51 protein-coding genes and 1 tRNA gene (2 of these 52 only partly in view) are annotated in these 56,769 nt (G+C 63.1%); 23 read left to right on the top strand and 29 right to left on the bottom strand.

What is annotated here, in order from left to right; all coding sequences use genetic code 11:
* The 3 genes in view from EOA13_RS06200 to EOA13_RS06190 are tightly spaced (each overlapping or abutting the next) and all read right to left on the bottom strand, a layout consistent with a single transcriptional unit that may run on beyond the window.
* Positions 1-50 carry the start of an enoyl-CoA hydratase/isomerase family protein gene (locus tag EOA13_RS06200; protein WP_127290544.1) on the bottom strand. The gene continues 727 nt to the left of window position 1, outside the view, so only the first 50 of its 777 coding nucleotides appear in the window; the start codon lies at positions 48-50; its stop codon lies beyond the left edge, outside the window.
* On the bottom strand, positions 43-1,644 hold the full coding sequence (locus tag EOA13_RS06195) for an acyl CoA:acetate/3-ketoacid CoA transferase (protein ID WP_127290542.1): 1,602 nt from the start codon (positions 1,642-1,644) through the stop codon (positions 43-45). Before EOA13_RS06195 ends, EOA13_RS06200 begins: the two co-directional genes overlap by 8 nt.
* On the bottom strand, positions 1,641-2,699 hold the full coding sequence (locus tag EOA13_RS06190; protein ID WP_127290540.1) for a LacI family DNA-binding transcriptional regulator: 1,059 nt from the start codon (positions 2,697-2,699) through the stop codon (positions 1,641-1,643). The genes EOA13_RS06195 and EOA13_RS06190 overlap by 4 nt, the downstream gene beginning before the upstream one ends.
* Before the next feature lie 239 nt (positions 2,700-2,938).
* Between EOA13_RS06190 and EOA13_RS06185 the strand changes: the two genes are divergently transcribed.
* The 4 genes from EOA13_RS06185 (at position 2,939) to EOA13_RS06170 (ending at position 5,575) form a co-directional block, all read left to right on the top strand.
* Complete coding sequence (locus EOA13_RS06185; RefSeq protein WP_127290538.1) at positions 2,939-4,093, top strand: dihydrodipicolinate synthase family protein; 1,155 nt, start codon at positions 2,939-2,941, stop codon at positions 4,091-4,093.
* A gap of 189 nt (positions 4,094-4,282) precedes the next feature.
* The gene (locus tag EOA13_RS06180) at positions 4,283-4,489 is read left to right on the top strand and encodes a hypothetical protein (protein WP_127290536.1); all 207 of its coding nucleotides are present in this window, start codon (positions 4,283-4,285) and stop codon (positions 4,487-4,489) included.
* A gap of 316 nt (positions 4,490-4,805) precedes the next feature.
* On the top strand, positions 4,806-5,165 hold the full coding sequence (locus tag EOA13_RS06175) for a lysozyme inhibitor LprI family protein (protein ID WP_127290534.1): 360 nt from the start codon (positions 4,806-4,808) through the stop codon (positions 5,163-5,165).
* 14 nt (positions 5,166-5,179) lie between these two features.
* Complete coding sequence (locus tag EOA13_RS06170; protein ID WP_127290532.1) at positions 5,180-5,575, top strand: hypothetical protein; 396 nt, start codon at positions 5,180-5,182, stop codon at positions 5,573-5,575.
* Positions 5,576-5,741: 166 nt separating this feature from the next.
* Here EOA13_RS06170 and EOA13_RS06165 read toward each other — a convergent pair.
* Both EOA13_RS06165 and EOA13_RS06160 read right to left on the bottom strand, forming a co-directional pair.
* A tRNA-Val gene (locus EOA13_RS06165) sits at positions 5,742-5,816 on the bottom strand.
* Positions 5,817-5,933: 117 nt separating this feature from the next.
* Entirely contained in the window at positions 5,934-6,296 is a 363-nt protein-coding gene (locus EOA13_RS06160; RefSeq protein WP_006199474.1) for a response regulator, read from the bottom strand.
* A gap of 164 nt (positions 6,297-6,460) precedes the next feature.
* Between EOA13_RS06160 and EOA13_RS06155 the strand changes: the two genes are divergently transcribed.
* Together EOA13_RS06155 and hisN are read left to right on the top strand one after the other, a co-directional pair.
* Positions 6,461-7,402 carry an N-formylglutamate amidohydrolase gene (locus EOA13_RS06155; protein ID WP_127290530.1) on the top strand — a complete coding sequence of 314 codons (942 nt, stop codon included), beginning with the start codon at positions 6,461-6,463 and terminating at the stop codon, positions 7,400-7,402.
* A 327-nt stretch (positions 7,403-7,729) separates the two neighbouring features.
* Positions 7,730-8,503, top strand: a complete 774-nt coding sequence (gene hisN / locus EOA13_RS06150) for a histidinol-phosphatase (RefSeq protein WP_127290528.1) — start codon at positions 7,730-7,732, stop codon at positions 8,501-8,503.
* A gap of 98 nt (positions 8,504-8,601) precedes the next feature.
* Here the strand turns inward: hisN and EOA13_RS06145 are convergent, their stop codons facing one another.
* Positions 8,602-9,579 (bottom strand): alpha/beta hydrolase, encoded by a 978-nt coding sequence (locus tag EOA13_RS06145; protein WP_127290526.1) that lies wholly within the window; start codon positions 9,577-9,579, stop codon positions 8,602-8,604.
* A gap of 480 nt (positions 9,580-10,059) precedes the next feature.
* On the opposite strand from EOA13_RS06145, the gene EOA13_RS06140 reads away from it, so the two are divergent.
* The gene (locus EOA13_RS06140; RefSeq protein WP_013529716.1) at positions 10,060-10,527 is read left to right on the top strand and encodes an Hsp20 family protein; all 468 of its coding nucleotides are present in this window, start codon (positions 10,060-10,062) and stop codon (positions 10,525-10,527) included.
* Between the two features lie 72 nt (positions 10,528-10,599).
* Here EOA13_RS06140 and EOA13_RS06135 read toward each other — a convergent pair whose 3' ends face one another.
* On the bottom strand, positions 10,600-11,649 hold the full coding sequence (locus EOA13_RS06135) for a low specificity L-threonine aldolase (protein WP_127290524.1): 1,050 nt from the start codon (positions 11,647-11,649) through the stop codon (positions 10,600-10,602).
* A gap of 494 nt (positions 11,650-12,143) precedes the next feature.
* Between EOA13_RS06135 and gltB the strand changes: the two genes are divergently transcribed.
* Positions 12,144-16,880, top strand: a complete 4,737-nt coding sequence (gene gltB, locus EOA13_RS06130; protein WP_127290522.1) for a glutamate synthase large subunit — start codon at positions 12,144-12,146, stop codon at positions 16,878-16,880.
* A gap of 140 nt (positions 16,881-17,020) precedes the next feature.
* Positions 17,021-18,475: a glutamate synthase subunit beta gene (locus EOA13_RS06125; protein WP_023810073.1), complete on the top strand. Its 1,455-nt coding sequence runs from the start codon at positions 17,021-17,023 to the stop codon at positions 18,473-18,475.
* A gap of 21 nt (positions 18,476-18,496) precedes the next feature.
* Here EOA13_RS06125 and EOA13_RS06120 read toward each other — a convergent pair whose 3' ends face one another.
* Both EOA13_RS06120 and EOA13_RS06115 read right to left on the bottom strand, forming a co-directional pair.
* Positions 18,497-19,705 (bottom strand): DUF459 domain-containing protein, encoded by a 1,209-nt coding sequence (locus EOA13_RS06120; RefSeq protein ID WP_127290520.1) that lies wholly within the window; start codon positions 19,703-19,705, stop codon positions 18,497-18,499.
* 125 nt (positions 19,706-19,830) lie between these two features.
* Positions 19,831-21,051, bottom strand: a complete 1,221-nt coding sequence (locus tag EOA13_RS06115) for a lytic murein transglycosylase (protein ID WP_127290518.1) — start codon at positions 21,049-21,051, stop codon at positions 19,831-19,833.
* A 209-nt stretch (positions 21,052-21,260) separates the two neighbouring features.
* Between EOA13_RS06115 and galU the strand changes: the two genes are divergently transcribed.
* Positions 21,261-22,166: a UTP--glucose-1-phosphate uridylyltransferase GalU gene (gene galU / locus EOA13_RS06110; RefSeq protein WP_023810070.1), complete on the top strand. Its 906-nt coding sequence runs from the start codon at positions 21,261-21,263 to the stop codon at positions 22,164-22,166.
* Between the two features lie 40 nt (positions 22,167-22,206).
* Here the strand turns inward: galU and EOA13_RS06105 are convergent, their stop codons facing one another.
* The gene (locus EOA13_RS06105; protein ID WP_164779997.1) at positions 22,207-23,997 is read right to left on the bottom strand and encodes an outer membrane beta-barrel protein; all 1,791 of its coding nucleotides are present in this window, start codon (positions 23,995-23,997) and stop codon (positions 22,207-22,209) included.
* Between the two features lie 250 nt (positions 23,998-24,247).
* Here EOA13_RS06105 and EOA13_RS06100 point away from each other — a divergent pair, with 250 nt between their 5' ends.
* A complete protein-coding gene (locus EOA13_RS06100; RefSeq protein WP_127290516.1) occupies positions 24,248-25,249 on the top strand; it encodes a KpsF/GutQ family sugar-phosphate isomerase in 1,002 nt (333 codons plus the stop codon).
* Positions 25,250-25,301: 52 nt separating this feature from the next.
* Here the strand turns inward: EOA13_RS06100 and EOA13_RS06095 are convergent, their stop codons facing one another.
* From EOA13_RS06095 to EOA13_RS06040, 12 genes are all read right to left on the bottom strand, one after another.
* The gene (locus EOA13_RS06095) at positions 25,302-25,766 is read right to left on the bottom strand and encodes an NfeD family protein (RefSeq protein WP_023810067.1); all 465 of its coding nucleotides are present in this window, start codon (positions 25,764-25,766) and stop codon (positions 25,302-25,304) included.
* 11 nt (positions 25,767-25,777) lie between these two features.
* Positions 25,778-26,728 (bottom strand): SPFH domain-containing protein, encoded by a 951-nt coding sequence (locus EOA13_RS06090; protein WP_127259978.1) that lies wholly within the window; start codon positions 26,726-26,728, stop codon positions 25,778-25,780.
* A gap of 121 nt (positions 26,729-26,849) precedes the next feature.
* Positions 26,850-28,061, bottom strand: coding sequence for an FAD-binding oxidoreductase (locus tag EOA13_RS06085; RefSeq protein WP_127290514.1), 1,212 nt, complete (start codon positions 28,059-28,061; stop codon positions 26,850-26,852).
* Between the two features lie 52 nt (positions 28,062-28,113).
* The gene (hemH, locus tag EOA13_RS06080; protein WP_127290512.1) at positions 28,114-29,178 is read right to left on the bottom strand and encodes a ferrochelatase; all 1,065 of its coding nucleotides are present in this window, start codon (positions 29,176-29,178) and stop codon (positions 28,114-28,116) included.
* Between the two features lie 233 nt (positions 29,179-29,411).
* A complete protein-coding gene (locus EOA13_RS06075) occupies positions 29,412-31,439 on the bottom strand; it encodes a bifunctional metallophosphatase/5'-nucleotidase (RefSeq protein ID WP_127290510.1) in 2,028 nt (675 codons plus the stop codon).
* A 187-nt stretch (positions 31,440-31,626) separates the two neighbouring features.
* Entirely contained in the window at positions 31,627-32,007 is a 381-nt protein-coding gene (locus tag EOA13_RS06070; protein WP_032901077.1) for a hypothetical protein, read from the bottom strand.
* An 85-nt stretch (positions 32,008-32,092) separates the two neighbouring features.
* Positions 32,093-33,538 carry a homospermidine synthase gene (locus EOA13_RS06065; RefSeq protein ID WP_127290508.1) on the bottom strand — a complete coding sequence of 482 codons (1,446 nt, stop codon included), beginning with the start codon at positions 33,536-33,538 and terminating at the stop codon, positions 32,093-32,095.
* 128 nt (positions 33,539-33,666) lie between these two features.
* Positions 33,667-34,620 carry a DUF3445 domain-containing protein gene (locus EOA13_RS06060; protein ID WP_127290506.1) on the bottom strand — a complete coding sequence of 318 codons (954 nt, stop codon included), beginning with the start codon at positions 34,618-34,620 and terminating at the stop codon, positions 33,667-33,669.
* 3 nt (positions 34,621-34,623) lie between these two features.
* Positions 34,624-35,286 carry an aminotransferase class IV family protein gene (locus tag EOA13_RS06055; RefSeq protein ID WP_127290504.1) on the bottom strand — a complete coding sequence of 221 codons (663 nt, stop codon included), beginning with the start codon at positions 35,284-35,286 and terminating at the stop codon, positions 34,624-34,626.
* Positions 35,235-36,380: an aminodeoxychorismate synthase component I gene (locus EOA13_RS06050; protein ID WP_127290502.1), complete on the bottom strand. Its 1,146-nt coding sequence runs from the start codon at positions 36,378-36,380 to the stop codon at positions 35,235-35,237. The genes EOA13_RS06055 and EOA13_RS06050 overlap by 52 nt, the downstream gene beginning before the upstream one ends.
* Before the next feature lie 182 nt (positions 36,381-36,562).
* On the bottom strand, positions 36,563-37,306 hold the full coding sequence (locus tag EOA13_RS06045) for a proton-conducting membrane transporter (RefSeq protein WP_127290500.1): 744 nt from the start codon (positions 37,304-37,306) through the stop codon (positions 36,563-36,565).
* Between the two features lie 361 nt (positions 37,307-37,667).
* Positions 37,668-39,500 (bottom strand): M3 family oligoendopeptidase, encoded by a 1,833-nt coding sequence (locus EOA13_RS06040; RefSeq protein ID WP_127290769.1) that lies wholly within the window; start codon positions 39,498-39,500, stop codon positions 37,668-37,670.
* A 177-nt stretch (positions 39,501-39,677) separates the two neighbouring features.
* Here EOA13_RS06040 and EOA13_RS06035 point away from each other — a divergent pair, with 177 nt between their 5' ends.
* The 3 genes from EOA13_RS06035 to EOA13_RS06025 all read left to right on the top strand — a co-directional run bounded on the left by EOA13_RS06035 (position 39,678) and on the right by EOA13_RS06025 (position 43,805).
* Entirely contained in the window at positions 39,678-41,213 is a 1,536-nt protein-coding gene (locus EOA13_RS06035) for a sigma-54 dependent transcriptional regulator (protein ID WP_127290498.1), read from the top strand.
* A 408-nt stretch (positions 41,214-41,621) separates the two neighbouring features.
* Complete coding sequence (locus EOA13_RS06030; protein ID WP_127290496.1) at positions 41,622-43,448, top strand: DUF882 domain-containing protein; 1,827 nt, start codon at positions 41,622-41,624, stop codon at positions 43,446-43,448.
* 165 nt (positions 43,449-43,613) lie between these two features.
* On the top strand, positions 43,614-43,805 hold the full coding sequence (locus EOA13_RS06025) for a hypothetical protein (RefSeq protein ID WP_127272097.1): 192 nt from the start codon (positions 43,614-43,616) through the stop codon (positions 43,803-43,805).
* A 73-nt stretch (positions 43,806-43,878) separates the two neighbouring features.
* Here EOA13_RS06025 and EOA13_RS06020 read toward each other — a convergent pair whose 3' ends face one another.
* A complete protein-coding gene (locus EOA13_RS06020) occupies positions 43,879-44,517 on the bottom strand; it encodes a 2-dehydro-3-deoxy-phosphogluconate aldolase (protein ID WP_127290494.1) in 639 nt (212 codons plus the stop codon).
* Positions 44,518-44,825: 308 nt separating this feature from the next.
* Between EOA13_RS06020 and EOA13_RS06015 the strand changes: the two genes are divergently transcribed.
* The 3 genes from EOA13_RS06015 to EOA13_RS06005 all read left to right on the top strand — a co-directional run bounded on the left by EOA13_RS06015 (position 44,826) and on the right by EOA13_RS06005 (position 47,614).
* Positions 44,826-45,746 carry a rhodanese-related sulfurtransferase gene (locus tag EOA13_RS06015; protein WP_127290492.1) on the top strand — a complete coding sequence of 307 codons (921 nt, stop codon included), beginning with the start codon at positions 44,826-44,828 and terminating at the stop codon, positions 45,744-45,746.
* A gap of 116 nt (positions 45,747-45,862) precedes the next feature.
* Complete coding sequence (locus EOA13_RS06010; protein ID WP_127290490.1) at positions 45,863-46,600, top strand: tellurite resistance TerB family protein; 738 nt, start codon at positions 45,863-45,865, stop codon at positions 46,598-46,600.
* A gap of 258 nt (positions 46,601-46,858) precedes the next feature.
* Positions 46,859-47,614, top strand: a complete 756-nt coding sequence (locus EOA13_RS06005; protein WP_127290488.1) for an SDR family oxidoreductase — start codon at positions 46,859-46,861, stop codon at positions 47,612-47,614.
* Here EOA13_RS06005 and EOA13_RS06000 read toward each other — a convergent pair whose 3' ends face one another.
* Both EOA13_RS06000 and EOA13_RS05995 read right to left on the bottom strand, forming a co-directional pair.
* Positions 47,615-47,980: a YciI family protein gene (locus tag EOA13_RS06000; RefSeq protein WP_127290486.1), complete on the bottom strand. Its 366-nt coding sequence runs from the start codon at positions 47,978-47,980 to the stop codon at positions 47,615-47,617.
* 150 nt (positions 47,981-48,130) lie between these two features.
* Positions 48,131-49,315 carry a pyridoxal phosphate-dependent aminotransferase gene (locus EOA13_RS05995; protein WP_127290484.1) on the bottom strand — a complete coding sequence of 395 codons (1,185 nt, stop codon included), beginning with the start codon at positions 49,313-49,315 and terminating at the stop codon, positions 48,131-48,133.
* An 83-nt stretch (positions 49,316-49,398) separates the two neighbouring features.
* Here EOA13_RS05995 and EOA13_RS05990 point away from each other — a divergent pair, with 83 nt between their 5' ends.
* The 6 genes from EOA13_RS05990 (at position 49,399) to denD (ending at position 53,362) form a co-directional block, all read left to right on the top strand.
* Positions 49,399-50,085 (top strand): GNAT family protein, encoded by a 687-nt coding sequence (locus tag EOA13_RS05990; RefSeq protein WP_127290482.1) that lies wholly within the window; start codon positions 49,399-49,401, stop codon positions 50,083-50,085.
* Positions 50,086-50,095: 10 nt separating this feature from the next.
* Complete coding sequence (locus tag EOA13_RS05985) at positions 50,096-51,073, top strand: cation diffusion facilitator family transporter (RefSeq protein ID WP_127290480.1); 978 nt, start codon at positions 50,096-50,098, stop codon at positions 51,071-51,073.
* Between the two features lie 72 nt (positions 51,074-51,145).
* Positions 51,146-51,463 (top strand): hypothetical protein, encoded by a 318-nt coding sequence (locus EOA13_RS05980; protein WP_127290478.1) that lies wholly within the window; start codon positions 51,146-51,148, stop codon positions 51,461-51,463.
* Entirely contained in the window at positions 51,460-52,062 is a 603-nt protein-coding gene (locus tag EOA13_RS05975) for a zeta toxin family protein (RefSeq protein WP_127290476.1), read from the top strand. Before EOA13_RS05980 ends, EOA13_RS05975 begins: the two co-directional genes overlap by 4 nt.
* 93 nt (positions 52,063-52,155) lie before the next feature.
* Positions 52,156-52,368, top strand: a complete 213-nt coding sequence (locus EOA13_RS05970; protein ID WP_126071175.1) for a hypothetical protein — start codon at positions 52,156-52,158, stop codon at positions 52,366-52,368.
* Positions 52,369-52,384: 16 nt separating this feature from the next.
* Entirely contained in the window at positions 52,385-53,362 is a 978-nt protein-coding gene (gene denD, locus EOA13_RS05965; protein WP_127290474.1) for a D-erythronate dehydrogenase, read from the top strand.
* A 25-nt stretch (positions 53,363-53,387) separates the two neighbouring features.
* Here the strand turns inward: denD and EOA13_RS05960 are convergent, their stop codons facing one another.
* From EOA13_RS05960 to EOA13_RS05945, 4 genes are all read right to left on the bottom strand, one after another.
* Positions 53,388-54,581 (bottom strand): nickel/cobalt transporter, encoded by a 1,194-nt coding sequence (locus EOA13_RS05960; RefSeq protein ID WP_127290472.1) that lies wholly within the window; start codon positions 54,579-54,581, stop codon positions 53,388-53,390.
* Entirely contained in the window at positions 54,578-55,246 is a 669-nt protein-coding gene (locus EOA13_RS05955; RefSeq protein ID WP_027161413.1) for a DUF1007 family protein, read from the bottom strand. The genes EOA13_RS05960 and EOA13_RS05955 overlap by 4 nt, the downstream gene beginning before the upstream one ends.
* An 89-nt stretch (positions 55,247-55,335) precedes the next feature.
* Positions 55,336-56,235 (bottom strand): LysR family transcriptional regulator, encoded by a 900-nt coding sequence (locus tag EOA13_RS05950; RefSeq protein ID WP_127290470.1) that lies wholly within the window; start codon positions 56,233-56,235, stop codon positions 55,336-55,338.
* Positions 56,236-56,237: 2 nt separating this feature from the next.
* A protein-coding gene (locus EOA13_RS05945) for an amidase (protein WP_127290468.1) crosses the window boundary here: on the bottom strand, positions 56,238-56,769 show its end. The gene runs 665 nt beyond the window's last position; only the last 532 of its 1,197 coding nucleotides appear in the window; its start codon lies off the right edge, out of view; its stop codon occupies positions 56,238-56,240.

Raw genomic sequence — 56,769 nt, 5'->3', positions numbered from 1 at the left:
ACGACGCCGATGGCGCCGCCGGTTTCAAAGGTGACGAGGTGCTCAGCCATGCGCGCCTCCAAGCGAGGCGCCGCCATTCAGCGACAGGCCTATCGGTTGCTCCTGATAGAGGGCTGCCGGTGTCGTCTTGAGGTCCTTGGCAATGCCCAACGGAATTTCCGACTGCGCCAGTACATCGCGCCGTAGGTCAATGCCGGGTGCGAGTTCGGTGACGACCAGTCCCTCCGGCGTCAGCTTCATTACGCAGCGCTCGGTGACATAGGTGATGTCCTGCCCCTGCGCGACCGCGCGCTTGCCCGAAAACGAGATGTGCTCGACCTCTGCGACCACCTTCTTGACCTTGCCCTCCTGGTCGATGCGGATGCCGCCATCGGCCAATGAGAGTTTTGCCCCGGCATTGAAGAAGCCGGAGAAGACGATCTTCTTCGCCCGCGCGGTGATGTCGACAAAGCCGCCGGCGCCCGCCGTCACATGCGGCCGCGCCGAGAGCTTCGAGACGTTGACCGAGCCATGACGGTCGATCTGCAGGAAGGACAGCAGCGACGCGTCGAAGCCGCCGGCCTGGAAATAGATGAACTGGTGCGGCGAGGGCATGAAGGCGTCGGCATTCGACGAGCAGCCGAATTTGAAATCGAGCAGCGGCACGCCGCCGACCGCCCCCTGTTCGATCACCCAGGTGACCTTGCCGTGCTGGCCTTCCTCTATCAGGATGCGCGGCACATTGGCCGAGATGCCGAAGCCGATGTTGACGGCCATGCCGTCGCGCAACTCCATGGCGACGCGGCGCGCGATCACCTTCTGGACGTTCATCTCCGGCGTGCGGAAGCTCGACAGCGGCCGGAAGATTTCTCCGGAGATGGCCGGGTCATAGGGTGTCAGCGTCGTCTGCAACTGGTCGGGCGCGACGACGATGTGGTCGACCAGGACGCCTGGCACGCGCACATCATGCGGTTTCAGCGTGCCGTTTTCGACGACGCGCTTGACCTGCGCGATAACGATGCCGCCATTGTTGCGGGCGGCGAGTGCCTGTTCGAGGCCGCCGAGATAGGCACCCTCATGCTCATAGGTGAGGTTGCCGCGCTCGTCGGCTGACGTGGCGCGGATGATCGAGACCTGCGGCACGATGGAGCGGAAATAGAGCCATTCCTCGCCGTCGAACTGCTGCACCGAAACGATCGGCTCGCTGGCGGCGGCGTTCATGGCGCAGCCCTGGTGGCGCGGGTCGGCGAAGGTGTCGAGACCGACCTTGGTCAGCACGCCCGGCCGCTTGGCGGCCGCTTCGCGGTGCATGTCGAACAGGATGCCGGACGGCACGTTGTAGGCGGCGACCGAATTGTCGCCGATCATCTTCCAGATCTGCGGCGGTTCGGAAGAGGAGGGGCCGGACGGGTAGGAGCCGCACAAAGTACGCTTCAGCAGGCCGGGCTTGGCCAGATGGTCGATGCCTTTGATGCCGTACATGTCGCCGGCGGCGATCGGGTGAAGTGTGGTGATATTTTTTGGGTGGCCTTCCCCATCGAAGCGTTCGCCGATCGCGGCAAGCACCGCGTCCGGACAGCCGAGACCGCTCGACGACGACACGGATACGACCATGCCGTCCTTGATCAGGCCCGCCGCCTGCGCCGCCGAAACGACCTTGCTCAATTCATGCTCCCCGAACCGGCCGTCCTGTTTCGGGTGCGGCGATCCGGGCCACAGCTTTCCCTGACGACCAGATTGACCGCGCCGATATGGTCCTCGGCCCGCGTGGTGCGCGACTGGATCATTTTCAGCATGACATGGGCGGCGCGTTCGCCGAGGCCCGCCGAGTCCACCGCAACGCTGGTCAGAGCCGGCATATAGTGCTCGGCCTCGGCCACGTCGTCGAAGCCGACGACGGCGAAATCCGCGCCCGGCTCAAGCCCGCGCTTGCGCAGCGCCAGCATGGCGCCAAAGGCGACGGCGTCGTTGAAGCAGAGTGCCGCGGTCGGCGGTTCAGCCATAGCGAGAGCGGTCTCCAGGCACGCGATACCACCTCTGCGGCTGGTCTCGCCTTCGACGACAAGTGCGTCGCGGGCGGCGATGCCCTGCGTCTCACAGGCTTCGCGAAATCCGCCAAGCCGCTCGTGATAGACCACCAGATCGGACGAGCCGCCGAAGAAGACCAGCCGGCGATGTCCCTTGCCGATCAGATGAGCGGTGGCGAGATAGGCGCCGCGATGATTGTCGGGCGCGATCACCGGAATGCGGCTCTCGGGAAGCCGGCGCATGGCGAAGACAACCGGCAGACCCGCCGTCTCGATCCGCCTGAAGGCGCCCGGCGTCGTGCCGCGAGCCGGCGAGACGATGAGACCGGCGACGCCTTGCTCCATCAGCGACTTCAGCACTTCTTCCTGGCGCACCGGATTTTCCGCCGTGTTGGCGATGAACGGCACGATGCCGGCCGACTGGAAGACGCGCTCCATGCCGACCGCCAGTTCGGCGAAGAAAGGATTGGTGAGATCGTTGATGACCATGCCGATGACGTTGGAGTGCGCCTTGCGCAGATTGGCGGCGCCGCGGTTGTAGACGTAACCGACATCCTCGATCGCCTTGCGCACCTTGCTCGCTGTTTCGGGCCGGATCAGCCCGCTGCCCTGGAGCACGAGCGATACCGTCGACTTGGACACGCCTGCTTCGCGGGCGATGTCGAATATCGTCGCCTTGGCCCGGTTGACCATCCAGATGCATCCTCCCCGGTTGCAGGCCCAAAAGTATTGGAACGTTCTAATCTCTGCTCCGCTCGTGAGTCAATCGGGATTTTTCCCGCGCCTCGAACATCGATTGTGCGTACTCAAATGGCATGAGCAGCAAGGCTTTTGTGTTGCAATGCAGCATTCTCTCCTGCATGGCGTTCGCATCCTAAAGGTTCTTGATTTATTGGAACGTTCCATTTAGTAGCGTTGCGAAGGAGAGATCGATGGACATTTCCTTGCCTGCTGAGGGTGGCGGCAGCACCCGCTACACGCTGGTCGGCGAACCCGTGCAGCCGATGGTCGGCGCGCGATTTTCGCGTATCGCCTATGCCGCCGCGCACATCGTTGCCGATCCGCTCGCCATGACCGATCCGTGGTCCAGGCCGGTGGTCGACTGGGACAGGACGATGGCGTTCCGTCACCATCTGTGGCGGCTGGGCTTCCGCATCGCCGAAGCGATGGACACGTCGCAGCGCGGCATGGGCTTCGACTGGGCAAACGCACAGGAATTGATCCGCCGTTCGATCGCCGAGGCGCGCACCGTCGATGGCGCCGACCTCGCTTCGGGCGCCGGGACCGACCATCTGGCGCCGAGCGCCGCCAAGACAATCGACGACGTCATCAAGGCCTATGAAGAGCAGTTTGCTTTCATCGAAGGGCTCGGCGGCAAGGCGATCATGATGGCCAGCCGGGCGTTGGCAGCGGTGGCCAAAGGTCCGGACGACTATATCAGCGTCTACGACCGCATCCTGTCCCAGGCCTCCGGCAAGGTCATCCTGCACTGGCTGGGCGACATGTTCGATCCGGCGCTCAGGGGCTATTGGGGCAGCAGCGATTTCGAGGCCGCGCTCGACACCGTGGTCGCCATCATCGAACGCCACGCCGGCAAGGTCGAAGGGATAAAAATCTCATTGCTCGATGCCGGCAAGGAAGTTGCGCTCAGGAACCGGCTGCCGGACGGCGTCGTCATGTTCACTGGCGACGATTTCAATTATCCCGAACTGATCGCCGGCGACGGCAGGAAGCACTCGCACGCACTGCTCGGTATTTTCGACGCGATTGCGCCGGTCGCCAACGCAGCGCTGGCGAAACTGGCGGAAGGTGACCGCGCCGGCTATGACGCGTTGATGGCGCCGACCGTGCCGCTATCGCGAAAAATCTTCGAGGCGCCGACCGAATATTTTAAGGCCGGCATCGTCTTCATGGCCTGGCTGAATGGTCATCAGGACCATTTTGCGATGATCGGCGGCATGCAGTCGGCGCGCGGCATCCGTCACTATGCCGACGTGTTCCGCCTTGCCGACCAGGCAGGTTTGCTCGCCGATCCCGATCTGGCGGTGGCCAGGATGAAGAGCCTTTGCACCGTCGCGGGCATCTGAAGCGCGGAAAGGCTGACCGGTCGAAGGGGACGCATCGCCACGCGATTGCTGCGCCAGCCCAGGCGTCTCCGCTGTCGAACGACCGCGAGGGTGGTTATCGCCGTCGTCACCAACTTTCTTGTGAACCAATTTCTCCCGAGGCGCGACCAAGCGATGTGTCCAAACATGGTCCATCAAGGAGAACGTCTGATGTTTACTGTTTCAAGGAACGTCCTTTTGGCCGCCATCGCCGTTTCGGTGCTGGCCGGCTGCAAAACAACCGCTCCCAGGGAATGCGACAAGCTGAAGCCTGGCGTCACCTATAACGGCAAATGCTGCGGCATCGGCGAGCCTTGCCGCGAAGGCAAGGGCGGCGGCGACAGGCCGGGAAATACGCCTGATCCAGCGCCGCAATGATCTGATTGCCTGTCGCCCGTCCCGGTCAGCACCGGGACGGGCGACAGCTTTCCGCGACGGGGTTTGCGTCCGGCGTCAGGTCTGCCAGGACCGGGTTGCGAAACTCGCCGGCGCCGCCCGCGACAATGGCGCAACGTCAAATGTCAACGTCAGCTTGTGGGCGGCCGAATGCGGCCGCCACTCCCCACTGCCCCAGCCTCGTCCGTCCTGCGTTGTTGAACCCGGCAACCTCTTGCTTACTATGCGGTTTTCCAGTGCTTGCCGGCTGCCCCTATGCGTGCTTACTTGTGGTTGTTTTCATTCCGGGGATACAATCATGCGTTTTCTACTTGCTGCCGTCGCCATGTTGTCATTCGCCGCCACCGCGGCTCTGGCTGATCCAGCTTCGGACTTCAAAAGAGCCGATCAGGCGTTGAACCAAACCTTCAAGCAAATCCAGAAGCGGCTTACGGATGATTCCGACGGCAAGGCACGGTTCGTGAAAGCGCAGAGAGCGTGGATTGCGTTCCGCAACGCCGAATGCACGTTTCAATCCAGCGGTGACGATGGTGGCTCCGCGGCGCCGATGGTTGCCGCTGCTTGTCAGGCTGAACTGACCAAGGCTCGCACCAGGCAGTTGAAGGCCTACCTGAACTGCCAGGAGGGTGACCTCTCTTGCCCCGTGCCATCAGAATAATCTGGAGTGACAAAATGCCGAATTTCAAGATGAGATATGTGCTGATCGCGCTTGTGCCGTTGGCGGTTGCTGGTTGCGTCAGCGCTGAGGATCAGCGCGCACTGGATCAGCAACAGTGCGCTTCTTACGGCTACAGGCCAGGAACCAACAGGTTTGCCGACTGCATGATGCAACAGACTTCACAACGTTCAGAAGATGAGCAGCGCTCATTGGATCGCATGGCCGCGCAAGAACAGAGAGACAAGGATCGCAAGGAAGCGCGTCGAAAGAACGACAGCTACATCGACCCAAGGCCGAGTTACGACAAGGATGGCAATCCGAATTTCGACACTCAAGGCAATTACCAAGGGTGTCACGGCGCGGGATGTTTGGTCGACAATCCAGATAATGGCGATGACGATGACCAGTAGGCTGGCTTCGCAAGGGCTCTTCTTCCTGCCCCTATAGTCCGGACCTCAGCCCAATCGACAAACCGTTCGCCAAGCTCAAGCACTGCATGCGGCGTTGCGCCAGGTGCAGGCTACCTCTGGCGAACAGCCGGGAAATGCCGATACAAGATCTGCTTGTCTGGTTGGATGGTGGGCGTGACAGGGATTGAACCTGTGACCCCTGCAATGTCAATGCAGTGCTCTCCCGCTGAGCTACACGCCCATCCGAAGCCGCGCATACACCATTTTTGATCCAGCGCGTCAATAGCAGGAAAAAAGGAAAGAAGGCGTCGTCTCGCCGCAGTGGCGAAGAGGCGCGGCGCCTTGCCTAGAAAACGGCTCAGGCCGCCTGCAGCATCTTCTCGACCTCGTTGACGAGGTCACGCAGATGGAACGGTTTCGACAGCACCTTGGCGTCTTTCGGCGCCTTGGAGTCCGGGTTCAGCGCAACGGCGGCGAAACCGGTGATGAACATGACTTTCAAATCAGGATCGATCTCCGTGGCGCGGCGCGCCAGTTCGATGCCGTCCATTTCCGGCATGACGATGTCGGTCAACAGCAGCGAGAACGGTTCCTCGCGCAGCCGCTCATAGGCGCTGGCGCCATTGTCGAAATCGCTGACCTGGTAACCGGCGCGCTCCAGCGCCTTGACGAGGAACCGACGCATATCGTCGTCGTCTTCCGCCAGAAGAATGCGTGCCATGATATCCCGTCCGAATCACCCGCCCGAGATTGCCGTTGGGCAAGCCCGTTAACCATCCTGTATATGAGGAGGTGAGGGTAAACATCAAGTGAACGCGGACGGCGATGATCCATATTTGCCAGGGTGTGTGCTGCCGCTGAAATGCTGGACACGAGGCTTGCAAGGTGGCACTTTCACATCATGATGCACTGGTGTTTTCGGGTTCGTTCCAATTGAAGACGGCAGCCGAGGATTTTTCGGTCTTTCCACCCTTCGAAATCCGGTCGGGCGCCGAGCAGCGCGTCCCTTTCCTCTTCAACTCGCCGCATAGCGGCCGCTACTATCCCGAACGCTTCCTGGCCATGGCAAGGCTGGACCGCAATGCCATCCGCCGGTCGGAAGACTGTTACGTCGATGAGCTGTTCGGCGGCGCCGTGGCGCTCGGCGCGCCGTTGCTGGCAGCGAATTTTCCGCGCGCCTATCTCGACGTCAATCGCGAGCCGTGGGAACTCGATCCGCGCATGTTCGCCGAGCCAGTGCCGTCTTTCTGCAACATCCGCTCGGCGCGGGTGGCCGGCGGGCTTGGCACGGTGCCGAAGCTGGTGGGCGAGGGCCTCGACATCTATTCCGGTCGCCTGCCTCTGGCCGAAGCCGTTGCCCGCATCGAGGCCGTCTACAAGCCCTATCACGAGACACTGAAGCGGCTTTTGACCAAGACCCATGCGCGGTTCGGTTTTGCCGTGCTGATCGACTGTCATTCGATGCCGGCGAGCATCCGTGTCGGCGACAGCGGTCTGCGGCCCGACTTCATCATCGGCGACCGCTTCGGCATCTCGGCAACCGCCGCCCTGACCGAGACCGCGATCGGCCTGCTCAGCGCCATGGGCTATTCGGTTGCCCACAACAAGCCCTATGCCGGCGGCTTCATCACCGAGCACTACGGCCGCCCGGCGCGCCATCTGCATGCGCTGCAGATCGAGGTCAATCGCGGGCTCTACATGAACGAGCGGACATTCGAGAAGGCCGCCGGCTTCGATGCGCTGGCCGATGATCTGACGCGGTTCTCAGCCGACCTGATGTCGATGCCCGACCATCATTTCATCGACCTGCCGCTAGCCGCCGAGTGAGCGACCGGCCGTTGGCCGCAGAGTGAAATCGCGGCGTAAAAAAAGACCGCATCGTTTGCACGATACGGTCGAAGTCTAGGGAGGAAACGCCCAAGGAGGGCATGGACAGGAAGCCCTGTCCGAGATCAAGGGTATTGTGCGCTGCACAAATGTCAAGCGACCTTGAGGCTTTTTTAATTCACTCTGATGTGGAAATTGCGTTTCGACGACGCTTGTGTGACATCCGGGCAACAGATGCCGTCGCGGAAAAGTCGTCGAACACTCTTGTTTTGGTACGAAATTGGCGGCAGAGCACGGCTCGGACATGCTGCAGTGCGGGAGAATCAGTTGGACATCAGCATCGATTTCATGCGCCGCATCGCGCAGGCGGCAGCGGCGGAGACCTTGCCGCGCTTTCGTGCCCAAGGTGCGGTCGCCAACAAGGAACAGGGCAGTTTTGATCCGGTCACCGAGGCCGATCGCGAGGCCGAGCGCGCCATTCGGGCGCTGATATCGGCTGAGTATCCCGATCATGGTATTCTAGGCGAGGAGCATGGCAGCGAGAACATTTCGAGCCGGCACGTCTGGGTGATCGATCCGATCGACGGCACGCGCGCGTTCATTTCCGGCCTGCCGGTGTGGGGCACACTGGTCGGGCTGACGATCGACGGCGACGCCGTTGCCGGCATGATGGCGCAACCCTTCACCGGTGAGCTTTTCTACGCCAACGGCTCGGGCTCCCATTATGAGGGGCCAGGCGGGCCGCGAAAACTGACGACCCGCAAGACGACGAAGTTGGACCAGGCGACGCTGTTCACCACCACGCCGGCCCTGTTCAAGGGCGAGGCGCGCAACCGTTACGATGCATTCGAAAGACAGATCCAGCTCGCCCGCTACGGCGCCGATTGCTATGCCTTCGCCATGATCGCCTCGGGAAGCGTCGACATCGTCGCCGATCCCGGATTGAAGCCCTACGACATCGTGGCGCTGATCCCGATCATCGAAAAGGCAGGCGGCGTCGTCACCACATTCGATGGCGGGCCGGCGGAACAGGGCGGCGATGTGCTCGCCGCGGCGACGCCGGAGCTTCATGCCGCCGCCATGGCCGCCTTGCGCGGCTAAACGAGCGTCCGCTGCCATTCAGGTGATGCCGACCGTTTGAAGCAGTCGTTTTACTGCCGGCGGCACTCCTTGGGGAGCAGGCCAGCGACCGGCGCCTGTCAGGCTGTGGGGTCGTCGCTCCCGGGAATGAAGGCGTCGAAAGCGGCGAGCAATTGCTCGCGGTAAATGTCGGCTTCCTGCAGGATTTCGTGGCGGGAGCCATCGATCATCAGCAGCGAACCGAGCCTCAGACGCCTGGCGTAGGTTTCCACGGCCCTGGTCGAGACGACCTGGTCGGCGCCGGCGGCGATGATCAGCAGCGGGACCTGGATCCGAGCCATGAAATCGGGGTCGCTGACGGCTTCCGAAGCTTTCGCGGCTGCCTGCAGCCAGCGGATCGTCGGCCCGCCAAGCGCCAGTTGCGGGTATTCTTCGTAGATCCGTGTGTTGCGCCGATAGCGCTCCGGGTCCGATGTCAGCTTGTTGGTCTCGAAAGGGGCCGTTACCCTCGGCCGCGGACCCCAGGCGGCGTAGAGCCGGCCGAGGCCGAGAGCGCAGAACAGGGAACAGACGCGGCGAACCGTCGAGATCGAGACCGGCAGGTCGGGCAGCGTCAGGAAGGGCGCGATCAGCACCATGCGCCGGATGCGGTTCACCATCGACGGGGCGGCAAGCAGGGTGATCAAGGCACCTGCCGAATGGGCGAGGATGTAGTACGGTCCGCGGCAATCGGGCAGCACGATCTCCTCGAAGAACTGTTCGAGGTCGGCGGTGTAGTCGCGGAAGCTGCTGACGTAGCCGCGCTGATGATCGCGGATCAGCCGGTCGGAATCGCCCTGGCCGCGCCAATCGAGGGTGGCGACGCCAAAGCCGCGATCGGCAAGGTTGCGGATGGTTTCGAAATATTTCTCGATGCACTCGTTGCGGCCGGTGAGCAGGACCACGGTGCCCTTCATCGGGCGAGCGACTGCGCTGAACAGGCCGTAGCGGATATTCTTGCGGTGACGCGTGGTGAAGAAGCCGCCGGTGGCGTTTTCCGGCCGCGGATTGCCCTCGATTTCGTGAAAAAGGGAGTTTTCGGTGAAAAGATCCGTCATTCGGCGCTTCGTGCTCGGCGTCTCGCATGCCCGCCTGCGCTGGCCGGCTCCGCTAAGGTGATAGACGCCCATGCGCCAAAAGCCAAGGAATTCCCGGTGAAGGGGAGGCTGCGCCAGGGAAGGCCGGAAGCCGCTCGAAAGCGTGCTTCCGGCCTCTGTCGATCCGGGAGGAAGGGACGTTACACCCGGTCGGCCTCGTTGCGGTGCCTGTTGTGCAATGGGCGCCGCCAGTCCTTGATCCTGGAATGGACTTTAGCGCCGGCTGCCTGAACGCGCGCCGAAGTGCCGGTTCATCTGCCGTTCATCAAGGGGCCTGCCGCCGTGGTTTTTGCCGCCAGGTGAAATCTTGAAATGCTTTCCAGCGCTCCCCAAATGTCTCGTGCGGTCGCCAATGTCGGGGCCGCTGGCCCACCCGAAACGCCGCTCAAGGGTTTCGCACCGGCCATACGCAAACCATGTTGCTCAACAGGAGAACACCTCATGCGTCACGTTGATTTTTCCCCGCTTTATCGCTCTACCGTCGGCTTCGATCGTCTGTTCACGATGCTCGATTCGCTTGCGCAGCCGGATGGCGCGCAGACCTATCCGCCCTACAACATCGAGCGCACCGGTGAGGATTCCTACCGCATCTCGATGGCGGTTGCCGGCTTCTCGGACGAGGAAATCTCGATCGAAGCCCATCGCAACGTGCTGACCGTGAAGGGTGAGCGCAAGGACGAGGGTACCGGCGAAGGCTCTGAGCTGCTCTATCGCGGCATTGCCTCGAGGGCTTTCGAACGCCGCTTCCAGCTTGCCGACCACGTCGAGGTCGTTGGCGCCTCGCTGAAGAACGGCCTGCTCTTCGTCGACCTCAAGCGCAACATCCCGGAGGAGCTGAAGCCGCGCAAGATCGCCATTACGGCGTCTTCGGCCAAGGCCAAGCAGATCGAGGCCAAGACCGCTGCCTAAAGTACAAGTCTCCTCCCGAGACGGAAGCGGCGCCGAAAGGCGCCGCTTTTTTGTTGTCCGGGATATCCGTTATCAGGCGATCAGCTGGCCAAAACGGTCGACTTCATCGGCTGTCGTCGCAAAGCTGGTGACGAAGCGGTAGAGCAACTCGTCCTCGCCGATGTGGCCGTCAAAGCCATGCGGCTTGTGCCAGTCGTAGAAGGCGGCCCCCGCGGCCTGCAGCCCCTCGGCCTCGGCTTTCTTGATCACCGCGAAAACCTCGTTCGCCTGCGGCAGCCATGCCAGCTTGGCCGTGGCCGAATCCTCGATCGCGGCGGCAAGCCGTGCGGCCATAGCGTTGGCGTGGCGGGCGGTGTCCAGCCACAGTCCATCCTTGAAATAGGCCTCGAACTGCGCCGCCACGAAGCGCGATTTCGAAAACAGCTGGGCGGCGCGCTTGCGCAGGAAGGCCAATTCCCTGGCACGATCAAGATCGAACAGCACGACCGCCTCGGCGCACCAGCAGCCGTTCTTGGTGCCGCCGAAGGAGAGGATGTCGACGCCGCGTTTCCAGGTCATTTCGGCCGGTGTCGTGTCGAGTGCGACCAGCGCATTGGCAAAGCGGGCGCCATCCATGTGCAGGGGCACCGAATATTGTTTGGCGATCGCGGAGATCGTCTCGATCTCATCCAGGCCGTAGATGGTGCCGACCTCGGTCGACTGGGTGATCGAAACGGCCATCGGTCGTCCCCAATGGACGATTTCCGGTGCGAAACGGCCGATGGTCCTTTCCAGATTGTGCGGATCGATCTTGCCCAGCGCGCCATCGATCTCATGCAGGCGAGAGCCGCCGGAAAAATACACCGGCGCGCCGCATTCGTCCTCGATGACATGCGATTCGCGATGAGCAAAGGAAATGCCGCCCGGCTTGTTGTAAGCGGTGAGCGCCAGCGAGTTGGCGGCCGTGCCGGTGGCGACGAAGAACACCGCGACCTCGCGTTCGAAAATCTCACTGAAGCGCTGGTAGACTGCCCGGTCGAGCGCACCGTCGCCATAGGCGGTGGCAAAGCCGCCGGCATTGGCCGACAGGCCGGCGGCAATATTGGGATGGGCGCCTGCCCAATTGTCGGAAGCGAAGAACATGCATCTGCCTATGTCTTGGGAGATCGGGGCTTTGGGGAAATCAGCCTGAAGTTGACCGGTTTCGCGAGCGGACCGCAAGGGGCCAGGCGCCGGAAAAATGGTAAAGCCAGCCAACCGACAAAGCCCGGGCCGACGACTGAAGCTTACGTTTTCCCCCAACTTCACGACATTTTCTGTCGCGAAAAGCCCAAGTTTTTTGTGAATCGGTCTTGTGTGCGTCCGGAATTTCTGCCATAAAAATTTAGGACAGTAGTGCTGTCTTATTTTGTCGCACAAAACGAGCTGGATTGGCGTATCATTTGGGCCTCTCCGGCTGTTGCCGCGAGCGACAGGTGGACAGCCAGACTCTGGCCTGTACGATTACCAGATGCGATCCATGCGGAAAGCCGCCTGGTTCGGCAAGGATTTCGCAAGACGTGCCACAAGGATCAGGGTGAGCCAAGCGCTTGCCGAGGCAAACCAGCGCCTGAATGGCTGGGAATGGAGGACAGGAGATGACGGACATGACGCACTCTGCGACGAACGGCCAGGCCGCGCAGACGAAAGCGGCAACCGTCAAAACCATGTCCCGGACCGATATTGGCCGAACCGCCAACGGCCTTTCCGCCCAGGGCCTTTACGATCCTCGCAACGAGCATGACGCCTGCGGCGTCGGTTTCATCGTCAACATGAAGGGCGTGAAGTCGCATCAGATCGTCAAGGACGGGCTGGCTGTGCTCGAAAACCTGACGCATCGCGGCGCCGTTGGCGCCGATCCGCTGGTCGGCGATGGCGCCGGCGTGCTGGTGCAGCTTCCCGACCAGTTCTTCCGCGAGGAGATGGCGGCCCAGGGTATCGAACTGCCGCCGGCCGGCCAGTACGGCGTCGGACACTGGTTCATGCCGCAGGACGCGGCCCTTCGCGCCCATATCGAGGACATCATTGCCGAATCGGCGCAATCCGAGGGGCTTCCGCTCATCGGTTTCCGTGACGTGCCCGTCGACAATTCGTCGCTGTCGAAGGCGCCTGACATCGTGGCATCCGAGCCGTTCCATCGGCAGATATTCATCGGCCGCACGCCAGACATTACCGATGACGAGGAATACGAGGCCAGGCTCTATCTGCTGCGCAAGGTCATATCGGGCCGCATCTACGCCGAGAACGACAACAAGGACATCGGCGCCTATTGCGTGTCGCTGTCGGCGCGCACCATCGTCTACAAGGGCATGTTCCTGGCCTACCAGGTCGGCGCCTATTACAAGGACCTGATCGATCCGCGCTTCGAGACCGCGCTGATCCTCGTCCACCAGCGCTTCTCGACCAACACCTTCCCGTCTTGGAAGCTGGCGCATCCCTACCGCATGGTCGCCCACAATGGCGAGATCAACACCGTGCGCGGCAACAACAACTGGATGGCTGCGCGCCAGGCGTCGGTCGATTCCGAACTGTTCGGCAACAACATCTCGAAGCTGTGGCCGATTTCCTATGACGGCCAGTCCGACACCGCCTGCTTCGACAATGCGCTCGAGTTCCTGTTCCAGGGCGGGTACAGGCTCAGCCATGCCATGATGATGCTGATCCCGGAAGCCTGGGCCGGCAACAAGCTCATGGATGCCGATCGCAAGGCCTTCTACGAATACCATGCGGCACTGATGGAGCCGTGGGACGGGCCGGCGGCGGTGGTTTTCACCGATGGACGCCAGATCGGCGCCACGCTCGACCGCAATGGCCTGCGCCCGGCACGCTACATCGTCACCGACGACGACCGCGTCATCATGGCCTCGGAAGCCGGCGTGCTGCCGGTGCCCGAGGAGAAGATCGTCAAGAAGTGGCGGCTGCAGCCAGGCCGGATGCTGCTGATCGACCTGGAGAAGGGGCGTATCGTCTCCGACGAGGAGCTCAAGTCCGAGATCGCGACCAAGCATCCCTACAAGACCTGGCTCGCCAACACACAGCTCATCCTCGAAGATTTGAAGCCGGTCGAACCGCGCGCGCTGCGCAAGGATGTCAGCCTGCTCGATCGCCAGCAGGCGTTCGGCTACAGCCAGGAAGACACCAAGCTCTTGATGTCGCCGATGGCGACGACTGGCCAGGAGGCGGTGGGTTCGATGGGCACCGACACGCCGATCTCGGCGATGTCGGACAAGTCGAAGCTGCTCTACACCTATTTCAAGCAGAACTTCGCCCAGGTCACCAATCCGCCGATCGACCCGATCCGCGAGGAGCTGGTGATGAGCCTGGTGTCCTTCATCGGGCCACGGCCCAACATCTTCGACCTGGTCGGCAATTCGCGCCGCAAGCGGCTCGAGGTGCGCCAGCCGATCCTGACCAATGGCGATCTCGAAAAGATCCGTTCCATCGGCCACACCGAGGACCGCTTCGACACCAAGACGATCGACATCACCTATGGCTCGGCCGAAGGGGCCGCGGGCATGCAGGGCGCCATCGACCGCTTGTGCGAGCGGGCCGAGGCGGCGGTCGCCGGCGGCTACAACATCATCATCCTGTCCGACCGCCAGGTCGGGCCGGACCGCATCGCCATCCCGGCGCTGCTGGCTACGGCTGCGGTCCATCATCACCTGATCCGCAAGGGGCTGCGCACCTCGGTCGGCCTCGTCGTCGAATCCGGCGAGCCGCGCGAAGTGCATCATTTCTGCTGCCTTGCCGGCTATGGCGCCGAGGCGATCAACCCGTACCTTGCCTTCGACACGCTGCTCGACATGCACAAGCGCGGCGAACTGCCGAAGGAAGTGGACGCCTACGAAGTCGTTTCGCGCTACATCAAGTCGATCGGCAAGGGCATCCTCAAGGTGATGTCCAAGATGGGCATCTCGACCTACCAGTCCTATTGCGGCGCGCAGATTTTCGACGCCATCGGGCTGAAGACCGATTTCGTGCAGCAATATTTCACCGGGACCGCGACACTGATCGAAGGCGTCGGGCTGGACGAGATCGCGACCGAGACGCTCAGCCGCCACAATGACGGTTTCGGCAGCGACCCCGTGCTGCGCAACAGCCTCGAGGTCGGCGGCGAATACATGTACCGTATGCGCGGCGAGGCGCATATGTGGTCGCCCGACGCGGTCGCCACCTTGCAGCACGCCGTTCGCCAGGGATCATGGGAAACGTTCAAGGACTATTCCGCCCAGATCGACAGCGAGACGGCCCGCGCGCAGACCATTCGCGGCCTGTTCAAGATCAAGCTGGCCGGAGAAACCGGCCGCAAGAAGGCGGCGCTCGACGACGTCATGTCAGCGGCCGACATCGTCAAGCGGTTCTCGACCGGGGCGATGTCGTTCGGTTCGATCTCGCGCGAAGCGCACACCACGCTGGCGCGCGCGATGAACCAGATCGGCGGCAAGTCGAACACCGGCGAGGGTGGCGAAGAGGCCGACCGCTATCTGCCGCTGCCTGGCGGCGGCAAGAACCCGGAACGCTCGGCGATCAAGCAGATCGCCTCGGGTCGTTTCGGCGTCACGGCCGAATACCTCGTCAATTCCGACATGATGCAGATCAAGGTGGCGCAGGGTGCCAAGCCCGGCGAGGGCGGCCAGCTGCCCGGCCACAAGGTCGACGCGACCATCGCCAAAGTCCGGCATTCGACGCCGGGCGTCGGCCTGATCTCGCCGCCGCCGCATCACGACATCTATTCGATCGAGGATCTGGCGCAGCTGATCTACGATTTGAAGAACGTCAATCCGGCGGCCGATGTGTCGGTCAAGCTGGTGTCGGAAGTCGGTGTCGGCACGGTTGCGGCTGGTGTCGCCAAGGCGCGCGCCGACCACATCACCATTTCGGGCTATGATGGCGGCACGGGCGCCTCGCCGCTGACCTCGCTCAAGCATGCCGGCAGCCCATGGGAAATGGGCCTTGCCGAGACGCACCAGACGCTGGTGCTGAACGGTCTGCGGTCGCGCGTTGCGCTGCAGGTCGATGGCGGGTTGCGCACCGGCCGCGACGTGATCATCGGCGCGCTGCTCGGCGCCGACGAATTCGGCTTCTCGACCGCGCCGCTGATCGCGGCCGGCTGCATCATGATGCGCAAGTGCCATCTCAACACCTGCCCGGTCGGCGTCGCGACTCAGGATCCGGTGCTGCGCAAGCGCTTCAAGGGCACGCCCGAGCATGTCATCAACTTCTTCTTCTACGTGGCGGAAGAGGTGAGGGAGCTGCTCGCCGAGATGGGCTACACCCATCTCGACCAGATTATCGGCGACACCGATCTTCTGGAAAAGCGCGACCTGATCGTGCACTGGAAGGCACGCGGGCTCGATTTCTCGAAGATGTTCTTCAAGCCGGATGCGCCGCATGAGGCCGTGCATTGGACCGAGCGGCAGAAGCACCCGATCGACGACGTGCTCGACCGCAAGCTGATCGAACTGGCGAAGCCCGCGCTCGAGAGCAAGCTGCCGGTCAAGATCGAGGTCGATATCCGCAATGTCGACCGCTCGACGGGCGCCATGCTGTCGGGTGAAGTGGCCAAGCGCTTCAAGCACAAAGGCCTGCGCGAGGACACGATCCAGGTGAAGCTGACCGGCACCGCCGGCCAGTCCTTCGGCGCCTTCCTGGCGCGCGGCATCTCGTTCGAGCTTGTCGGCGCCGGCAACGACTATGTCGGCAAGGGCCTGTCGGGCGGACGCATCATCATCCGGCCGCCCGAAGAGGCCAAGATCGTCGCGGCCGAATCCATCATAGTCGGCAATACCGTGCTCTATGGCGCGACCGAGGGCGAGGCCTATTTCGCCGGTGTCGCAGGCGAGCGTTTCGCCGTGCGCAATTCGGGCGTCGCCGCCGTCGTCGAAGGCGTCGGCGACCATGGCTGCGAGTACATGACCGGCGGCATCGTCGTCGTCATCGGCCAGACCGGCCGCAACTTCGCCGCCGGCATGTCTGGCGGCGTCGCCTATGTGCTCGACGAGGCGGGTGATTTCGCCGAGCGCTGCAACATGGCGATGGTCGAGCTGGAGCCGGTTCCCGAAGAAGACGATCTGATGGAAAGGCTGCTGCACCATGGCGGCGACCTCGATCACAAGGGTCGCGTCGACGTCTCCGGCGACATGACCAGCCATGACGAGGAGCGGCTTTACCAGCTGATTTCCAACCATGTGCATTACACCGGGTCGGTACGTGGCCGCGAGATTCTCGACGACTGGACGACTTTCCGGCCGAAGTTCCGCAAGATCATGCCGGTCGAATACCGCCGCGCCCTGATCGAAATGGAACGCATGCGCATGGGCGTCGCGGCGGAATAGGCTTGCAATTGCCGGGGAGCCCAGGCTTCCCGGCCCATCTTCATCGACAGTTTGACCTCCGGCGCAAGGTTGCCATGGCTGCCTCAAGGGGTTAACGGGTGCGGCGAAAACCGCACCATCTGGACAGCAGGAACTGGACTATGGGCAAGGTAACAGGCTTTCTCGAAATCGACCGGCAGGTGCACAAGTACCAGCCGGCCTCCGACCGCATCCGGCATTTCCGCGAGTTCACGCTGCCGATGTCTGACAAGGAGGTCGAGAAACAGGCCGCGCGCTGCATGGATTGCGGCATTCCGTTCTGCCACGGGCCGACCGGTTGCCCCATCCACAACCAGATCCCAGACTGGAACGACCTCGTCTACAATGGCGACTGGGACAACGCGATCCGCAACCTGCATTCGACCAACAATTTCCCGGAGTTCACCGGCCGCATCTGCCCCGCGCCCTGCGAGGAAGCCTGCACGCTGAACCTCGAGGACATTCCCGTCGCCATCAAGACGGTCGAGCAGGCGATCGCCGACAAGGCCTATGAAACCGGCCATATCAGGCCCTATCCGCCGGAAAAGAAGACCGGCAAGCGCGTCGCCGTCATCGGTTCCGGTCCGGCCGGTATGGCGGCTGCCCAGCAGCTTGGCCGCGCCGGCCATGACGTCCATGTGTATGAGCGCGAGAGCCGGCCCGGCGGCCTGATGCGCTACGGCATTCCCGACTTCAAGATCGAGAAGCACTATATCGACCGCCGCATCGAACAGATGCAGGGTGAGGGCGTGACATTCCATTGCGGCGTCAATGTCGGCGTCGACAAGCCGGTTGCCGAGCTGCTCGCCGAACATGATGCCGTGCTCTATTGCGGCGGCTCGGAAACGCCGCGCGCGGCCGGCATTCCCGGCGACGATCTCGGCGGCGTGCATGACGCGATGCCCTATCTGGTGCAGCAGAACAGGCGGGTCGGCGGCGAACCGATCCAGTCGGTGGCGTGGCCGTCGCATCCGATCATCGCCGGCGGCCAGCATGTCGTCGTCGTCGGCGGCGGCGATACCGCGTCCGACTGTGTCGGCACGGCCTTCCGCCAGGGCGCCGTGCGCGTCACTCAGCTCGACATCCGCCCGCAGCCGCCGGAAAAGGAAGACAAGCTTTCGGTCTGGCCTTACTGGGCGACCAAGATGCGCACCTCGTCTTCGCAGGCCGAAGGCGCGGAGCGCGAATTCCAAGTGGCGACGCTCGAATTCATCGGCGAGGAAGGCCAGCTGACCGGCGTCAAGTGCTGCGAGGTCGACGACAAGCGCAAGCCGATCGCCGGTACCGAATTCGTCATTCGTGCCGATCTCGCTTTCATCGCCATCGGCTTTGCCGGGCCGGCCGCGGCCGGTGTGGCGAGAGAATTGGACGGGCAGATGAAGATCGCCACCGACAGCCGCCGTTCCAGGAATGTCGAGGCCAATGACCGCGACTACAGGACCAGCGTGGACAGGCTCTATGCGGCCGGCGACGTGCGTCGTGGCCAGTCGCTGGTCGTCTGGGCAATCCGCGAGGGCCGCCAGGCGGCACGCTCGATCGACGAGGCGCTAATGGGGTCGAGCGTTCTCCCGCGCTGAGCCCAGGAGCGTGCAGCGATACTAACGATTGATCGCGGTTGTGGTGTCGGTTGCGGCCTTCGGCGGCCAGGAGAAATCGTCGGCGCGGCCGGGCGATGCAATCGGTGCCTTGCCCTCGACCACAAGCTTTTCACCGGGCAGGTCCGGATTTGCTTTCGCCGGCGGTGCCGCGCCCAGCAGTTCGGAGCCACCGTCGAGTGCCGGATCGCTGAGCAGCATCGGCGCGGTGCGGTCGATGACGATGGGTGCCGCGGCCGGCGCCGGGGCCTCGACAGGGGCGCCCGCCGGAGCGGACGGTGTAACCACGCTTCCTGGCGCGGTCAGGCCGAGGATCTTCAGCAACGGTTTTTCGGTATAGAAGGCGAGCTTGCGCTTGCCCGCCCTCGAGACGTTGATGCCGTCATCGGCGCGCAGCCGCACCGGCTGGCCGTTGATGTCGGGGCCGCTGGTGACGAAAGCACCGTTCTCATCGACGAAGCCGTCCCAGACGTCGACGAATTCACCGCCATGGCTTTCAGCGGCCTGATGATAGATGTCGTTGAAGGCCAGCATGTCGGAGGTCATCTTCGGCACCCGGAACGCCGGCATGCCGACCCATAGGAAGGGCACCTTTGCCTCGGCGATAGCTTTGCCGAACGCCTCGGTCCGGCGCTCATATTCCTTGGTCCAGGTTTCAGAGCGGGGCTGCTCGCGTACGTCTCCCACCTTCATCTGCTGGCGGTCGTTGGAACCCAGCATGACGATCACGGCGGCAGGTTTTTCTGTCTCGATCAGCGATTTGATCTGTTCGGGCCAGTTGTAGAAATCATCGCGTACGAAGCCGGACGAGCCATTGCTGCGAACGACGATCCTGACGCCGGTATTCTCGGCAAAGGCGGTGTCGAGGCCTTCGGCGAGGCCGGCCGCCATGAAGTCGCCGACCACCAGGACGGTGCGGGCGTCCGGTGCCTTGTCGACCACCGGGATTTCCGGTTCCGCGGGCGGGCGCGGGGCACGGGGTTTTTTCGCCTTGGGCCTGGGCCTCGGCTTCTGGATGTCCTGCGGCGGCTCGATGCGCTCGCTGCGGCGCGGAAACAGAAGGTCGCGCAACGACCAGCCGCGGTTTTGCTGCTCCTGCGCCATGGCGGGCGCATGAAAGGCGCCAGCCACACCGACGGTGAGCACGATCACGGCCAGGATGAGCACCGGCATGCGACGAACAAGCCCTGCGATGCGCGCAGCCGAAGCCAATCGTTTCCTCCATCCCTTGGCGCAGCCCTTTTTGAAAAGTCGTACTTTTCAACGGACTTTGCGCCAACCAGATTGCTACAGCGTCCTTTGCGCGGCCGAAAGGCCGCGCGGCACCGCAGGCGGCTCTATTTCTGCCGGAGCCACTTCAGCACTTCCATGCTCGGGTAACCGTCCTGGGTCAAGCCGGCCTTGGCCTGGAAGGCCAAGATGGCTGATTTCGAGCCGTCGCCTATCTTGCCGTCGAACTTGCCGTCATAAAGGCCATGTTGGGAAAGCCGCTGCTGCAGCTCCTGCCTTTCCTCGAAAGTGAGCTTGGTGAAAGGCCGCTTCCAGTCCTGCACGAGACCGCTGGAGCCGGCGATCTCGTCGGCAAGAAGGCCGACGGCAAGCGCATATTTGTCGGCGTTGTTGTAGGCTTTGATGACCGTGAAATTCTTGATCATCAGGAAGGCCGGCCCGCTGCGGCCGTCCGGTACTTTCAGCGTCGCTTTGTCGGAGCCGTTCTTGAACGGCTTGCCATTGGCCCTGACGACGCCAAGCGCCTGCCACTGCGACAGCGTCTTGGAACCGCCGGGAAGTTTGCCAGCCGGCAGTGCGACCTCGTAACCCCAGGTCTTGCCGGCCTGCCAGCCATTCTTCTTCAGCAAATTGGCTGATGTCGCCAGCGCATCGGGGATCGAATTCCAGATGTCGCGCTTGCCATTGCCGTCCATGTCCACGGCATAGTGCAGATAGCTGGTCGGGATGAACTGGGTGTGGCCCATGGCGCCGGCCCAGGATCCGCTCAGATGGCTTTCGTCGATGTCGCCGGTCTGCAGGATCTTCAGCGCGGCGACCAGCTGGGTGCGGGCGAATTTCGCCCGCTTCGGATCGGCATAGGCCAAGGTCGCCAGCGAGCGCACGACGTTGCGCATGATGTCGTCGCGCTTGAGGATCTCGCCATAGTTCGATTCCATCGACCAGATGGCCAGCAGGATGTAGCGGTTGACACCGAACCTGGCCTCGATCCGGTCCAGCCACGGCTTCCATTTCCTGGCCATCTGCTGGCCGACGGCGACCGACTGGTCATGGACGCGGTTGTCGAAATAGTCCCAGGCAGGGGCCGTGAATTCAGGCTGCGTACGCGCCTTTTCCAGCACCACCGGATCGATATCCCTGATGTTCCTGAAGGCCTGGTCGTAGAGGGCGCCGGAAACGCCGCTCTGCACGGCGGTGGCGCGGAAGCCGGCGACCCACTGCCGGAAACCGGCATCGGCGAAAGCGGGGCCAGGCATCAGCAGAGCGAGCGATAGGCTGGCTGCCGCTATGACGCTGGTAAAACGTTTTGCGGCATTGCGAACGGACATCTTTTCCTCCTTCTCTGTCTCAGGAAAGACCATTCATCGCCGAACCAGGTTAGGAATTAGTTTACCATAGGCGCCACCGGGAACGAAAAGACGCTTCGAAGCTTTACCGGTGGACATTCCTCTCAGTTGCCCAGTAGTCCCCAATTCCGGCGTGAAAATGTCTTGGAACGGGGATTGCGGAGCTGGCCCTCAAACGGATAATTGAAAGCATGAAGAGAGTTCGCAAGGCAGTCTTCCCGGTCGCCGGTCTCGGCACACGGTTTCTCCCGGCCACCAAGGCTGTCCCCAAGGAAATGCTGACCGTCGTCGACCGGCCGGTGATCCAGTATGTGGTGGATGAGGCGCGCGAGGCCGGCATCGAGCATTTCATCTTCGTCACCGGCCGCAACAAGGCCGTCATCGAGGACCATTTCGACATCCAGTTCGAACTCTATGACACGCTGGCCCAGCGCGGCAAAGACGACCAGCTCGCCCGCCTGCAACGGCTGCAGCCGGCGCCGGGGCAGACCAGTTTCACACGCCAGCAGGTACCGATGGGACTTGGTCACGCCGTCTGGTGCGCCCGCGAGCTCGTCGGCGACGAGCCCTTCGCGCTTTTGCTGCCCGACATGATCATGCAGTCGGAGAAGAGCTGCACGAAGGCAATGGTCGAGCTCTACGAGGAGACCGGCAACAACATCATCGCGGTGCAGGAATGCGCTCCCGCCGAAGCCCACAAATACGGCATCGTCGGCCGCGGCGAGGACACGCATCACGGTTTCCGCATCACCGAGATGGTGGAAAAGCCGAAGGCCGGCACCGCGCCGTCCAACCTTTACATCAACGGCCGCTACATCCTGCAGCCGGAGATATTCAAGATCCTCGAAGGCCAGGAAAAAGGCGCCGGCAACGAGATCCAGCTCACCGACGCCATGCTGAAGCTGGAAAAGCAGCAGCCTTTCTACGGCTACCACTATCGAGGCCGCACGTTCGACTGCGGATCGCCGGAAGGCTTCGTCGAGGCCAACGTCGCCTTCGCGCTGTGGCGCAGCGACATGAACGAGAACATGGCTGGCGTCATCCGCACGCTTCTGGACGAGCTGAAGCCGTCTGAGCGCCGCGGCGCTGCGTTTTAAAACATTCTAGCGAGCGGCCGGATGTCATTGGTGCGGCCGTTCAGCGCTGCACCTTCACGCCGAGGAAGATGCTGTTGGCGGTGTAGTCCCGGCCCGGCAGATTGCTGGTCAGCTTCTCGGTCCTCACTCTTGTGGTCAGGCCGGCGTAGCGGTTCAGCCACCAGGTCAGTCCGGCCTCGGCGCTCAACACCCTGTCATGGCCGTCGATGCCGATGTAATCACGCCAGTCGAGGCCCAGAGCCGCATTGGCGGTGAGGTTGGCGCGAATCTGGCGCTCGCCGGTCAGGCGACCGGAATAGAGGATGTCGCCGCTTTCGCCCGATGTGGTCGTGGGCTCAACGGTGGTCCGCCCGGTCAGGCCGATCGTGGTGCCGCGCTCGGGTGACCATTTGAGGTCGGCGTTGACGGTGGCACCGGAGATCGCATCAAGGTTTTTGTCGTCGATCGCTTCCCTGAGCCAGCCGGCCGAGAATTCGCCCGACAGCTTCTCACCCATGTCGAGTGCAAGGCCAGCGCGGGCGCCGAGCCGCGTCGACGAGCGCTCGAAGCCTTCATTGTCGATGCGTTGATCATAAGTCCGGCGGCCGACCTCGATTTCGGTGAAAGGGGTCAGGGCAGGGGAGATCTCGTAGCCGGTGCGCAACGTCGCCGTGTAGAGCGTGGAGTCCTGATCCTTCTGCGACAGCGAGGTGCCGTCCGAGAGCTTGGCGTCGCCGTAGAAGTCGTGCGAGACCGCGCCGGTCAACGTGTACTGCATCTTGCCGAGATGCTTTTCGACGGCGAGGCTGCCATCGATGGTCTGCCGCAGCGGCTGCTTGCTGACGCCGGCAATGGCGTCCGGCGATGATGCCGATTCCGGCACGGCCTCGTAGCCGAGCTTGGCGATGGCGCGTAACTCATTATCGAGGTCGACATTGAGCTGGCCTTCGATGCGCCCTTGCTCGTCGTGAACCGGGTAACCCGAGACGGTCTCGCGAAAAAGGCCATAGCCGTCGATCGTGGCTGAGTTCTCTCGCCAGTCGGAGGCGGCGGAAAAGCGCAGCGCCGTCTCGGACAGCAGCGCCGACTTGCCGGCACTGCTCGAATCGCCGTTCGATGTGGCGGTCAGGCCCTGTTCGATCGTCGGCCGGATGACGAAGGAACCCCATTTGACGCCGGTGGCAGCAAACGGATCATCCTCCGGCTTCTTTTTCTGGCCTTCGATGGCGTCCGTGCGCTCCGCGCCTGGGTCGAGCTTCTGCCTGTCGGCACTGTCGATGGTGAGAGCGCGGCGGTTGGCCGTGTCCGCATCGGTCTCTTCACCATCGGTAGCATCCGTCGTGGCGGCGGTCGTGGAAGCGGTGATGTCGGAGGTGTCGGCCGTCGATTTCTTCTTCTTTTTCGATTTGTCGGCAGCCTTGTCCTTGGCCTGGTCAGCAGCATTCTGCCCGGCGGTCGATGAGCGGCGGCGAGGCTTGGGCGGCGCCGCAGTGTCGGCGGCCGTGTCGTCGGTGGCTGACGCCGGGTCGAAGAGGCTGCCGGTCGCGTTGGCGTCGCCAGTTTCGGCGTCGTCAGGCACGGCACCGGCGCTGGCCGGCAGATAGGTGCGGGCCGGCGCATTGTCCTGCGCTGCATTGGCCGGCTGTTGACCCTGCGCTGCCAGGGCCAGCTGTCTCGCCTTGCGCTGCTGGTCGGACAGGATCGCCGATTCCGAAACCTCGCCGCGCAGTTCGGTTTCCTGGGCATGGAGCGCCGCCGGGCGCAGCAAGGCAAACATGCTGGTTGCCAGCAGCAAGGCGCAGACCGCCTTGCCCTTTCGTCCTGTCGAATTTTCTGGCTGGGCCCCGGACATCGCCACCACTGCTTGCGCGGCGCACGCGCGCCATACTTACCGAACCGTAAATGGGGATGGTTAACGGAGGGTTGAGGCGGCGGCCCGTCAGCCGCCTGAAGCGCTGATTTCCAAAGGCATTCATACCGCGTGCGTTAAGCTTTTGGTTTTCGCCCCTGCCGTCGTCAAAAACCACCGCACACGTTCGGGCAACATGCCTTGGGCCATTTCTGTTGGACAGCGCGCCGGCAAAGCGCTAATCGCATCAGCCATGCATGCGGGATCCCTGGATAAGAAGCCTTCGGACAGGCAAGCCTCGATCGCTTCGGCGCTGAGGACGGTGGCGACAGAACAGGCTGGGGTTGCAGCCCTTGCCGAGGCCTTGGAGAACGGATTGGCCGCGCCTTTCGCCCAGGCTGTCGAGATGATCTCTGGGATTGAAGGCCGGCTCATCGTCACCGGTGTCGGCAAAAGCGGCCATATCGGTTCGAAGATCGCGGCGACGCTGGCCTCGACCGGCACGCCGGCTTTCTTTGTCCATCCCGCAGAAGCCAACCACGGCGATCTCGGCATGATCGCCAGAGACGACGCCATCATCGCCATGTCGTGGTCGGGCGAGAGCAAGGAACTGATGGGCATCGTCGCCTATTCCAGGCGCTTTTCCATTCCGCTGATCGCCATCACCGCCGGAGAGACATCGGCGCTGGCGCGGGCGGCGGATGTGGTGCTGCTTTTGCCGCGCGCTCCGGAAGCCTGCCCGCACGGCCTGGCGCCAACGACATCGACGCTGCTGCAACTGGTGATGGGCGACGCGCTGGCGATCGCGCTGCTCGAAGCACGCGGCTTCACGCCGGATCATTTCCGCACCTTTCACCCGGGCGGCCAGCTCGGCGCCAACCTGACGCAGATCCGCGAGATCATGCATGTCGGCGACAGGCTGCCGCTGGTGGTTGCGGGCACCGGCATGCATGACGCGATCCTGGAACTGTCGCGCAAGGGATTTGGCTGCGTCGCGATCACCGACTCCGACGGTGCGCTGGTCGGCATCATCACCGATGGCGACATCCGCCGTCACATCGGCAGCAATCTGCTGGCGATGACGGTGGATCAGGTGATGACAAAAGGCCCGAAGACCGCGACGCCGGACACGCTGGTGGCAACGGCGCTGCAAACGATCAACAATTCAGCCATCACCAGCCTGATGGTGGTGGAGGGCCGGAAACCAGTCGGCCTCATCCACCTGCACGACCTGCTGCGTATCGGCGCCGCCTAAGGGTGTGCTGATATTCAGGTGATGCCGGCCTGACCTGAATCTGCGCGCTCGTTCAGACCGCCTCGACGGTCAGTTCCAGATCCGTATCGGCTGCGCCCGTCACGCGCACTTGCGTGCCGGCCGGCAAATCCGGGCCGGAGACACGCCACAGCGTATCGCCCAGCTTGATGCGGCCGCGTCCGTCCCGGATCGGCTCGGCAAGTGTCGCCATCCTGCCGACCATTTGCGCGCCGCGCCGGTTGAGCAGTGGCTGGTCGGTCGGGTCGTTGCGGCTGCCGACCAGCTTTTTGCCGACATAGGCCGAGACCAGCGACAGCGCCAGGAAGGCGAGGACCTGAACCTGCCAGGTCCAGAAGCCGGCGTCCCAGATCAGCAGCGACACAGCGCCGATGATCAGCGCGGCGATGCCGATCCACAGCATGAAGATACCCGGCGCGATGATTTCCATCACCAGCAGGACGAAGCCGAGAACCATCCAGTTCCACGGGCCGAGTTCGGAAACGATGCGGTCGATCATTGGTTTCGACCTCAGTTGTCGGTTGGGCGAACGACCGGCGGGCGCGCGGCCTGCCTTTGCGAGCCGGTCGTGCCTTCGCTGCGGAAGACTTCCTTGGCGATCTCGCCAATACCGCCGAGCGAACCGATCAGCGACGATGCCTCGAAGGGCATCAGCACGATCTTGCTGTTGGTGGCCGTGCCGATCCTGCCAAGCGCTTCAGTGTATTTCAGCGCTACGAAATAGTTCAGCGCCTGCACATCGCCTTTGGAGATCGCTTCCGACACCACCTGGGTGGCGCGGGCTTCCGCCTCGGCCGAGCGCTCGCGCGCCTCGGCATCGCGGAAGGCGGCTTCCTTGCGGCCCTCGGCCTCGAGGATCTGCGACTGCTTGAGGCCTTCGGCGGCAAGGATCTGCGCGCGCTTGTTGCGTTCCGCGGTCATCTGCCGGCCCATCGATTCGATAAGGTTGGCCGGCGGGTTGATGTCCTTGATTTCGACGCGGGTGATCTTGATGCCCCACGGGTGGGCTGCTTCATCGACGACGCGCAGCAGGCGCTCGTTGATGGCGTCGCGGTTCGACAGGAGTTCATCGAGGTCCATCGAACCCATGACGGTACGGATGTTGGTCATCGTCAAATTGAGGATGGCGTTCTGCAGTCCGGAAACCTGGTAGGCGGCCTGCGCCGCGTTGAGGATCTGGAAAAAGGCAATGCCGTCGACACCGACGATGGCGTTGTCCCGGGTGATGATTTCCTGGCTCGGGACGTCGAGCACCTGCTCCATCATGTTCATCTTGGCGCCGATGCGGTCGATGAACGGGTAAATGAAATTGAGACCCGGGCTCAGTGTCTTGGTGTAACGGCCAAAGCGCTCCACCGTATAGTTGTAGCCTTGCGGGATTGTCCTGATGCCTTTGATCAGCAGCACCAATACCAGAAGGGCAAGTGCACCAACCGCAATATCGAAACCACTGAAATCCATTTGGCTCTCCCTCAGACGAAGGCCGCTCAAGCCATTCTCGCGCAGCCGACTTCACCAAAGACTTAAGTGTGTTTCAGATGCGTTACAATCAGGTGATGATGGATTGTTTATAGGTTTGCACTCAGCGGTTGAAGGCGAACAGCCTTGCATCCGTGTCATCCAGCCCATTGATCGAAGCCGGGACAATTTCGGAAGCGATCTGCGAGAAGGTGATGCCGTTGCCGCCGTAGCCCAGCACCGCATGGATGCGCGGGTGGCGGGGAATGGCGCCGATATAAGGCAGGCCGGTGGTCGTGGTGCCGAACGAGCCGGTCCAGGCAAAATCGGGTCTGGTGTCGAGATGCGGAAATATCAGGCCGAGCTTCTCGGCGATGCGTGTGCTCTTGTCGGCGATCAGCTCGTCGCGCCGCGCTTCGTCGATAAAATCCTCGTCCTCGCCGCCGCATATGACCCGGCCGTCGACCGTCGTGCGCATATACAGATACGGCTCCGACGCTTCCCAGATGAATGCTGCGTCCGGCCAGAGCTTTCGCGGTTGCGGGCGTGTCGCAATCGCCCATGTCGAGATGATCCGGTGGGCCGCGGCCGGCACGATGTCGACAAGTTCGTAGCCGGTGGCCAGAACAACATGTTGTGCGGTTATGGTCGGGCCATCCCCGGTCGCGACGACAACAGCTTCGGCGCTGTCCTCGATCATTGTGGCTTCGACGGGGGCATAGAAGCGTGCCTTGCGCTCCAGGGATTTCAGCAGCAGCCCAGCCGTCAGCTTGCGCGGGTCGAGCGCGATGTTGCCGTGGCCGAGAATGGCGCCTTCGCGGTCGATGCCGAATTTCTCGGCTAGCTGTTGTCGGGTTAAGCAGATGGCGCCGATGCCGGCTAGCCGACGTGCCTCGGCCTCGTCGCGCAGTTCCGACGGACCAAGCATCGTGCCGGCCAGATAGAGTGATGGCATGCGGCTCAGGCCACAGTTGATGCCGAGTTCGGCAATCCGTCCGGCGAGATTGGAAACGGCGAGCCGCGAGCGTCGCCAGGCCTGCTGTGCCGAGGCTCTGCCAACCATCTTCGCGAGCGTGGAGAGAGGCTGGTCTATTTCGAATGCCACCAGTGCGGTGGTTGCGGCCGTCGAGCCCTTCAGCGGGCCGCGCCGGTCGATGCAGATCACCCGATGGCCATCGGCCGTCAGCGCCTCGGCCATCATGGCGCCGCTGATGCCCATGCCGACGATCAGCACATCCGTCTTGACATCTCGGGTCAGACTGTCCGTCGGCACCGCAGGCGCCCGATAGGCGGACCACACGGGCCGGCCACTACTGAGGTCGAGTTTGCGGGACATCGAATTCTCCGGAGGGCGCGCCTTAACGCCTCGGAGCAGGCGTTGTTCCGGTTCAGACCCAGCCGGACAGTTCGCGCCGCACCATCGCCTCGATCACCGCCATCCCTTCCGCGCTATCGTTGAGGCAAGGGATATGGGCGAAATTCTTGCCGCCGGCATGGTGGAAGGTTTCGGCCGCCTCGCGGCCGATCTCGTCCAGCGTCTCGATGCAGTCGACGGAAAAGCCCGGATTGACGATGGCGATCGACTTGACGCCGTCCTGCGCGAGGTTTTCCACCGTCTTGTCGGTATAGGGCTGCAGCCATTCCTGCGCGCCGAAGCGCGACTGGAAGGTGATGATCAGTTTCTTGTCATCCCAGCCAAGCCGTTCGCGCAGCAGCCGCGTCGTCTTCTGGCAATGGCAATGATAGGGGTCGCCCTTCTCGAAATAGGGTTTTGGAATGCCGTGATAGGAGGTGATGACCACCTCCGGCTCGAAGTCCAGCGTCGCCAGATGCCGTTCGATCGAGCGCGCCAGCGCTTCGATGTAGACCGGTTCGTCATAGTAGGGCGGCACGCTGCGGACGGCCGGTGCGCGGCGCATTTTCATCAGCGCGCGAAACAGCTGGTCGTTGGCTGTTGCCGTGGTCGTCGCTGAATATTGCGGATAGAGCGGGAAGGAAAGAATGCGGTCGCAGCCCCGGTCGACCAGACGCTGGGCAATGCTGGCGGTTGAAGGGTTGCCGTAACGCATCGCCCAGTCGACGACGACATCAGGCAGGTCGCTCAGCGCTTCAGCCAGCTTTTCGGCCTGGGCGCGGGTATAGGTGCGCAGCGGCGACTCGTTCTTTTCCCGGTTCCAGATCCGTGCGTAGTTGGCGCCCGACTTCTTGGGCCGCCTGGTGAGCACAAGGCCATAGAGGATCGGATACCAGATTGCCCTGTTGAGCTCGATGACGCGCGGGTCGGACAGGAATTCACGCAGATACCGCCACATCGGCTTGAAATCGGTGCCGTCGGGCGTGCCCAGATTGACCAGCATGACGCCAATCCTGCCCGCCTTGACCGGCGGATGCCCAGCGGGCAACGGGCCGAGCGCCTTTGCGGCCTTGGGTTCGGCAGGGGTGGGAAGCGTCATAAGGGTTCTCCGGAGACGCGAACCTAACCATCTTGCGCGCGCATTCAATGCAGCGTCTGGCCGCACCTTAAAGCGGATTGTCTGAATGGATTCAGACGACCCGCTTTAAGCCTTTGTTTTTATGCATGTTGTTCTCCCAAAACCGAGTTCACTTTTGGGCGACATGCATTAGCCCGAAAACAGGACGCCCGTCCGGTTTTCGGGCTAAGGTGTCATTCAGCATATAAGCGAGGCTATTTCGGCGGGATGGTCAGCGTTGCGCCAACAGGAAGCCGGCGCGGCTCATAGCCCTTGTTGGCGCCCGAAATAACCTTCCATTTGGCGCCGTCGCCATAGGCCTTCTTGGCCAGATCCCAATAGGTGTCGCCGGCAACGATGACATGGCTGGCTTCGGCCGGCGCCGCGTCGGCCGGCTTTGCCGGCTCGGTGGCGGGAGCCGGTGCCGCCGGGGCGGGGGCTGCTTCAGCCGGTTTTGCCGCCTCGGCCGGTGGCGCTGGTGGGGGAGGTGCTCCTTCCGTCGATATGGCCGGTGGTGTGTTGGCGATATCGCCCGAGTTGGCCGGCAATTCAGGCATTGCAGGTGCCGCTTCAGCAGGCTTGGCGGCTTCAGCCGGATCGGTTGCCGGGGCCGCAGGCGCCGCAGCGACGGTCGCGGCTATTTCGGTGATGCGGCCGTCGAGCTTCGGCGTGTAGGGTCGGTGGGCACCGAGATAGTCGGCAACCACCTGTTCGAGGCCGGGGCCGTAATCGTAGGCATTCTTGGCCTTGTCGGCGAAGATCTTGTAGCCGTCGCCGCCTTGGCGGACATAGTTGTTGGTTGCGACCAGATAGTCCTTGTCCGGCTTGATCGGCGTCCAGGCGCCGCCCTCCATGACTTCCACCGACTTGACGCGGCCGGCATTGGGCGCGACGGATTTGTCGAAGGAATATTTCAGGCCGGCGACCTGGGGGAAGCGCCCGGCACCGTCCTCGACCTGGCTGAGGCCGCCCTCGAGGCCAGCCACCAGATCCTTGCCCGAAATCTGGAAGGTCGCCAGCGTGTTCTGGAACGGCAGCACGGCCAGCACCTCGCCCATGGTGACGATGCCCTTGTCGATCGAGGCGCGCAGGCCGCCGCCATTGGAGATGACGATTTCGACGCCCTGTCCCTTGACGCGGTCGAGGACGGCGTCGGAGACGAGATTGCCCATCGCACATTCTCGGGTGCGGCAGCTCTCACGACTGCCGTCGATGACGTCGGTGGTTTCCGCCACTTCCTTGTTCTTCAGCGCCTCGATCGGGGCCCCAAGCTCCTTGATGCGGGCGAGCACGGCCGGGTCGGGGGTGATCGACTTGTCGAGATAGATCGGGTCGCCGCTGGCCGATTTGACGACGCCATTGTCGTCGAACACCACCTTGAACTCGCCGAGATATTTCGAGTAGGACGCCGCCTGCACCACTGGCACCTTGTAGCCGTCCGGATTGTCGACCATCGTCGGGTAGGGGCCTTCCGCCTTGGGATCGGTGTTCGACAGCAGCGAATGGCTGTGGCCGCCGACGACGACATCGATGCCCGGGATCTTGGCAATGACGTCGCGCTCGCGCCTGTAGCCGATATGGGTCACGGCGATGATCTTGTTGACGCCTTCGCCCTTGAGCTTCTCGACTTCGGCGGTGATCGACTTGACGTCGTCCTCTATTGCGACGTTGGGTCCGGGGGAAGCGAGGTCCGGCGTGTCGTTGGTGATCGCGCCGATGATGCCGATCTTCTGACCGCCGACCTCGACGACAACAGACGGCTTGATGCGGTCGCCGAGCTTGGATTGCGCGTTGGCCTTCACATTGGCGCCGAGCACCGGGAACTTGATCATGTCGAGGAACGGCGCCAGGGCCGCCTCGCCATCGTCGAATTCATGGTTGCCGAGCGCCATGGCATCGAACTTCATGTCGTTGAGGAATTCGCCTTCGACCTTGCCCTTATAGGTCGTGTAGAACAGCGAGCCCTGGAAATTGTCGCCGGCGCTGAGCAGCAGCACGTTCTGGCCTTCCAGCTTCTTGCGTTCCTGGGCGATCGCGGTGATCAGCCGGCCCGCGCCGCCGATGCACTCGCCCTTGGTTTCCTCGTCCGCCGAGCAGGTCGATTCATATTTGTTGTTGCCTTCGATGCGGCTGTGCCAGTCGTTGATATGCAGGATGTTCAGCGTGTAGTCGGCAAAGGACGCGCCGGCCGACAGGCCGAGGGCTGAGGCTGACAGGGCTGCAATGGCGGCAAGCTTCTTCATCTTCGTCTCCCGGAAAGCTGGTCAGAGGCCACTAGCGCTCATGTTTGACTGGAACATTACAGCCGGCGCTTTGGCCATGTTCCCATCGCGTTCCGGATGACGCAAGCGGAATCCGGGACCCTTTGCCGGCACAAAAAAGGACGACGGCCAACCGGCCGCCGTCCTTGGAAAACGAATGGTCGTGGGTTCAGACGCGCCTTGTCAGCACGAAATTCTGACCGCTGGAGCTCGTGCAGTTGAGCTGGCTTGTCGATACCATCAGGCAGTTGAAGCTGACCGCGGTCTGGCGGATCAGCGAGGTGCCGTTGATCTGCACCGATGTGGCGCCTGTCATCGTATAGCTGCCGTCGGCAAGCTTCTGGCCGGTGTCGGTGGCGACCGTCGTGAAGGTACCGCCGGCGAAGGTCGACAGGCCGGTGCCTTTGGCGTCGATCCAGGAGCCCTCGACGCCTTTCGGCGCCGCCGCCATGGGCGGCTCATCGGGACCGCTGGTCGCACAAGCAGCAAGCCCGGCCAAGGCTGCCGCCGCTACGCTCATCGAAAGAACTTTGCGCGCAATGTTGTTCATATGAAAATCCTCTCCTCAGTCCGCATCCCTTCAATCGCCCGATTTCCGGGCGATTGCAAGGCAGTGAGGCAGGTAGGCGGTGCTGCTATCGCACAAGGATGTTGCGGAACTGCCACGGGTCGTTCCGGTCGAGGTCTTCCGGGAACAGGCCGGGACGGTTATCGAGCGGCGTCCAGTCGGTGTAGTAGCCCTTGACCGGTCCGAGATACTGGGACTGCACTTCCAGGCACCGCCTGTAGTCCATCTCGTCGGCTTCGACGATGCCGGCCTCGGGGTTTTCCAGCGCCCAGACCATGCCCGAGAGCACCGCCGAGGTGACCTGCATGCCGGTGGCGTTCTGGTAGGGCGCCAGCTTGCGCGCCTCGGCGAGCGACAGCTGCGAGCCGTACCAGTAGGCATTCTTGTCGTGGCCGTAGAGCAGCACGCCGAGTTCGTCGACGCCGTCGATCAACTCGTTCTCGTCGAGCACATGATGCACCGGCTGAGGCTTGCCGGCGGCGCCGAACATCTCGTCAAGCGACAGCATCGCGTCGTTGCAGGGATGATAGGCATAGTGGCAGGTCGGGCGGTACTGGACCTTGCCCTTCTTCGAACGCACGGTGAAGAAATCGGCGATCGAGATCGCCTCGTTATGCGTCACCAGCAGGCCGTATTGCGCGCCGGGCGTCGGGCACCACGAGCGCACGCGCGTGTTGGCGCCCGGCTGCTCCAGATAGATGGCGGCCTTCGAGCCTTGCTTGTGCTTCTTGGCGTTCTTCGGCATCCATGTCTCGTGTGTGCCCCAGCCAAGTTCCGCGGGCTGCAGGCCCTCGGAGATGAAGCCTTCGACCGACCAGGTGTTCCAGAACACATTCATCGGCTTCGGCTTCTTGGTGCGCTGGGTGTCGCGTTCGGCGATGTGGATGCCCTTGACGCCGGCCTTCTTCATCAGCTTGGCCCAGCCCTCGCGGTCGTCCTGCGCGGGCTCCGAGAATTCCAGGCCAAGATCGGTGGCGAGATTGACCAACGCCTGCTTGACGAACCACGAGACCATGCCTGGATTGGCGCCGCAGGTGGAGACCGCCGTGGCGCCGCCGGGCTTGTCGTGCTTTTCCTTGAGCAGCGACTCTCGCAGCGCGTAATTGGTGCGGCTGGCGTTGTCCGCCTTGGCGTCGAAATAGAAGCCGAGCCACGGCTCGACGACGGTGTCGATGTAGAGCACACCGAGCTTGCGGCAGAGCCGCATCAGATCCACCGAGCCGGTATCGACCGACAGGTTGATGCAAAAGCCCTGGCCGCCGCCATTGGTCAGAAGCGGGGTCAAGAGCTTCTTGTAGTTCTTCTCGGTCACCGCTTCCTGGACGAAGGCTATGCCGCGCTCGTCGAGCAGCTTGCGGTCGGTGTCGCGCGGATCGATGACCGTCATGCGCGACTTGTCGAACTTGAAATGGCGTTCGATCAGCGGCAGCGTTCCCCGGCCGATCGAGCCGAAGCCGATCATCACGACAGGGCCGCTGATCTCACCGTAAACGGGCCAGTTTTCATTCGCCATTTTATCGGACACTCCTTCAAAACCCAGGAAACTGGGAAAACCCGCGCAAAACCGGGAATTTTTGCCCGGCGGCCATGCGCTACATCACAGATCATTGTCACAAACCAGCGAAAAGCGCCAACCAGCGGCTAGCCGTCATTGGCCATGTGGTTAAGGACCGTCACCAGCCGATCGCGGTCTGATGTCAGGCCCTTGTAGTCGAGCTGCGCGAGATCGAGCGCGTCGAGCTGGGCGGCGAAAGACGCCGCGAGCTTCGCCCGATCAGGGTGCCTGGCCAGCACGGCGAGCGGGTCGAGATGGATGCGGATGGTGAACAGGATATCGCGTGAAACAGGCAGTTTGCGCAGGGTTTGCCGCTCGACGCGGATGAAGGCATGGGCGTCGATGTCGCCATCGGGGAAGCGCGACGGCCTGTTGGTGGCGCGGTCGATGCGCTGCACGTCGGAAAGCGGATGGTAGAGCGCGTTGTCGGCCTGGATCGACCAGTTGTAGCGCTCGACGGCCTGCCCCTGGAGGCCATCGAACATCCGGTTGATGAGTTCCGCCGGACGCGTGCCCGGGCCGAAACCCGGCACCGGCGCGTGGATGTCCTGCAGCGGCTTGCCGAATTTTTCCAGGAGCGACCAGGACGAGGGAAAGCAAAGCGAGCCGGCAACCAGCCGCCAGCCGCTGTCACTGCTGCGCATCAGGATGAGGTCTTCCTGGACGAGCTGTGAGGCCTTGGCCAGCGGCGCATCGGCAAGGGAAGCAGGCAGACGGCTCGCCGCGTCCGCCACCTCGACGCCTGATCCGCCGAGCCGATGGGTTTCGGGGAACCTCTCCAGGAGATGCGCAGCGAGCAAGTCGAGCACTTCCTGCTGGGCGTCCCGCGTGCCGTTTTCCTCGACGAAAACGCGCTCTGGGATTTCGGCATAGAGCCGGCGCTTTTCGGCGAGATACGGCAGCAGATGGCCGTCGACCTCGATCCAGTCCGCCGGGTCGAGCGGCTTCAGCCCGATGCTGAACAGTTTCGACGAGCCGTCATAGGGCGTGTGGGTGGGCAGCGTATGCTCTGGGGGTGTGTGAGTGGGCACAGTCGTCATGTTTCAGGTCAGTCTTGCGGGGATCAGTCCGCGCAGCGAATTGCCGACGAACAGGGACTTGGCGGATTTCAGATCGTCCAAGCTGTAGATCGCTTCGCGGGCGCGGCCTTCATCCAGAAGCTGCGCGCGCAATACACCAGGCAGCAGGCCGCAGTCGAGCCGGGGTGTGGCCAGCACGCCGTCGCCGAGATCGGCAAAGACATTGGTGATCGTGCCTTCACAGATCTCGCCGCGCTCGTTGGCCATAAGCACCTCGTCGGCCTGGGTGACGAGATATTCGGCGCGGGCATGCGTGTAGAGCTGTCGTCGGCTGGTCTTGTGGCGCAGCAGCGTGTCGTTCGAATCGAGCCTCGTCCGCGCCAGCCGCAGCGTCCAGACCTTGTCGGCGGCGAGCGGTTCATACGGCTGCGCCGAGGCCGCCACCTCACCATCATGCGACAGGACGAGCCGCGTGCGCATGGCAACGCCGGAACCGCCGACCGCGCTGCTCAGTGCCTCGCCGACCGTGCCTGGATCACAGCGGAAGCCGAGCTCCGCCGCCGAGCCATAGAGGCGCGCAAGATGACGATCGAAGCGCAGGAAGCCCGAGCCGGGTTCCCAGCGCATGGTCTCGATCAACTGAAAGTCGGCGGTGTTCCCGTCGCGAAGCGCGCTTTCAGCAGACACTCCTGATACTCCTCCTGCGCCGTCGAATCGAAGACGACGCCGCCTCCGACATTGTAGACGGCCTCGCCGCCCGAAAAGAGCGAGATGGTGCGGATCGCCACGGAAAAGCGCATCGGGCCGCCGGGCGCGATCCAGCCTATGGCGCCGCAATAGGCATCGCGGGGCGTGCCTTCCAGATCGCGCAGGATCTCCATGGCACGGATCTTAGGCGCGCCGGTAATCGAACCGCAAGGAAACAGCGCCGCGAAAATCTGGCGGATAGAGAGACCCGGCAGCAGTTTGGCCCTGACGTCGCTTACCATCTGATGCACGGTCGGGTAGGTCTCGACGCGGAACAGCGCCGGCACGTCCAGTGTGCCCACCTCGCTGATCAGCGAGATATCGTTGCGCAGGAGATCGACGATCATCCGGTTTTCGGCCTGGTTCTTCTCGTCATTGCGCAGGAAGATCTTCTGTCGTTGGTCCTCGGCTTTGGTGGCGCCGCGCGGTGCCGTTCCCTTCATCGGATGCGTCTCGATCATGCCCTCGGCGTCGATCTCGAAGAACAGTTCAGGCGAGCGCGACAGCACGATGGGTTCACCGAGCGCGATCAGCGCGCCGTATTTCACCGGTTGACGTTCGGTCAATGCATTGAAGGCGGCCAGCGGCTCGCCCGACCACTGCGCATGCACGGGAAAGGTCAAATTGCCCTGGTAGCAATCACCTTGCCGGATGTGCTGGTGCAGTCGCGAGAAGCGTTTTTCATAATCCTCGGGCGACCACGTCGCACGGGCGTCGAAGATCGGGCCGTTGGTCGCCGTGGTGTCGCGCGGCGGCACCGCCTCTTCGACCGGGGCATCGAAAACCCCAAGGCACACGAGCGGGGAGCGGCGTCCGTTAGGCAGCAGGGGAACGAGCTTGGGTTCGAGCAGGTAGCCCGCCTCATACGAGAAATAGCCGGCAAGCCATTTACCTGCATCATGCGCGGCTTGTGCTGCTTTCAGAGCCTGCTCGAAATCCTCTGCTTCGTGCGCCACGATGATATCGGCCGGCCGGTCGAAAACGAGCTGGCGCGCGCTTTTGTCATTGCGAAAAATTGCGGCGGGCAGGGACATGGGCACCGAATGCTGGGGTCAATGAAGCCATCAACCGCTCTATATGGGGTGCCGCCCGCGCGCAATCGAGGGAACGGCACGCTGCCTCTCAAAGCCGACCTTTGGGCCAACTCAGGAACCAAGAGCAAACGGCGACGCCGATATGGCGCCGCCGTTTGCAATCTTCAGGTCTCGCCTGGCGATCAGCTGTTGCTGGAGGTTCCGGCTGTTGGAAACTGCTTGGCGAATTCCTTCTCGTTGCCGGCGGCGAGCAGCTTGGCCTGCTCGATCCAGCGTTCGCGCGCGATGCGGCCGTCGAAATTCATGACGTCCTCGATCCGTTTGACATCGGCGGCTGTCCAGGACGCGATCTGGGCGAAGCTGATGACGCCTTGCGCCTTGAGCAGCTTCTCGTTGACGGGACCGATACCGATCAGCCGGCGCAGATTGTCGGGCTTGCCGGATGCTGGCTTTGCTGTTGCTGCAGGCTTGGCTGTTGCAGGTTTGCTGGTTGCGGATTTGGCTGGAGCCGAGGTTTTGGTGGCGGCGGGTTTCGCCGCCGGCTTGGCAGGGACCGCCTTGGCAGAGACCGCTTTCGCAGCGGCCGGTTTGGCAGGCGCGGGCTTTGTGGCGGCGGATTTGGCCGTCGCTGGGGTCGACATCAGGGCCGCCGGCGCCTGGCTTGCCGGCTTTGCCGCGCTGCTTCCGGCGGCGGGTGCGGCCGGCACTTCGCGCAGCCGGCGCTCGAGGTCGGCGCGGGTCTTGCCGCATGCATCGAGTTCGCCGGTCAGGCGGTCGCTGTCGGTGCGAAGCCTGTCGCGTTCGCTGCGTGTACGGTCGAGGTCGCCGCGCAAGCTGTCGAGTTCACCGCGCAGGCGCCCCCAAAGGAACCAACCGACCAACACGCCTATCAGGAACGCCAGGACCACGTAGAAAAAAGTGCCCATTGTCTCTCTCCAGTCAGATCCGTCTGCCGTGGGTCATGACCTTCGGCGAAGGACTACTCTTGGTGGTTCCGCGGTAAGCAGAACAGCCGGCTTCGGTTCGAGCTGCGGCGATCGGCTTTGCTTGCCCATGGCCAACGGCCGTTGTCGCGTTCGCCTGAGCGCCACGGTTGGCTGAGATTTCTCCTCGCCGATCCGCATGCGCTCCGGCTGAGCTTGGAACGAAGGCTATCATAGAGCTTGTGGAAAGCTATCGGAAAACTTCGGTGGAGAGTACTTCAAGAACAGATATTTAGGGCGATAGTAGAGCTGTCCCAACATGCATTCCGGCTAAACTGTTAGAGCGACGCCTGAGGGACGCGTTTCAAGCGTCGAGCGCTTCCAGCTCGTCGATCAGGCCACTGATGACGCCAAGTCCGATCTGCCAGAAGGCGGGATCGGTGGCGTCGAGCCCGAAGGGCGCCAGAAGCTCGGAATGATGCTTGGTGCCCCCGGCGCGCAGCATCTCGAAATACTTGTCCTGAAAGCCGCGCTCGGCGTTCTGGTAGACCGCGTAGAGCGAGTTCACCAGGCAGTCACCGAAAGCATAGGCATAGACATAGAAGGGCGAATGGATGAAGTGCGGGATGTAGGTCCAGAACACCTCGTAGCCTTCGCGCAGTTTGATGGCGGGACCTAGACTTTCGGCTTGCACTTCGAGCCAGAACTGACCGAGCCTGTCGGAGGTCAGTTCGCCGTTCTTGCGTTCGGCATGCACCTTGCGCTCGAATTCATAGAAGGCGATCTGGCGCACGACCGTGTTGATCATGTCCTCGACCTTCTGGGCGAGCATGGCCTTGCGCTCGCGCCGGTCGGTGGTCTGGTCGAGTAGCGAGCGGAAGGTCAGCATCTCGCCGAAGACCGATGCCGTCTCGGCCAGCGTCAGCGGCGTCGAGGCCATCAGTGCGCCCTGGCCGCCGGCCAGCACCTGATGCACCCCATGGCCAAGCTCGTGCGCCAGCGTCATCACATCGCGCGGCTTGCCCATGTAGTTGAGCAGGACATAGGGATGCGCCGACGGTACGGTCGGATGGGCGAAGGCGCCAGGCGACTTGCCGGGCCGCACCGGCGCGTCGATCCAGTTGCGGTCGAAGAAGGTTCGCGCGATCTCGGCCATGTCGGGCGAAAAGCGCTGATAGGCGGACAGCACCGTGTTCCTGGCCTCGTCCCAGCCGATGATCGCCTGGGGCGTATCCGGCAATGGCGCATTGCGGTCCCAGTGGTTCATCACCTCCATGCCCAGCCAGCGTGCCTTCATCGCGTAATAGCGATGCGACAGGCGCGGATAGGCATCGCGAACGGCGGAAGCCAGGGCGTCCACCACGCTGCGCTCGACGCGGTTGGCGAGATGGCGTGAATCGGCGATGTCCTCGAAGCCGCGCCAGCGGTCGGATATTTCCTTGTCCTTGGCCAGCGTGTTGGTGATCAGCGTGAAGGTGCGCAAATTTTTGCGGAAGGTCGTGGCCAGCGCCTCGGACGCCCGGCGGCGCACCCCGCCGTCGGCGTCCTGCAAACGGTTCAGCGCCGGCTCCAGCGTCAGTTCCTCGCCGTCGATGTCGAAGCGAAGGTCGGTCATCGTCTCGTCGAACAGGCGGTTCCAGGCGCCGCGTCCGGTGATCGACTTTTCGTGGAAGAGCTGCTCGACGCGGTCCTCGAGCTGGTAGGGCTTGTCCTTGCGCAGATCGAGCACCCACGGCCGGTAGTGACCGAAGGCGGGATCGCCGACGAGCGCGCCTTCGATCGACGCATCGTCGATCAGGTTGAGTTCGAGCGCGAAGAACAGAAGGTGCGCGCTGGCGTCGGTCATCTTCTCCTGGACGTCGCCATAGAGCTTGGCGCGCTGGGGATCAGCGGTGTTTCCGGCATAAACCAGACCCGCATAGGAGACGATGCGGCCGATCAGTTCCTCCAGCGCCTCGTAGGCGACAAGCGCCTCGCCCAACCTGCCGGCGCTGCCGCGCTCGGCCTCGGCGGCCAGCGTGCCTTTCCAGCGGTTCTCGAAGCTGGTCGCATCAGTGGCGGCCTTGGCGATGTCGCGCTTCAGTTCTGGCGCGTCCATGCCGGCATAGAGGTCGGCAAGGTTCCATTCCGGCAGGTCGCCCAGCTCGGCCGCGCCCTGACCGGACGCCGGCGCCGCAAGCCGCCGAGCAGAGACCATGTTGCCAGAATCCTTATGCATTGCCGACACCTTCCGTGGCCAAGGTTCAAGGGGAAACGAGAAGCCGGTCAAATCCTAAGGAATTCATTCACCGGGTTTTTTGAAACCTTATTTAGAACCCTGTGCCAAGATGGTCCACAGGGCAGGATTCCTCGGGCGGGCATAGTCGTATCAGTCATGACAGGTTCCATACTCATAGTCGATGACGATCCGGTGCAACGCCGGCTGCTCGAAGCGGCGGTGACGCGGTTCGGCTACAGCGCAATCGTCGTCGATGGCGGCGCGGCCGCTCTCGATATCCTCGATGGACCCGGCGCCCGCGAGGTGTCGGTGGTCATCCTCGATCTGGTCATGCCCGGTCTCGACGGTATCGGCGTGCTGAAGGCGATGCGCGAGCGCGACATCCACGTGCCGGCCATCGTGCAGACCGCGCAGGGCGGCATCGAGACCGTGGTATCGGCGATGCGTCACGGCGCCTTCGATTTCGTCGTCAAGCCGGCGTCTCCCGACAGGCTGCAGGCGTCGATCGGAAATGCGCTCAAGGTCGAGGCCGTCGAGGGCGAGGTCAAACGCACGTCGCGCCGGCGCGGCGGCCTCCTGACCTTCAAGGACATGATCACGCACAGCCCGGCCATGGACAGGGTGATCCGCCTTGGCCAGAAAGCGGCGGCATCCAACATCCCGATCCTGATCGAGGGCGAGTCCGGCGTCGGCAAGGAACTGGTGGCGCGCGCCATCCAGGGCAGTGGCGACCGCCGTTCGAAACCCTTCGTCACGGTCAATTGCGGCGCCATCCCCGACAATCTGGTCGAATCGATCCTGTTCGGCCATGAGAAGGGCTCGTTCACCGGCGCCACCGACAAGCACACGGGCAAGTTCGTCGAAGCGCATTCGGGCACACTGTTCCTCGACGAGATCGGCGACCTGCCGCTCGACGTGCAGGTCAAGCTGTTGCGCGCGGTCCAGGACGGCGAGGTCGACCCGGTCGGTGGACGCTCGACCGTCAGGGTCGACATCAGGCTGATTTCGGCGACGCACCGCAACCTCCTGCAGCAGGTCAAGGACGGCAAGTTCCGCGAGGATCTGTTCTACCGGCTGAACGTCTACCCGATCTTCGTGCCGCCGCTGCGCGACCGCCGCGACGACATCCCGTATCTGGTCACCCATTTCATGGAGAAGGTGGCGCCGGCCGACCCGCACCGTCGCCTGCAAGGTATTTCGGCGGCAGCGCTCGCCGTGCTGCAGGCCTATGACTGGCCCGGAAACATCCGGCAGCTCGAAAATGCTGTCTTCCGGGCCTCGGTGCTTTGCGAAGGCGATTTGCTTTCCGCCGAGGACTTCCCGCAGATACGGGCGCAAGTGGAAGGCACCGTCAACCTGGATATGGACGGCGACGCGCCGTCGCCGTCCCTGTCTTTGGAGGGGCGCGATGACGAAGCCTTGCCCGGCGAGGGCGGCCCAGCAATCGCGTTCGATCCGCCGGCAAGGCTGCAGCCTCGCTTCGGCACGTTGCGGGCGCTCGACGAGCGCGGCAATGTGCGGGCACTTGCCGATGTCGAACTCGAGATGATCAAGCTTGCCATCGATCACTACAACGGACAGATGAGCGAAGTCGCCCGCCGGCTCGGGATCGGTCGCTCGACGCTCTATCGCAAGCTCAAGGAACACGGCATCGATCCGGAGACAGGCCGCGTGGACCGACTCGCCTCCTAGTGCGATGCCAGGCTGAGCTTCGGCCCGGAATCCGGCTTTGCCACAAGGCCGGCGCCAGCTTGCAATGCTATAACAGCCCTTGTATCGCCGTTTCAGCGGCATTGTGGCTGTGTCATGGACAGCTCTGTTCACGCATTAAGGCTAACGGTAACAGATCGTGTTCGGGCCGAAGGCGAAAATCTGATCTAAACCAGCGGTTTACCAAGAAACCTTGTGAACAATTTTTGACGGGATATCGCCACGGTGTTACCACATTTCGGCTTCAATAAGCGATGATTAACCATTAGGATCGATATTCGGGTGTGCTAATGCCACATCCGTTTGGACAAATCCGGGGACAAACGGCAGCCTGCAAGGCCTTTTGATTTGAACAGAATCGAACGACACACAAACAGGCGGCACCATCATTTGAGCGTCTGGCCGAAGTGGCTGGCAGTGTTGGTTGTCGCTTTTGGTTTTGTTGCCGCGGCTGCGAGCGGAGCCAGCGCCGAAACACGGTCGCTGAAGCTTTATCATCTCCACACCCATGAGAAGGCCGAGATCGTCTACAAGCGCAACGGCCGCTACGTTCCCGAGGGTCTCAGAAAGATCAACATCATTTTGCGCGACTGGCGTCGCAACGAGCCGACCAAGATGGATCCGCGTCTGCTGGATCTGGTCTGGGAAGCGTATCGGGAAGCAGGTGCCACGGACTACATCCAGGTCGTCTGCGGCTATCGTTCGCCGTCGACGAACTCGATGCTGCGCGGCCGCAGTAGGGGCGTCGCCGAGAAGAGCCAGCACATGCTCGGCAAGGCGATGGATTTCTATATTCCCGGCGTGCCGCTGAAGAAGCTGCGTAACATCGGCCTCAAGATGCAGGGCGGCGGCGTCGGCTACTATCCGTCCTCAGGTTCACCATTCGTCCACATGGATGTCGGCAATGTGCGCCATTGGCCCGGTATCAGCCGGCAGGAACTGGTCAGCCTGTTCCCCAATGGCAAGACGCTGCATGTGCCGAGCGACGGCAGGCCGCTGCCCGGCTTTGAGCAGGCGCTCGCCTCCTACAAGGCGCGCAAGGGTTCAGGCTCGCCGGCCATCGAGATGGCCAGTGCTGGCGGCAGCAGCAAGAAGTCAGGTGGCTTCCTGTCGGCTTTCTTTGGCGGCGGCGGCGACGACGAGGCCGACGACAGCGCCGATGTCCAGACCGCTTCGGCCGCCCCCCCGCCCAAGGCGAGAAACCTGAAGCCGGCAGCAGCAGCCAAGACCAGCAACCTCCCGGGCATTGCCATCGTGGCGCCGGAGAATGCGCGGCGCGCCGAGATTCCGCAGGTGACCGAGCAGCAGGCTCCGGAGCCGGAGGAGGACACGCCGGAGACGATCATCGCGGCATTGCCGGCCCGAAGCATTCCGCTGCCGGATTTCGCACCGCGGCCGAAAGCCGATGTCGGCGCACAGCAGCCTGAGAACGTTCCTTTTGCGATGGCGGAGGCGACAGCCACCACCGAGCAGGCCGTGGCGACCGCGCATGCGCCGGCGAGCGTTCCTTTCGGCTTGGCCGATGCAACGGCTTCGGCTAATCCGGCCCAGATCGCGGTCAACAACATACCGTTGCCGACATGGCGTCCCGACAATTCGCTGCCGGCCGCTCTGGCTGCGCCGCCCAGCAAGGATGTGCTGATGGCGCTGGCCGAGACGGCTGATCAAGGCAAGACCGCGACCGATGCGTTCTCGGTGCTGCCGACGGCGCGGCCCGAGACGGCCAGGCCGGATGCGGTCAAGGCCGTGCTCGACGAGGCCAATGCACAGGTCGGTGCGGCCGATTACCAGCTTGCTTCCTTGTCCGGATCCGAGCCGCGTTCGGCGTTCAACGATCCGGGCACCAACGCGGCATCGCCGCGCGATGCTGTCGTTGCCCGTCCGGCCGGTTCCGATCCGGCCGCCGCGATCGGCGCCGGCGTCAAGACGACCCGCAAGGAATCGAGAGCCACCGCCCGCGACCTGAAGCCAGGCCCCAAGGCCATGGTGGTTGCAGCCGCACCGCAGGCCGCCCGCTGGGCATTGACCAGCGGCGAGCATGTCGCCACCGTTTCAAGCGCGACGACGGCGCCGGGCTACGCCTACAGCATCGTGCACACGCCGCCGAGCGAGGTCTACACGGCTGGCTTCCAGCCGAGCAGCCAGGTGGCCGATGCCAATCGCTTCACCGGCAACGCCGTCAAGTTCATGTCGGTGGCCCGCTTCCAGACCAACTGACGGCAAATCAATCGACAAAGCCGCGCCGGGCAACCAGCGCGGCTTTTTGCTGTTCAGCGAACCGGGCCAGCCTGCACGGTCACGCGCGGCTGAACTTCTCGTGAAGCCGGAACGGTCGGCCTATTCCCCGGGTTAATATAGGTTCGTTCAAACCCGGGGAGATCCATGAAGAACATCCTATTGGCATCGGTCATCGCATTGGCAACCGCTTCGGCGGCCATCGCCCCTACGCAGGCCGAGACCATTGTCGTCAAGACTCATGACCATATGCACATGAAGAAGCATTGCCGGACCAAGGTGGTCACAAGCTGGAAGCATCACCACAGGGTGGTTGAAAAGGTTCGGGTCTGTAGCTGATCCGGTTCGGAGCCGATTTGGCAAACCCGGTCGACGCGAGTCGGCCGGGTTTTTTCGTGCCGTGGCCGAAGCCTTATTTCGCAAGCTTGCTCGCCGCGCGCGCCAGGGCTTCGATCTCGTCCCACTTGCCGGCCTTGACGAGGTCGTCGGGCGCCACCCAGGAACCGCCGACGCAGACCACATTGGGCAGGCTTAGATAGTCAGCCGCGTTCTTGGCCGAGATGCCGCCGGTCGGGCAGAATTTCACATCGGCGAGCGGTGAGGCGAAGGCCTTCAGCGAAGCGATGCCGCCCGACTGTTCGGCCGGGAAGAATTTCAGGAAGCGCAAGCCGGCTTCCCGCGCGGCCATGATCTCGCCGGGTGTGATGGCACCGGGCAGCAGCGGAACATCGCTGCCGGCGGCTGCCGACAGAAGCTCGCGGGTGATGCCGGGGCTGACGATGAAGCGCGAGCCCGCGGCAGCCGCCTCTTCGAACTGGCCGGCATCGAGGATGGTGCCGGCGCCGACGATGGCGTCCTCGACTTCACCAGCGACCCGCCGGATCGCTTCCAGCGCATCGGCGGTCCTCAGCGTGATCTCGATTGCCGGCAGGCCGCCGCGCGCCAGCGCGCGCGCCAGCGGCACGGCATTGGCGACATCAGAGATCTTCAGCACCGGGATGACCGGCTGGCCGCTGAGGAGCGACAGGAGTTTTTCGGTCTTGCTGGGCATGTGTCTCTCCGTGGCGTGGGACAATTCAACCGATTAGCAGAAGGCCGTTTTCCTGTCCACGAAACCGGCCGTGTCGCGATGTCACGCGTCGCCCATGCTCGCCAGGCTTAGCTCACAAAGGCGGCTGCCAGCTCGGCGGTGTCGGCAGTTTTGTGCCGACAGTTTTTCAGGATAGGAATTTTTTCTTGACTCCCTGACCTCAGCTATGGTACAAATTCGCCCATGGTGCAGATTTGCGCCGGTGACCTCCGAACAGGATGCCTGCTCTGCCTTGAATCGGCTTTCGTGAGCGTTTAGTGGCTTCGGCAATGACATCACTTCCACCCTTCCGCGTCGCAGCGCTCTACCGTTTTGCCCGGCTCGACGCTTTCGAAGAACTGCGCGCGCCGCTCGCCGCCTTCTGCTGCGGGCGCGGCATCAAGGGCACGCTGCTGCTGGCGCATGAAGGCATCAACGGCACCGTCGCCGGCAGCGAGACCGCAATTGCCGAACTGATCCTGTACCTTGAAGCCATCGAAGGGCTGGCGGGCCTCGAGGTCAAGTACAGCGAAGCCGCGGACATGCCGTTCCACCGCATGAAGGTGCGGCTGAAGCGCGAGATCGTCACCATGGGTGTCGATGACATCGATCCTTCAAAAAGTGCCGGCACCTATGTCGCGCCGGCCGACTGGAACGCGCTGATATCGCAGCCTGACACTGTCATCATCGACACGCGCAACGCCTACGAGGTGTCGATCGGCACATTCAGGGGTGCGATCGATCCGGCCACCGCAAGCTTTCGCGAGTTTCCGGCCTGGGTGGAAGCGCACCGGGCGGAGCTCGAAGGCCGCAAGGTGGCGATGTTCTGCACCGGCGGCATACGCTGCGAGAAGGCAACCGCCTATGTCAAATCGCTCGGCTTCGAGGACGTGTTCCACCTCAAGGGCGGCATCCTCAAATACCTCGAGGAGGTTCCGTCCGAACAGAGCCTGTGGCAAGGCGAGTGCTTCGTCTTCGACGAACGGGTTTCGGTGTCGCACGGCCTCGCGGAGGGCGAAGCGGAACTGTGCCGGGCCTGCCGCCACCCGCTGACACCGGGCGACCTGACGTCGCCCAAATTCGCCGCCGGTATTTCCTGCCCGCATTGTGTCGATGCGCGTTCGGACGAGGACCGCCAGCGTTATGCCGAGCGCCAGCGCCAGGTCGAGCTTGCGCAGGCGCGGGGCAGAGAGCCGCATATCGGCTCCTGATCCAGGCATCGAGCTGCTGCAAAGCGGCCGCTGTCATTGCAATGTCAAGTTTCGGGACCTACGTCTTCGACGTTCGAAACCAGCCCGTTCGGCCGGGCAAATCCTGGAGGCACTGAATGTTCGATCCCAAGAAGCTTCTCGACGATCTGCTCGGCTCGCAAATCCCCGGCACCAACGGCACCGTTCGCGACAAGGCGGGGCAGGCCGTGCAGATGGCCAAGGACAATCCGCTGGCCGCCGGCGCACTGGCCGCCGTGCTGCTTGGGACTGGCGCCGGTCGTAACGTGACGGGCGCCGCGGTGAAGCTTGGCGGACTGGCTGCCATCGGCGGCCTCGCCTACAAGGCCTACCAGAATTACAAGGCCGGCAACACCCCGGCCGAGGCGCCGGCAGCTGGCGAACCGGAATTGCTGCCGCCGCCCAAGGACACCGCCTTCCACCCGTCGCAGGCGCCGCAAGGCGAGGACGAATTCACGCTGACCTTGATACGGGCGATGATCTCGGCGGCGAAGGCCGATGGCCATATCGACGATGAAGAGCGCCAGAAGATCGCCGGCAAGCTCAGCCTGGCCGGCATAGACTCCGATGCCGAAAAGTTCCTGATGGCGGAGCTGGCAAGCCCGCTTGACCTCGACACGCTGGTCGCCGGCGCCAAGACCGACGCGCAGAAGCTCGAACTCTACACGGCGTCGCGCCTGACCATCGATCCCGACACCCGCGCCGAGCGTGGCTATCTCGACCTGCTTGCAGGCCGGCTCGGCCTGCCGGACGCGCTGGTCGACCATGTCGAGGCAACGGTTTCGGCGGCCAAGGTGCCGGCCAAGGCCGGGACATCACCCAATCCGCGCTGGTAGGCCAAAACGGCACAGGAGGCACTTTCCGGGTTAACCTTTCGTTAACCCAGCAAGCGCATCATTCAACACAGTCGGATCGGCTTTTCCTCCTCCCAAGCCCGGTTCAGATCAGGGGCGGTCGCCAATGGCCGCCCTTTTTGTCGGCCCGATCGGATGGACACGCTTGCCATCGCCGCCGTCATTTGCGATGCCTTCCTTTTTCGAGCCAAACCCCGAAAATCAGTCGAGCAAGCGCAGCGCTGCCGGAGGACAACAGCCATGACCGAGCAAAGAACCGCCATCGTCACCGGGGCCGGCACGGGCATCGGCAAGAGTGTCGCCACGGCGCTGCTCAAGGCCGGCTGGAACACGGTGTTCTGCGGACGCCGCAAATCCGTGCTGGATGCAGCCGTGGCTGAGGCCGGGCCCACCGATGCCAAGGCCCTGGCGGTTGCCTGCGATATCAGCAAGGCAGGCGAGGTCGACGATCTGTTCGAGACCGTGGCGGCGGCCTTCGGCCGTGTCGACCTGCTCTTCAACAATGCCGGCATGGGCTACAAATCGACGCCGATCGACGAGATACCGGTCGAAGTGTGGAACGATATCGTCGGCGTCAACCTCACCGGTTCGTTCCTGTGTGCCCGTGCCGCCTTTGGCGCCATGCGCAAGCAGAAGCCGATGGGTGGCCGCATCATCAACAACGGTTCGGTGTCGGCCTATGCGCCGCGCCCGGGCTCGGTGCCCTACACGGCGACCAAGCATGCCATCACCGGGCTGACCAAGACGCTGGCGCTCGACGGCCGGCCCTATGACATCGCCTGCGGCCAGATCGATATCGGCAATGCGCTGACCGATATGGCGCAGCCGATGACGGTCGGCGTGCCGCAGGCCAACGGCTCGATATCAGCCGAAGCGGTGATGGATGTTCAGCGCGTCGCCGACGCCGTCGTCCACATGGCCAGCCTGCCGCTCGAGGCCAACGTGCTGTTCATGACCGTCATGGCGACCAAGATGCCGTTTGTCGGGCGTGGGTAGTTATTCTCCCGGTAGCTCTGCGCCGGGCAGATAGAGCGCGATAGGACGGATCTCGTAGACGGCGGTCGGATTGACGCGACGAAACTCGCGCGCGATAGCGATGGCATCGTCCCGCGTCGGGCAGTCGACGACATAGAGGCCGAGAAGCTGTTCCTTGGTTTCGGCGAAGGGGCCGTCGACGATCATGCCGTCGCGCAAGGTGCAGGCCGATTGTGTCGCGCCAAGCCGCGCCGACGGGCCAAGGCTGCCGTCGACATAGAGCCATTCATGGATCTTGAGCAAGTCAGCCATCAGCGCCGTATCTTCCTGCGGCGTCAGCGCTTTGATTGCGTCTTCCACATGATAGGCAAGGATTGCATAGAACATCCGATGTCACCCCACTTCGATCCTGATCCGAGGACCGTAGCCGTTCTCGACATGCACGCCCAGTCTTGGCCGCGCGCCTCCGGACGGCTCATGACACCGTCATGCCACAGCCGCAATTGTCCGGAAGAGGACAGCGGGCCGCTTTCAAGCTTACTTCGCCAGGAAGGCCCCGATCCGTTCCAGCGCCCGCAAGATGTTCTCCTCGGAATTGGCGTAGGAGAGCCTGATATAGCCTTCGCCGAGAATGCCGAAATCGGGGCCGCCGATCAGCGCCACGCCGGCATCGTCGAGCAGCGCCGAGGCCAGCTTCTTGGCCTTCCAGCCGGTCTTCGAGACGTTGGGGAAAGCGTAGAACGCGCCCTTGGGCGTGATGCAGGAGATGTCAGGCAGGGCGTTCAGTCCCTCGACGACGATCTTCCGGCGGCGGTCGAAGGCGCGCATCATATTGGCGACATCGTCCTGCGGGCCGTCGATTGCCGCGATGCCGGCGAATTGGCTCGGCGCGTTGACGCAGGACCAGCAGTTGACCGCCAGCTTGCGCACCTTGTCGTAGAGATGGGCGCCCTTGTCGCCATTCGGCCAGATCGACCAGCCCATGCGCCAGCCGGTCATCGCCCAGGTTTTCGACCAGCCATTGAGCACGATCAGCCGGTCGCGGATCTCGGGAAAGCCGAGCAGCGAGCAATGCGTCTCGCCATCATAGGTCATGACGTCGTAGATCTCGTCGGAGAGGATGGCGACGTGCGGATGCGCCTCCAGCCCCTTGACCAGTTTCTCGATCTCGGCACGCGGCGTGACGCCACCGGTCGGATTGGCGGGTGAGTTGAGGATCAGCAGCCTGGTCTTCGAGGTGATCAGGGCCAGCGTCTCCTCGGCGGAGAAGGCAAAGCCGTTCTCCTCGCGCATCGGCACCGGAATAGGGGCCGCACCGGTGAACTCGATCATCGAACGGTAAATGGGGAAGCCGGGGTCGGGATAGAGGATCTCGGCGCCAGGTTCGCCGAACATCAGGATCGCCGCGAACATGGTCGGCTTGCCGCCGGGCAGGATCATCACCGTTTCGGGCGATACTTCGACACCGGTGGTGCTCAGCGTGCGCCGCACCACCGCCTCGCGCGTCGCCAGCAGGCCGTTGGCCGGCGTGTAGCCGTGATGGCCGTCGCGCAGCGCCTTGATCGCCGCCTCGACGATGTGCTGCGGCGTCTTGAAGTCGGGCTGGCCGATGCCGAGATTGACGATGTCGCGGCCTTGTTGGGCAAGTGCTGTGGCCCTCGCGAGCACGGCAAAGGCGTTTTCCTCGCCAAGGCGGTCGAAGGCCGAAATCGTGTGGAGCATTTTTCCCGTCCGTGTGGTTCTTGCTGTTGGGTCGCGTTTTTGTGAGCTTCGGCTGGCAAAAGTCAAACGGATTGGAGCTTTCGGTGTCGGAAAATCTCAGGGATTGGCAACCGCGCCCGCGGCCCGAACGCAAGACCATCGACGGAAGCACTGTCCGGCTTGAGCCGCTGAGTGCTGCAAAACACGGCGACGGCCTCTATGAAGCATCCTCCGTGTCCGACATCGACGGCCGCTTCGCCTGGTTGCCCGATTATCCGCCGGAGACCCGCGCCGCCTTCCAGCCATGGCTGGACAAGGTCGAGGCCAGCGAGGATCCGCTGTTCTTCACCGTCATCGACAAGGCCAGCGGCAAGGTCGCCGGGCGCCAGACGCTGATGCGCATCGATCCGGCTTACGGCGTCATCGAGATCGGCAACATCTATTGGGGGCCGCTCATCTCGCGCAAGCCGGGAGCAACCGAAGCGCAGTTCCTGTTCATGAAATACATCTTCGACGAACTCGGCTACCGCCGCTACGAATGGAAGTGCAACGACCGCAACGAGCCCTCGAAGCGGGCGGCCGAACGGTTCGGCTTCAAGTTCGAAGGCATTTTCCGCCAGCATCTGATCGTCAAGGGTGAAAACCGCGACACCGCGTGGTATTCGATCATCGACAAGGAGTGGCCGGCGCTGCGCAGTGCCTATGAGGCGTGGCTCGATCCGGCCAATTTCGATGGCGACGGCCAGCAGAAGCGACGGCTCGAGGATTGTCGCGCGGAATTCGGCGCTTAGGAGTTCGCCATTGGCACATACAAACGATCACAGCGGGCATGATCACACTGGGCACGATCATGGGCCTGGCCATGTGCACGGCTCGACCGACAAGAAACGCGTTCTGATCGCAGCCTGCCTGACCGGCGGCTTCATGGTCGCCGAAGCCCTTGGCGGCATTCTCACCGGATCTCTGGCGCTGCTGGCCGATGCCGGCCACATGCTCGCCGACTCGATCGCGCTCGGCCTTGCCTGGTATGCCTTCCATCTGGCTAGCCGCCCGGCGACCGTTCGCCTCACCTATGGCTTCGGGCGGGTCAAGACGCTGGTGGCCTATACCAACGGCATCGCCATCTTCGTCATCGCCCTGTGGATCGTCTACGAGGCCTGGGAGCGCCTGCAGGCGCCGGCACCGGTGCTTGGCGGGCCAATGCTGGTGGTGGCGATCCTCGGCCTGCTGGTGAACATCAGCGCGTTCTTCGTGCTGCATGGCGGCGATCGCGAGAGCCTGAACATGCGTGGCGCCATCCTGCATGTGCTTGGCGACCTGCTCGGCTCGGCTGCGGCCATCGTTGCGGCGTTGGTCATCCTGGCGACCGGCTGGACGCCGGTCGACCCGATCCTGTCGGTCCTGGTTTCGCTGCTGATCCTCTACACGGCGTGGTCGCTGATGCGAGAAGCCGCCCATGTCCTGCTCGAGGGCGTGCCGCCAAGCCTCGACCGCGATCTGATCGCCAGGGATATCGAGGCGACCATCCAGGGCGTGCGCGAAGTGCACCACATGCATGTCTGGTCGCTCGACGGGACGAGCAACATGGCGACGCTGCATGCCTGTCTCGACGAGGGCGTCGATGCGCATCAGGCGGTGAGTGCCGTCAAGAAGCGGCTTGCCAGCGAGCACGGCATCAGCCATGCCACCGTGGAACCGGAATTCGGCCAGTGCGCCGACGATGGCGACGAGCACGGGCACCAACGCGAAGCGCTTCAGCATCCTGGCCATTTCCACTGACGCAGGAATTTCGGCATTGTCGACGGAAGAATGGCGGCGCGCTATACTTCCAGATGAATACGGGGAAAACGGATGTCGCATGCGGAACTAAAAAAGGCAAGTGTTCCCAAGCAGGTCGAGGTGACCAAGGACCTTGTCACGACGTTGGACCGGTTGAGGCCGGTCAAGCTCAATCGTGTCAAACTTACGGCAAATGGCTATGGCCAGGCGGCTCTCGACCGGCTCGAAGCCGGTTTTCCGATCAGCTATGGCGACGCGAATACACCAGCGGACCATATCGTTCGCGAATTTCCGGATGGCAAACGATGTCTCCTAAAAATTGAATGGTTGGCCAATAAGAAGGCGTGGCGAGTCGAGACGGTTAAGCCTCTTCCAGACGCGCTGCGTTGAGCCCGCCGACCGGCAAACCGGTATTCCTTGTTGTTGCCGGTCCTAATGGGTCGGGCAAAACTACATTTGCTGGAAAAAACAGCGTGGGAACGCGGATTGATCCCGATGCAATTGCAAAACAGATACGACTTAAGGCACCGGAATCCACCGGCATGACCGTGGGCAGGGCGGCACGCCAGATGATTAAAGAGCACATCGAGCAAGGCAAGTCATTTACGGTGGAAACCACCTTCTCCGGTCAACAGGCCATGCGAGACATGGAAGCAGCCAGGGCGGCGGGTTTTATTGTGAAAATGGAGTTCATTGGGATTGGAAGTGCTGCTCTATCGGCCGCGCGTGTTGCCGACCGCGTGTTGGAAGGTGGCCATAGTATTCCGGCCGAGGACATTGCCAGGCGCTTCGATAAGGTGATGGATAATCTTGCGCGTGTCTCGCCACTGGTCGACGAGTTGATCATCCGCGATAACGGGTCGAGAAATTTTCGCCTGATCGCACGCGTCAAAAATGGTCAAATTATCCACCGGGCAAACCGCATTCCTGGCTATCTTGAAAAGGCCATCTTTGAGATTGACGGGCATGCATCGTCGCAAGGCGGATGATGCGGTGCCGCATCAACGCTACTCTCACGGACACAGGAATTTCATGGCATTGAATCCGCACGCGGCTGATCCTGGCCACACCGGGGCAAAGTGGTGATGGACCGCGACACCAGAAATGCTCTTATCGCCGCGGTGTGGATCATGCTTCTGTTCGGTATCGGCGCCTACTACCTGCCGACCGTAATGCTGGCTCTCGGCAGCCTTTCGACCGTGCTGGCCGGCGCCTTTGGCATCGTCTTCGTGCTGGCGTTCTTCTCGGTGTTCTGGCTGCGCGCCCGCAACCAGCGCAAAAACCAAGGTAAATAGGCAAGGGATTTTCGATATGCGCATTCTGATCACTGGCGCCGCGGGCATGGTCGGCCGCAAGCTCATCGCCCGGCTGGCGAAGGACGGGACGCTGCGCGGCCGCAAGATCACCGCGCTCGATTTACACGATATCGTGCCGCCACAGGCGCCGAGCCTGGATGGCGTCAGCGTCACGCTGCACACCGGCGATCTCGCCGAAGCAGGAGCCACTGAGCGCCTGGTCGCATCGCGTCCCGATGTCGTCTTTCATCTCGCGGGCATCGTATCGGGCGAGGCGGAAGCCAATTTCGATCTCGGCTACCGCGTCAATCTCGACGGCACGCGCGCCCTGTTCGATGCCATCCGGCTGGCGGGCTTTGCGCCGCGCGTCGTCTTCACCTCGTCGATCGCGGTGTTCGGCGCGCCGTTCCCGGATGTCATTCCCGATGAATTCCATCCGACGCCGCTGACCTCCTACGGCACGCAGAAACAGATGAGCGAAGCGCTGCTGGCCGACTATTCCAGGCGCGGGTTCTTCGACGGTATCGGCATTCGGCTGCCGACGATCTGCGTGCGGCCGGGCAAGCCGAACAAGGCGGCGTCCGGCTTCTTCTCTGGCATCATCCGCGAGCCGTTGAGCGGCCACGAAGCGATCCTGCCGGTGCCGCGCTCGGTCGTGCACACGCATGCCAGCCCGCGCTCGGCGGTCAATTTCCTGATCCATGCGGCGGGGATCGACGGCAGCGCTGTCGGGCCACGCCGCAACCTGACGATGCCTGGCGTCGCCGTCACCGTCGGCGAGCAGATCGAGGCGCTGGAACGCATCGCCGGGCCGAAGGCGGTAAGCCTGATCCGCGAGGTTCCGGACGAGACGATCTGGGCGATCGTCAAGGGCTGGCCGACACGCTTCGAGGCGCGGCGGTCACGGGAGCTCGGCTTCAGCGCCGAAAAGAGTTTTGACGAGATCATCCGCGCTCATATCGAAGATGAGCTCGGCGGCAAGATCGCGGGTTAAACTCCGAGGCTCGCTGCGTCGGGCATCATCCGCCTGCCGCCAGGCTTGCCGACAGCAGCAGCAGTCCGAACAGGAACACGAAGGCGGCGCCGCCGATCTCGACGATCGAGTGGATGCGGTTGCCCATGCGGCCGTCGCCGGCGAAATAGACCGCCCAGTTCTTGGCGGTCACCGCCAGTGTGGCCAGTGCCGATACGGTGATCGCCGTTCCCAGCGACATCGCCAGCACCGACAGCAAACCGCCGAGCCAGAGCCCGTTGAGCAGGGCGAAGCTGAGCACGATCAGCGCGCCGGAGCAGGGGCGGATGCCGACCGCCGCCACCGCCGTCCACGCCGTGCGCCAGTCGAAGCGATCGCCCGACAGCAGCGCCGGATCGGGTGCGTGCGAATGGCCGCAGGTGTCGCAGACTTCGCCCGCCGCGTGATCGTGGTGTTCATGATCGTGTTCGGCATGATCGTGATGATCGTGCGAAGGGCCGTGCACATGGTCATGCGCGTGTGGCGCGTGCGCATGAGCATGCGCCGAATGGCTGTGAGCTGCATGGGAATGACCGGCATGCGAATGCGCGCCGTGCGAATGACCCCCATGAGAATGACCACCGTGAGAATGGCCGGCATGAGCCGCCGACAGGCTGTAGGCCGGGCCTCTTCCGAACAGACGGAGGATGGAAGGGCCGAGCTTGCGCCACAGCAGCCAGGCGCCGAACAGGGTGACGAAGACAAAGCTCATGATCTCCATGAACCAGGCTGCGTCCGTCATCGAGACGGAGGTGCCGCGCAGGACGAAATAGGCGACCCCCATCACCGCGACCGCGGTCAGGCCCTGCAGCAGCGCCGAGACGAAGGACAAGAGGATGCCGCGCCGCAACGCCACCTCATTGGCCACCATGTAGGACGAGATCACCGCCTTGCCGTGGCCGGGGCCGGCCGCATGGAAAATACCGTAGGCGAAGGACAGGCCGACGAGTACCCAGATCTTGCTGCCGTCCTGGCGCATCGCCTTCATCGCCGTCGCCAGCGCGCGGTAGAATTCCTGCTGCCTGAGATTGATCCACATCAGGATGTGGGCGAACGGGCCGGTGGTGGGCGCCATGCCATCATTGACGCCGATGCCGAGCGAACTCTGGGCATGAGCGGCGTCGGCGACATGCATCATGGCGACAGTGAGGGCCAACAGGCCGAATGCCAAACGCAGGGACGGTTTCGTCACCGGCTTCATCCTTCTGGCTGACAGGTCAGTTCGAGCTTGGTGGCGAAGATCTTGCTCATATCGGTGCCCGTCGGATCGTTGAAAAAGGCATCGGTGAGGGTCTTCTGGTTTTCCTTGATGGCCTCGTCCGGGTCCGGACGGACCACCTTGCTGGTGCAGTTCGAGGGCAGGCCTTCAACCGTGATGTTGGAGTCCTCGGTGAAGTCGATCGCCGTGTAGAATGTCGGATCGTAGACGCCGATATCGATCTTGCCGTTGAGCTTGATCGGCACCTTCGGTTCGGACTCGAACAGGATGATCAGCTGATCGTTGTCGAAATTGGCCATCAGATGCGGCGGCGGCGTCATCGCCACGTCCTTGCCGTCAACGGTGACGAGCTGGAAGTAATTGAACTCGGCCAGCGAGGCATGAACGGTGTCGGCGACTTCCTTCAGCTCCTTGTCGTCGAGCTTCAGGTCGGAGTTCTTGTCGAACTCCATCATCACGGTCGAGGAAAACAGATCGTCGAAGCGCCAGAGATGACGCAGAGCCTTCACGCTTTGGTGATCCGGGGAGAGAATCACATCGAGGCGGGCCTCGGCGAAGACATGCGGATGCACGTAAGCCGGTCCAGTGGCGGCAAAGCTAGCCGCCAAGGCCGAAGCCAGCATGATTGCGTGCCGTTTCAGGTGCATTCTCGGTCGCGATTCCATAGGCCTCGGAAGAGTTGCCGAGAGTTACCAGAAAGGGGGCGAAATTGGGACCGCGAGACTATCGACGCCGGTCAGCCAGCCTCGCGCGTCCTGAACCACTGCACCAAAAAGTCGACGAAGACGCGGACTTTCGCCGGCAGATAGCGACGGTGCGGGTAGACGGCGAAGATACCGCCGCCCGACAGGATACGGTCATCCATCACCGCCACCAGCCGGCCGCTCGCGAGGTCGGGCGCGGCGATGAAATCCGGCAGGACGGTAAATCCGAGGCCCGCCACGGCCGCGGCTCTCGCCGTCATCGGGCTGTTGACCTCGACCGGACCGGACACCGAAACGCTCACCGGATCGCCATTGTCGCCCTTGAACGGCCAGTTGTTCAGTCCGCGGCCATTGGTGTCGACGATGCAAGGCATGCGGCTGAGATCCTGCGGCCTTGTCGGCATGCCATGCTTGGTGATCAGTTCGGGGGAGGCACAGAGCTTTATCGAAAACGGCGCCAGCCGCCTGGCGATCAGCGACGAGTTCTCCAGCCGCGAGATGCGCACCGCGAGGTCGAAGCCCTCCTCGACCAGATCGACGAAGCGGTCGTCGAGCTGGATGTCGAGCACGATGTCGGGATGCTGCTTGGCGAAGTCGATCAGCGACTGGCCGATCGGCGCATCGGCGAAGGTGCGCGGCGCCGACAGCTTGATCCGGCCGCGCACGTCACCGGAGGATTCACGCACCGCGTCGGCCAGGCTGTCGACCTCGCGCACGATTTCCGAGGCGCGCCGGTAATAGGTGTGGCCGGCCTCTGTCATCGAGAACTGGCGCGTGGTGCGGTTGAGCAGCAAAGCGCCGAGTTCGTCCTCCAACTCGCGCACATATTTGGACAGCAAGGCCTTGGAGCGGCCGATCTTGCGCGCCGCCGCCGAAAAGCCCTCGGCCTCGACCACGTCGATGAAGGCACGCATGCGCGTCAGTGTGTCCATGGTCAGGCCTTTCGTGCCGCGTCGAGAAGTTTCCGGCCGAGCCGTATCAGGGCAATGTCGCTGCCGGAAGGGCCAAGCAGCGACAGGCCGAACGGGGCGCCGGCGACCGAGCCGACGGGCAGTGTGATCTGTGGAAAACCGGACAGGCCGGCCAGGCACAGAAGTTGGAGCGCCCGTTCGCGATAGGCCTGGAACTGCTCCGGCGTGCTGTCCACGTAAGGCGCCGGACCAGGCACCGTCGGCAGGACAAGGAAGCCGTTCTTGCCGAGCAGGGCGCTCAGTTCGCCGCGAAAGGTCAGACGTCGCACCTTCTCGGCCTGGGCTGTCTTGTCGTCGACGGCGCGGCCAAAGCCGAAACGCTCCTCGACGCCGGGGCCAAGGCCGCGCTCGCCGCTGGTGATCCATTCGCCATGCACCGCCCAGGCCTCCCTGGCCTGCAGCCGGCGAAAGCACCAGTAGAGTTCATCGGGAGATGAGGAGAAGCGCACTCCCGGCGTCATCGGCGCGCCGAAGACCTTGCCCGCCAGCCCCTTC

Origin of the sequence: Mesorhizobium sp. M7A.F.Ca.US.011.01.1.1 (genome assembly GCF_003998295.1) — a bacterium.
In the GTDB taxonomy this organism is placed as follows: domain Bacteria; phylum Pseudomonadota; class Alphaproteobacteria; order Rhizobiales; family Rhizobiaceae; genus Mesorhizobium.
This window is presented reverse-complemented; position numbering and strand designations above follow the sequence as displayed.

What these genes read in the sequence shown, in the direction of transcription:
- EOA13_RS06190 (WP_127290540.1), bottom strand. Translation starts at nt 2,699, where the DNA reads ATGGTCAACCGGGCCAAGGCGACGATATTCGACATCGCCCGCGAAGCA.
- EOA13_RS06185 (WP_127290538.1), top strand. Translation starts at nt 2,939, where the DNA reads ATGGACATTTCCTTGCCTGCTGAGGGTGGCGGCAGCACCCGCTACACG.
- EOA13_RS06180 (WP_127290536.1), top strand. Translation starts at nt 4,283, where the DNA reads ATGTTTACTGTTTCAAGGAACGTCCTTTTGGCCGCCATCGCCGTTTCG.
- EOA13_RS06175 (WP_127290534.1), top strand. Translation starts at nt 4,806, where the DNA reads ATGCGTTTTCTACTTGCTGCCGTCGCCATGTTGTCATTCGCCGCCACC.
- EOA13_RS06170 (WP_127290532.1), top strand. Translation starts at nt 5,180, where the DNA reads ATGCCGAATTTCAAGATGAGATATGTGCTGATCGCGCTTGTGCCGTTG.
- EOA13_RS06160 (WP_006199474.1), bottom strand. Translation starts at nt 6,296, where the DNA reads ATGGCACGCATTCTTCTGGCGGAAGACGACGACGATATGCGTCGGTTC.
- EOA13_RS06145 (WP_127290526.1), bottom strand. Translation starts at nt 9,579, where the DNA reads ATGACGGATCTTTTCACCGAAAACTCCCTTTTTCACGAAATCGAGGGC.
- EOA13_RS06140 (WP_013529716.1), top strand. Translation starts at nt 10,060, where the DNA reads ATGCGTCACGTTGATTTTTCCCCGCTTTATCGCTCTACCGTCGGCTTC.
- EOA13_RS06135 (WP_127290524.1), bottom strand. Translation starts at nt 11,649, where the DNA reads ATGTTCTTCGCTTCCGACAATTGGGCAGGCGCCCATCCCAATATTGCC.
- gltB (WP_127290522.1), top strand. Translation starts at nt 12,144, where the DNA reads ATGACGGACATGACGCACTCTGCGACGAACGGCCAGGCCGCGCAGACG.
- EOA13_RS06125 (WP_023810073.1), top strand. Translation starts at nt 17,021, where the DNA reads ATGGGCAAGGTAACAGGCTTTCTCGAAATCGACCGGCAGGTGCACAAG.
- EOA13_RS06115 (WP_127290518.1), bottom strand. Translation starts at nt 21,051, where the DNA reads ATGTCCGTTCGCAATGCCGCAAAACGTTTTACCAGCGTCATAGCGGCA.
- galU (WP_023810070.1), top strand. Translation starts at nt 21,261, where the DNA reads ATGAAGAGAGTTCGCAAGGCAGTCTTCCCGGTCGCCGGTCTCGGCACA.
- EOA13_RS06105 (WP_164779997.1), bottom strand. Translation starts at nt 23,997, where the DNA reads ATGTCCGGGGCCCAGCCAGAAAATTCGACAGGACGAAAGGGCAAGGCG.
- EOA13_RS06100 (WP_127290516.1), top strand. Translation starts at nt 24,248, where the DNA reads ATGCATGCGGGATCCCTGGATAAGAAGCCTTCGGACAGGCAAGCCTCG.
- EOA13_RS06095 (WP_023810067.1), bottom strand. Translation starts at nt 25,766, where the DNA reads ATGATCGACCGCATCGTTTCCGAACTCGGCCCGTGGAACTGGATGGTT.
- EOA13_RS06090 (WP_127259978.1), bottom strand. Translation starts at nt 26,728, where the DNA reads ATGGATTTCAGTGGTTTCGATATTGCGGTTGGTGCACTTGCCCTTCTG.
- EOA13_RS06085 (WP_127290514.1), bottom strand. Translation starts at nt 28,061, where the DNA reads ATGTCCCGCAAACTCGACCTCAGTAGTGGCCGGCCCGTGTGGTCCGCC.
- hemH (WP_127290512.1), bottom strand. Translation starts at nt 29,178, where the DNA reads ATGACGCTTCCCACCCCTGCCGAACCCAAGGCCGCAAAGGCGCTCGGC.
- EOA13_RS06075 (WP_127290510.1), bottom strand. Translation starts at nt 31,439, where the DNA reads ATGAAGAAGCTTGCCGCCATTGCAGCCCTGTCAGCCTCAGCCCTCGGC.
- EOA13_RS06070 (WP_032901077.1), bottom strand. Translation starts at nt 32,007, where the DNA reads ATGAACAACATTGCGCGCAAAGTTCTTTCGATGAGCGTAGCGGCGGCA.
- EOA13_RS06065 (WP_127290508.1), bottom strand. Translation starts at nt 33,538, where the DNA reads ATGGCGAATGAAAACTGGCCCGTTTACGGTGAGATCAGCGGCCCTGTC.
- EOA13_RS06060 (WP_127290506.1), bottom strand. Translation starts at nt 34,620, where the DNA reads ATGACGACTGTGCCCACTCACACACCCCCAGAGCATACGCTGCCCACC.
- EOA13_RS06050 (WP_127290502.1), bottom strand. Translation starts at nt 36,380, where the DNA reads ATGTCCCTGCCCGCCGCAATTTTTCGCAATGACAAAAGCGCGCGCCAG.
- EOA13_RS06045 (WP_127290500.1), bottom strand. Translation starts at nt 37,306, where the DNA reads ATGGGCACTTTTTTCTACGTGGTCCTGGCGTTCCTGATAGGCGTGTTG.
- EOA13_RS06040 (WP_127290769.1), bottom strand. Translation starts at nt 39,500, where the DNA reads ATGGTCTCTGCTCGGCGGCTTGCGGCGCCGGCGTCCGGTCAGGGCGCG.
- EOA13_RS06035 (WP_127290498.1), top strand. Translation starts at nt 39,678, where the DNA reads ATGACAGGTTCCATACTCATAGTCGATGACGATCCGGTGCAACGCCGG.
- EOA13_RS06025 (WP_127272097.1), top strand. Translation starts at nt 43,614, where the DNA reads ATGAAGAACATCCTATTGGCATCGGTCATCGCATTGGCAACCGCTTCG.
- EOA13_RS06020 (WP_127290494.1), bottom strand. Translation starts at nt 44,517, where the DNA reads ATGCCCAGCAAGACCGAAAAACTCCTGTCGCTCCTCAGCGGCCAGCCG.
- EOA13_RS06015 (WP_127290492.1), top strand. Translation starts at nt 44,826, where the DNA reads ATGACATCACTTCCACCCTTCCGCGTCGCAGCGCTCTACCGTTTTGCC.
- EOA13_RS06010 (WP_127290490.1), top strand. Translation starts at nt 45,863, where the DNA reads ATGTTCGATCCCAAGAAGCTTCTCGACGATCTGCTCGGCTCGCAAATC.
- EOA13_RS06005 (WP_127290488.1), top strand. Translation starts at nt 46,859, where the DNA reads ATGACCGAGCAAAGAACCGCCATCGTCACCGGGGCCGGCACGGGCATC.
- EOA13_RS06000 (WP_127290486.1), bottom strand. Translation starts at nt 47,980, where the DNA reads ATGTTCTATGCAATCCTTGCCTATCATGTGGAAGACGCAATCAAAGCG.
- EOA13_RS05995 (WP_127290484.1), bottom strand. Translation starts at nt 49,315, where the DNA reads ATGCTCCACACGATTTCGGCCTTCGACCGCCTTGGCGAGGAAAACGCC.
- EOA13_RS05980 (WP_127290478.1), top strand. Translation starts at nt 51,146, where the DNA reads ATGTCGCATGCGGAACTAAAAAAGGCAAGTGTTCCCAAGCAGGTCGAG.
- denD (WP_127290474.1), top strand. Translation starts at nt 52,385, where the DNA reads ATGCGCATTCTGATCACTGGCGCCGCGGGCATGGTCGGCCGCAAGCTC.
- EOA13_RS05960 (WP_127290472.1), bottom strand. Translation starts at nt 54,581, where the DNA reads ATGAAGCCGGTGACGAAACCGTCCCTGCGTTTGGCATTCGGCCTGTTG.
- EOA13_RS05955 (WP_027161413.1), bottom strand. Translation starts at nt 55,246, where the DNA reads ATGCACCTGAAACGGCACGCAATCATGCTGGCTTCGGCCTTGGCGGCT.
- EOA13_RS05950 (WP_127290470.1), bottom strand. Translation starts at nt 56,235, where the DNA reads ATGGACACACTGACGCGCATGCGTGCCTTCATCGACGTGGTCGAGGCC.